Origin of the sequence: Neiella marina (assembly GCF_002165625.1) — a bacterium.
Taxonomy (GTDB): domain Bacteria; phylum Pseudomonadota; class Gammaproteobacteria; order Enterobacterales; family Neiellaceae; genus Neiella; species Neiella marina.
Map to the genome: position 1 here is coordinate 1 of NZ_NGNS01000025.1, position 57,671 is coordinate 57,671.

Here is a 57,671-nt window from a genome sequence, read left to right on the forward strand (position 1 = left end):
GCTTCAGTTAAAGTGCTGTGGCAAGGATGGCTCAAATTACAAGCCATCCTTGAAGGGTACGAGCTAGCCAAGTCTCTTGAACTCTAAGATGTGATCAAGAGACAGGCTTCATGCTGGCTTTCTTTTCGCAGTTTCCCCATCTCTACAGATAAAATGATGTAATCGCTGGTGTTGCATCCAACGCTTGCTGTTCTTGCCTGCCAGCGAGCGAGTCTGAATATCATCAATAACTGAGTTAAAAAAGTATGGTTACTTATTGTTATCGATAACAATTTATGTTTTTCGTTGTTTTGAGTTTTTGCTCATTTGTTTGTTTTTAAGTTACTGATTAATAGGGTTAATGCTAATTTTGACTACGAGATATCATGTTTTGCAAGGCATCTCACGTTTTGAGTAGATAAATACAAATTATTTGTGTTTGAGAATGAAGCCTGATGCTTTAAGGGATATTCTTAGTTTCCTGCTCTATGTAGTCTAAATGAGCTCTGGTTTAGTCTTTATCTGTAAAAAATAATATAAAACAATTAATTACGAATAGATAAGGATGCGGCGAGATGTGTTCTGGGTGAGTCGCCGACATAAAAATCCTGGGTTCAATTTAAAGAGCAGTTTGCTTATTAATTTGATGCAGAGCCCTTAAGTAAAAATGTTACCGATAACATTTTCTTATGGTTTGAGCTCAGGAGAGAACAATGAACAACTACCATCGCTTAGCCAAGCGCTCGTTGCGAGTACTTGGCGGCGTTTCACTGGTGGCAGCGAGTTATGTTGCTGGCGCAGTGGAAGGGCCCTACTTGCCACCTGATGGCAAAACTCTACTAATCGTTGGTCAAGATACGACCAGCATTGGCAACTACCAATCAAGCTTAAACCTCGCGCCTGGCGGTGTCACAGGCTATATCGATATTGGCGATCTCAGCGGCCTGACCACCGACGTCGACAATGGTGCCGGCCCCAACAACATGGGGCGGCTTTATCAAGATTTTCCCGATTCGACCCTAGCAATCGGGGTCTACCTAGTGAATCAACTTGACCAAATCAACAATGGCGCGCTCGATGCCAATTTGGATGAGTTGATCAGCGTATTACAAAGCTGGCAACGACCGGTGTTCTTGCGTTGGGGTTATGAGTTTGACGGTACTTGGAATAGTTACGATCCAAACGCGTACGTCAATGCTTGGATTCGCATGCACGACAAAGTTGAAGCCGCTGGGGCTGACAATATCATCATGGTTTGGCAAGGCGCGACCTATTGCGGTGGCACCTACAATGGCAATCCGATCGATGCTTGGTACCCAGGTGATCAATATGTTGATTGGTTTGGTATGTCCTATTTCACCCCGCAAGACTGCGGTGGTTCGGCGTTAGCGCCGATGTTGGACAAGGCGCGACAAGCCAATAAACCGATGATGATTTCCGAGTCAGCACCCCAGCGTTATGACTTGAGTTCGTTGACCTACAACACCGATATTCAGCGTCGAGTTGCTGATACCAACAAGTCTGCTCAGCAAATCTGGGACGAATGGTTCGTTAATTATTTCAATTACATCGAAAGCAATTCTGATGTTATCAAAGCGGTAGCTTACATCAACGCCGATTGGGACAGTCAGGCGAAATGGGCGCCGCCGTATCCAGAAGGGTACTGGGGAGACACCCGCGTTGAGGTTGATGCAACAATCCGCAATAACTGGGTTGCAGAAATTACATCGGACCGGTGGCTCAACGCCTCGCCAGAGTTATTTACCATACTCGGGACTGGCTCTACCGGCGGTGACACCGGAGGTGATACCGGTGGCGACACGGGCGGTGATACCGGAGGAAACACAGGTGGTGATATCGGCGGTGACACGGGTGGTAGTAACGGCCCAGCGTTCGCTTTTGGTCTTGAGTCTGATGGTACCCTCTACCATTACGATGGCGGCCAAACAGCTGGCTTTGTCTACATCTGTTTGAACGACAACTGCCAAATTCCGACGCTTAATGATGATCGTTGGGAGTTTGCCACCGGAGTGACATCTGGCACCCATAAGATTGAGTTTAAGATTCAAGACAATGCGACTGGTCAATGTATTGCGCTGGCTAATGACGTTGCGGTTGGCTCTGGTGTGCTGACATCTAACTGTACTTCCGTTGTCGGTAGCGGTGCTAATACAGGCGGCGACACTGGCGGTGACACCGGTGGTAACACAGGCGGTGATACTGGTGGTGATACAGGCGGCGATACCGGTGGTGACACAGGCGGCGATACCGGTGGTAACACCGGCGGCGATACCGGTGGTGACACAGGTGGCGACACTGGCGGTGATACCGGGGGCCAGCCTGTTACAACACTGATCCAAGCAGAAGCGGGTACCCTCAGTGGTGATGCGGCGCGATACAATGATGGCGCAGCTCAAGGTGGCCAAGGCGTTGCTTACATCTATACCCCAGGTTCGCGGGTTAGCTTTACCAACACGCCTGCGGCAGATGACCTCACGGTCTACTTTGCCTCACAAAATTCCGGCACCATTTCGGTGTATATCAACGGTCAAGACAACAACATCAATTACACCGGCACAGGTGGTTGGGGCGGAAACTATGTCCCTCTCGCTACCGGTTTAGCAGTGCCAGCCGGATCCGATGTTGCGATTGCCTTTGATGTTGGTGATGCAGCCATTAATGTCGACTATTTAGAATTTACCGCGACTTCTGGTAGCTCTGGTGGTGACACTGGCGGCGATACCGGTGGTGACACTGGCGGCGATACCGGTGGCGACACTGGCGGCGATACCGGTGGTGACACTGGCGGCGATACCGGTGGTGACACTGGCGGCGATACCGGTGGTGACACTGGCGGCGATACTGGTGGTGATACAGGCGGCGATACTGGTGGTGACACTGGCGGTGATACCGGTGGCGATACTGGCGGTGATACCGGTGGTCAATGTGGTATCGATGAGCCTGTTGAACCGATTGATCCGGCGGCTGATCGAGGCGAAGGCTATGAATTTGGTCTGACAACAGACGGTTTGGTGTATCACACCGCCGACGTCAACACCCCTGCGAGTTTTGCCATTTTAGGTGAGATCAGCAATGGTCAAAACTTGGCCGGTCAAGCGGTCGCATTCCAGCCTAGCTCTGGCGCCGCTTACTACCGCTACGAGACCCAACTGAATGCTGTTGTCCCCGGTGTTGATTACACCCTGGAAATGCGTTTGCAAGGGAATCAATTCGGTGGTGGCCAATGTATTCATAGCATTACCGTGAAACCGGGTGAGGGTATTGTTGATTCACCGTGCTTTATTCCAAGCTCGAGCGGCGATGTGCCTGTGGTTGATGTGCCAACTCCAGCGCCAATTGCCAGTGTTGGATACAACGCCAACTTGGGTAACTTCCTGGTTGCAGGCGACGAAACATCTCAGCGAGGTTTGACCTTGTATACCTTTGACGACGACACCCCCGGTGTGTCCAATTGTGATGACGGTTGTTTGGCGAATTGGCCAGCGTTGTTAGTGGCATCGCCAGAGGCTCTGGTCGGTGCAGGTGGCGTTACCGGTACATTTGGCACGATCGAGCGGACTCGAGAAGGTGTTGATGACTGTGGTAACCCAGTGACGATCACTGAATACCAAGTGACATACAACGATGAGCCGCTTTACTACTACGTTCAGGATTCCCAACCGGGTGATGTCACTGGCCATGGAATTGGTAACGTTTGGTGGGTGGCTGATGTCGAAATGATCCCACAATTGCCATTGGTTAGGCATCCTGCTCCTGCCTTGCCTACGGCGGTGAATGGTGTTGCGCCAAATCGTTATGGCTTTGCGGTTGATATTGAAGGTCGCAAGGTCACTTGGCGTCCGGGCCACAACGCGGCGATGGATGATGGTTTGATTAATCAGTTCTCACCTTGGGGTGGTTATGGTGCACCACGTGTAGCCAAAGACCCAGAGTTGCAGTTCTGGTGTTCGAATAACCAAATCGAATTCCACAAAGCAGATATGCCTGGCACCTTAGCAGGACCATACTCGGCGACTGTTCCAGCTTCTTGTTACGGCACTTACTACTACTTCTTCCGTTATCAGATGTACGGTAAGTTCAACAACGAGCCGGACCACAACTGGGTCTATTCGGGTCTGTTTGTGAATAATGAGAACGATCCGGGATCGCGCATCGATCCGCGCGAGCGAGCGACCATCACGACAAACTCGGCCAACTGGATGCGTTTCCGTCACCCACATGCGCGTGATGGTATTCAGGAAGCTATCTTTGATGCCTCACACAACAACTCCTTGCTCAGTGGCTTGGAGCGTTATGAGACGGTCATTACCGATGGTCCAGATGGGGTCAATGTCGACTTGCAGTCAGCCAGTACCATTTTGCGTTTTGAAATGCTGGAGTACGGCGCCGGGGTTTGTGAGGGGCCGCAGTACGTGATTGGTGCAGAAAATGCGCCGTATCCAATTCGCCCGAATGAGTTCAACTACGGTCAGGCGGTCTCATTTGAAGCGACCTTTGGTAGCTCCAACAACGCCGAGTTTGGCGGCACCGCGATCAGCTCGCAGGTCTACAACACCTATCAGCACTTTACCGTTGGTCAAGGATTTAGCACGCCTACCGGCGACCCTCGCTTGAATCCTGCTGGCCGAGCATCGGTGTACATTGTTCATTCACCGTGTAACCCGTCATTGGCCGATGAACAAGATGCCATCTTTACTCAGCATCTGACCTCTGAAACCAGTAAATCTCGTGTCAACGACTTCCTGCTCGGTCACCACTTGTTCCACGGTGTCTCGGATGCCTGCGGCGCACGCGCTAGCAGTACCGGTTTCCCTGGCTCGAAAGGTATTGCTGGTGTCAAGGAAAGCGAAACCAGTTGTGGTGATTGTCACTTCCGCGATGGACGCAGTTCAGTTGTTCTTGAGACGGCTAAAGGGCCGCGAATTGCACCACCAACTTATGGTGTCGGTTTGCTCGAGTGGATTGAAGATGCCGAGGTTGCGCTAACTTGGGATGGCTCAGTACCGACGGTGCGTGAGCAATCGGAGAAAGCCTTGTTGGCGGATCATGGTTTAACTCCTGCTGACATTGGTGAAGACAACTTCGACAAAGTGGTCACTTACACTGAGTTGCTGCATGTGCCTGTGCGCAAGTACAGCGCCTACAGTGATCCGGCGGTGGCTCAAGGTCAACGAGCGTTCTATGAAGCCGGATGCGATAGTTGTCACCAGCCAACGCAGAAAACTCGCTCTGATGCACCGGTGGCGATGCGCGATCTTTACATCCGTCCGTACACGGATATGAAGACTTGGAACGTGCATGACGGTGAATTCCGTACTGCGCCGCTGTGGGGTATCGGTCGCAACATCGAAATGCTCGAACGCAATGGCCGCGCCACGTTGTTCATGCATGACGGTGCTGCCACGACGCTAGAAGAGGCGGTTGCACTGCATGGTGGCGATGCTTCTGATAGTCGCAGCGCGTTCAATGCGTTAAGCAGTGACGACCAAGCTGCTGTCGTGACATTCCTTAAATCTCTGTAGTTATGAACTGGATAAGGCCTTCTTAGGAAGGCCTTTTGTGCTTTGTGGCGCCGGTTTGTGGTGGCTGCAGCTCAGTGCAAATGACCCATATATAGCTACCTCTCACCCTGCTAGGAGTCATGTTCGGGCGGGTGAGTGACAACCATAAGACTTCGCAAATCGGTGTGAGCTGATTTAACGAGGCATACAGCGAATCAAAGGTGATTAAATGAACTTTGAAGAGAATAGCCGGACGACCGAGCGGCCCTTTAAGGCCGCCGTCTTGGCGTTGGCGGTAACCGGAGCGATATCGGCCCCAGCTTGGGCTGGTGCTGGAATCGAGCAGGTGGATGCCGATACCGGCATTATTTATTTCGATGACGAGAACTGGACAGGTGGTTGGAATTACATCTGTCTAGATAGTGCTTGTAACAGTGGCTCCTTGATTGATGGCCGATGGCAGCGCACGGTCAGTGGCTTAACTGAAGGGCAAAGTTATCGAATTCAATTGAAGATTCAAGACAACTCACAAGGGCAGTACATTTCGCCTGAAGAAGTGGTGTTGTTTCCAACTGATAGCGGTGGCTCAACGCCAGTTGAACCACCGACCGACCCCGTTGACCCACCAACAGACCCAGTTGATCCGCCAACGGATCCAGTTGACCCACCGACCGATCCAGTTGATCCACCAACAGACCCAGTCGATCCTCCTGTAGCTGGCGAGCCTGTCATTGTTGAAGCTGAGTCCGGAACCATTCTGGGATCAGCCTCGGTTTACTCGGATGGCGCGGCGCAAGGCGGTTCAGGCGTTGCGTACATCAGTAGCAATGGTGCGGGTTTCCGCATTGACAATGCGCCGGCATCAAACCAGATCGTGTTGTCCTACGCCTCTGAGCAGTCGGGCACCATCTCGGTTTATGTCGATGGTGTTGATAACAATGTGCCATTCACTGGCAACGGCAGTTGGGTTGGCAGTTACGCCACGGCAAGTGCCGATCTGACTATTGCTGCTGGTGCTACCGTCGAGGTCCGCTTCGATAACGGCGACAGTGCGCTGAACATTGATTACGTGCAATTCAATACCATTGATGCACCAACGGACCCGGTTGACCCACCAACAGATCCAGTTGATCCGGGTAATCCTGATAACCCTGACAATCCAGATTCGGGTAATCCGGGAACGCCGCCTGCAGGTAAAGATGCCCAAGTCGTTGCACCATCAGAGATTGAAGCTCTGCCGGTACTTGATTACGGCTACACCGCGACAGCTGGTACTTTCCTAGTCGGTGGTCTTGGCGTCGGCAATGATTTGTTTGGCCATACCCTTTATACCTTTGCGCCGGATGTGGCCTATTCTGGCGAGAGCAACTGCGTTGACTGTGCGGCATGGCCTGCTGTTCTGGTCACCGACGAAAACGACTTGATTCGGCCGTCGCGCTTGGTTGGCGATCTCGACACCATCAGTTTGCCGAATGGTTCAATGCAAGTGACGTACAACGGTAAGCCGCTGTATTTCCGCGCGGCTGATACTTTGCCGGGTCAAACCGATGGCGCCAATCAAAGTTGGCCACTAGCGGTTGTTGAAACTACGCCGGTGCCGCAGGAGTTGTATCAAGCAGCATTGCAAACGCCGTCAAACATGCCGTTGTCGGCTAACGGTTTCCAGTTCGATATCGCTGGTAACAACGTTACTTGGGCCTTTGGCGCAGTGCTTGATTCGGTATCTGCTGATGAAGTGAGCTTCTTCTGCTCGGTGGATCAGATGAGTTTCTTTGAAACTGATTTAACCTCTGGCTCCGCGACTATTCCTGCTCAGTGTCTCACCGGAGGCGATTACTGGTACTTCTTCCGTTACAAGATGAATAATCCGGGCGCGGGTAAATATGTCATGGACAACACCTATGACTTTGATCCTGATACCGCCTATCGCTACACCGCATTGTTCATTGATGATGGGACTCGTTTAGACCTGCGCAATCGGCCAGACTTCAAAGATGTTGGCGCTAACTGGATGCGTTTCCGTCATCCGCGCTCTTACGATGGTGTGACCGAAGCGATCCGCGATGCAACCTACAACTCATCACGGCTGGCTGATTTGGCTCGTTATAGCTTGTTTGCCACCGAACGGACCGACAGCAATGGTGTGATTGAGTTGGAGATCGACCTCAATATGCCGCAGTCGTATACCGGCAACGCCGAGCAAGGCTTGGTGCGGTTAGAAGGACTGCAAAACGGTGCTGGTGATGCCAAATTACCCACTTGGCAGTACAACTTTGAGCCGAGCAATAACCAAACCACATACACCCAAGGCGACTGGAGTTATGGTCAAACCTTGAGCTTCGAGATGACTGGTGTGGTTGGGCGTATTACGGCGCAAACCTACAACACCTTCCAGTACTACACCTTTGGACTGGGCTTCCATTCGCCAATTGGAGATCCTCGTTTGTCGCTGGTCGGCAAAGGCGGTACACACATGGTATTCAACATCAAGAACTACGGTGGTGAATTCAAGAATGGCCACATTGGTGCTGGTATCCACGACATGATCATGGAAAAAGGAGCGCTGTTTACTCAGCACCTGACTACGCTGGAATCGCCATCTGAAGTTGATGATTTCTTGTGGGGCCATCACCTGTTCCACGGGGTAAAAATCCAACGCGGTATCGCTGATGATTCGAGCCAAGATAATCTAGGGTCAAACCCAGGTGATACTGGGATCGGTCAAGAGTTAGCGGCGATCAAAGCAGGCGGCCCAATTGCCTGTGGTGACTGTCACTACCGCGATGGTCGTGGTTCGGATGTCATCGAAACTCCGGCTGGACCTCGTATTGCGCCACCAACCTATGGTGTTGGTCTGCTGCAATACATCGATGGTCGCGAGGCTGGGTTTACCTGGAATGGTTCGGTGCCGACTGTGCGTCAGCAAATCAAGAACGCACTGGTCAACGATCACGGCATTGATCCAAACGATGCCGCTCAAATCTCGCCGGAGAATCTTGAGCTGATCAATAAGTACACCGAGTACCTGACGGTGCCTGCACGTTTCCCTGGTGTTTACGACAAACCGGGAGTGGCGGAAGGTGATGCTCTGTTCCACGAGGTGGGTTGTGTCAGCTGTCACCAGCCTATTCAACACACCAGTGCTCAGGCGCCTAAGGCGTTTCGCAGCCTGACGATTCGTCCATACACCGATATGAAAACTCACCGTGTTGCTGGTGGTACCTACCGTACTGCGCCGCTGTGGGGATTGGGCCGAAATATTGACTTACTTGAGAACAACAACAAGTTGGTCAACGGCCAAATTGATATCGGTATTGCCTTGTATGATGGCGATGATGCGGCTGCGATGGCGGAGCATCACATGCGTGAACGGGCATTGCTGTTCTTACACGATGGCCGCGCCAGCACCCTCAAAGAGGCCATTTTGATGCACGATGATGGTGAACCTGATAACGATGCTGCTGCAGTCATTGACGAGTTTGGCAAATTGAGTGAGGCCGATCAGGACAAGATTGTTCAGTTCCTGCGCTCGCTCTAAACACAGGAGCACCCAACTAGAAAAGCATTCCTGTTGTTGCTTTTGCCGGCCCTTGTGGCCGGCTTTTTTGTCGCTGCAAGTGACTTGATTGATGATTTCAGTGAGATTGATGTGTTATTTGTAGCGCGACTGTTGAATCGATGTATTTTGTTCGCTAAATAAGCAGTTTTTGCGCTATTTTTACTAAAAGGTTAGCAAGAACTGCCGATAATCTTGCTACTGACAATCGACGATTGGAATCTGCTATGGCTATCAATCCTACATCTTCCACGTCGCTCTACCGGAATGTTGAGCAGACCAATAAACCCGCTAGCAAGGAACAGCTCAAAAACGATCAAAATGCTGCTATTTTGCAGGCTCAGCTTGAAGTAAGTGTGCAAGCTGGTAATCAGCCAATGGCGCTGCTCTATCGCACCGCCATTGATGCGATTAACGAAGAACTTGCGCCTGAGTTTGGTGATAATGCTGCTCAGCAAGCGTTAGATGACGGCATTGATGTATCGCCTGAGGCAACCGCTGAGCGAATTATTGCCGGTTCAACCAAATACTTTGACGCTTTTCTTGAGGTCAATACTGATTTGCAAGGCGAAGATGCGTTGAATGAATACATGAATATTATTAAAGGCGCAGTTGACAAGGGCTTTGAAGAAGCGCGAGATATTCTTGATAGTCTTGCTGTGCTCGAGGGAGATATTGCCGACAATATCAACCTAACCTACGATTTTGTTCAAGCTGGCTTGCAGAACTTTGCCGATAGCTATCGCAACAGTTTGAATCAATCAAGCACACCACCTGAATTAGCCTGATTAGTCTGCTTTAGCCTTATTACGCTGCATTTTCTCGACAAAATGCAGCGTGTTTTGTGTGTCAGCTCCGTAAAATGTTACAAAGTTTGTCGGCCAATCGATTCTTTGCTTAATCTCCAATACCATCAAACGCTACCGACAACCGAAACAAAATCAGGTCAATAATGAAAATTAAAAAATCCGTACTGGCAGCCAGCATCGCTCTAGCTGTGATGACTGCCGCTTGCTCCGACAATAAGCCAACTGCTCAGCAGCCAACAGCGGCATCAGAAGCGCCGGCTGCAAAAGCCGAGCCAGCCCAAGCTGTGGCAGCTAATACAGTCGAAAAATCCGGCATCGAACTGGATAATTTTGATGCATCCGTCCGCCACCAAGATGACTTTTACTTGAGTGTTAATGGCACTTGGCTGAAAAACACCCCGGTACCATCGGACCGTTCAAACTACGGTAGCTTTACTGTCTTGCATGAAGAGTCACAACTGGCGCTGCGTGAAATCATCGAAGCCGCGGCAGCTGCCAAGCAAGTTGCCGGTTCAGAAGGCCAAAAGGTTGGTGATTTTTACAATACATTCATGGATGAACAAGCAGTTGAACAAGCCGGTATCAAGCCGATTGCCGCCGATTTAGCGGCTATTGATGCATTGTCCTCTCATAGTGATGTGGCCGCTAAACTGGGTGAAGTCCTGGTGAATGGTGGTGGCTCGCCGTTTGGTTTTTACGTTAATAACGATGCCAAGCAATCGGATAAGTACATCGTTTACTTGTACCAATCTGGTTTGGGTTTGCCGGATCGTGATTACTACTTCAAAGAAGATGAGAAGTCGGTCTCTTTGCGACAAAAATATCGTGACTACGTGGCTGCTATGCTGGCCAAGGTTGGTCACGACAACGCTTCTGATGCAGCAACAGCGGTATTGGCATTAGAAACGCAGTTGGCTGAAGGGCATTGGACTCGTGTCGAAAGTCGTGACGCCAATAAGGCTTACAACAAAATGACGAGTGAGGAGCTGGCAGCTTTGCTCGGTAGTTTCGACTTCCCGGCTTATGCCAAGGCAGCGGGCTTAGATGAAGTGACTGAGTATGTCGTTCGTCAACCAAGTTACCTGGAAGCCATGGGCAAGGCCTTTGATCAAGTGCCGGTCGAGCATTGGCAGGCCTATCTCAAAATTCGTTTGCTAAATTCTGTTGCTGGTTACTTAAGCTCAGACTTTGTTGATTTGAACTTCGATTTCTATCGCCGAACCCTGCGAGGCATCGAAGAGCAGCAACCTCGCTGGAAACTTGCGGTGCAAGACATTGATAGCATGATGGGTGAAGCGGTAGGTAAACTCTATGTTGAGGAGCACTTTAAGCCGGAAGCCAAAGAGCGGATGGAAACGCTGGTTGCTAACTTGATTAAGGCATTCGAAATTTCAATCAAAGATCTGGATTGGATGACAGAAGAAACCAAAGTGCAAGCGCTAGACAAACTCGGCAAATTCACTCCAAAGATTGGTTATCCCGACAAATGGCGCGACTATTCCGCTCTGGAAATTGTTGCCGGTGATTTGGTTGGTAACGTCCGCCGGGCCGCCAACTATGAGTATCAGTTCATGTTGGACAAACTCGGTAAGCCAATCGATAAGACCGAATGGCACATGACGCCGCAAACAGTCAATGCCTACTACAATCCAGTTAACAATGAGATCGTGTTCCCTGCAGCAATTCTTCAGCCGCCATTTTTCGATATGGAAGCCGATGATGCGGTTAACTACGGTGGCATCGGCGCCGTGATTGGCCATGAAATCGGCCACGGTTTTGACGACCAAGGCAGCAAGTATGACGGTGACGGCAACTTGCGCAACTGGTGGACCGATGCCGACCGTGAAGCGTTTGAGGCGCGCACCTCACGTTTGGTTGAGCAATACAACGGTTACTTCCCATTTGAAGATGCGCACGTCAATGGTGAATTCACCCTAGGTGAAAACATTGGTGACTTAGGCGGTCTATCTGTGGCTTACAAAGCGCTGCAATTGAGCTTGAATGGTCAGCAAGGTGAAGTGATTGATGGCTTAACTTCAGATCAGCGCTTCTTTATTGGCTGGTCGCAAGTATGGCGCCGCAATTACCGTGAAGAAGAATTGCGTCAGCGTTTGGTCACCGATCCGCACAGCCCATCTCACTACCGTGTGATTGGCGTGGTATCAAACATTCCAGAGTTTTACAGCGCATTTGATGTGAAAGAAACGGATGAAATGTTTATTGCCCCAGAGGATCGCGTGAAAATCTGGTAATTCATTGGTTGGACAGCATAATTTCCTTGCTGTCTTGACCAATTTAAGCGATGTTATGGGCGGCTGACGGTTTCCGTTAGCCGCCTTGGTAGTCCTCGAGGAATATTATGTCAGCCAACCAGATCCGAAATTTACTGATTGTCCTTGCCTTGATTGCGGTCGTCGCCGTCGGTGTGGTTGCTTGGCTTGCCAAAAACGGCCATGAAGATGTTGTTGCTCCCCCTCCTGTTGTGACTGAACCTATTCAGCAACCGGAGCCTGTGGCTGCGCCTGAGCCCGAAGTAGTGCCCGAGCCTGAGCCGGAAGTTATCGTCGAGCCGGAACCAGAACAAGTTCCAGAGCCTGAGCCCGAACCTGAACCAATTCCGAAACTATTCGATTTCCCGCTGCCTCCACTCGATGACAGCGACGCCACTTTGCTGCAACAATTGCAGCAGAAGATTGTCAGCAAGAGTATTGCTTTGTTGGTCGATGAGGGACTAATCGAGCAGTTTGTTGTCTCTGTTGATGCCCTTTCTCGTGGCCAAGTTACTTACAATCAGCTGCCGCTTGAGCGTCCGGTGGGCCGCTATAAAGTGATTGAAGCGGATGGAAAACTCTATGGCTCAACGGCTAATATCGCCCGTTACCAGCCATACCTGGATTTAATGGCAGGTATGCCACGAGAGCATTGGGTGGCGCTTTATCAGCACCTCTACCCACTGCTGCAAGAGGCCTACGAGCGCCTAGGTTATCCGGACCAACAATTTCACAGCACCTTGTTGGAAGCAATTCAACGCGTGCTGGCATCTCCAAAGCCGGGCTCTTCAGTGGAGCTGGTGCAACCGCATGTCATGTATGAATATGCCAATGAGCAAGTTCAAGAGCTTGATGCGGTAGACAAGCTGATGATTCGCTTGGGGCCAAATCTCAACAACAAACTTCGTCTGTTGCTTACTGGATTACAACAACCGCTAGAGCAGTGGCAGCCTGAGTAGGCTGATGGTGAGTCGCTGATGGTAAGGCAGTGAAGTAAAAGACAAAAAAGGACGGCTAAGCCGTCCTTTTGGTTAGTGATTCATGTGCGGTTTGTTGGGGCTCATTGTGACTCGGTTTCTACCTTCGCGTTTGGAGGTGTAGAGTGCTTCATCTGCGCGTTCAATCCATGCTTGAGCGCTATCGATGTCCGGTGAGTTTTGCGAAATACCAATACTAATTGTTAGTTTGATGCTGTGCTGTTCAAACTCCACCGCCTTTTTAGCAATAGCCTTTCGCAGCCGTTCGGCAAAGTACATTGCTTGATCGGGTTCGGTATCGAGTAGGAGAACTGCAAATTCCTCACCACCGTAGCGCCCAGCGATATCGGTTGAACGCTTGGTACGCTTGATCCGACGAGCCACTTCTCGAATCACTTCATCACCAGCCGGATGGCCGAATTCATCATTAACCTTTTTGAAATGATCGATGTCGAGCATGATCAAGGTGCTGGGGCGGTGCGAGCGTTGCATACGAGCAAACTCTTGTCGTAGTTGCTCTTCCCAATGACCGCGATTAAACAATTGAGTGAGTGCATCGGTGCGGCTAATTTCCTGCAATCGACTATTGGCGAGCTTCTGTTCAATCTTATTCACCGCTTCATCGGTGACGTCATAAATGATCAGGGCAATATGCTCCACTTCACCAGTCAGAGACTGCAGCGGCACCACTGTCATGTTCTGATACATGTAGCTTGAAGAACCAGTAATGGGTCGATAGTTCTGAAAACGAAAGACGTAAGGACGCTGCTCCCAAGTGGTGAAGGACCGTGACTTGAGTAAACGAGCGCTGTCTAACTTGTGGCGGAACCATTGCTCCGGTAAATCTGGATAAACCTTAAAAATCTCACGATTGCGGACCTGATCAGGAGTCAATCCGGAATGGTTTTTCATGAAGCCATTCCAAACTTCAATACGATAATTTTTGTCCAGCACCACCAAGCCAACATCAATATGGTGGATCATGGTGATCATCCAATGCATTTCACGGAAGTCGCTACCGCTCATGACTCCTCCAGCATGTACTTGATATTTTCCCGCAGTACTGGCAGGGATTCTTCGGTAAACACAAGCAGCAGATCGCAATTAATATCGTGGGTTTCAACTTTGTAGTTAATCTCAATGGCGAGGTTTTTTTGCCAGCGATTTTGGTTGGCAGCGATCAAATCATTGACCTGACAGTGTTGGCCTAGCACCACAGGGTGGCCCTGGCTGAAGTGGACATGAAGCATATCGGCGATGCCCTTGAGGCAAGCGCCAATGAGGATGTTGGATAAATCCATCAGTACTTCGATTTCGCCCTGATTATCGGCGTAATCATCGTGGCCTAACAATGCCGACATGTCGTCAAAACGAGTGTCGTCAAACAACAAGAAAGCCTCGCCAGAAATACCATCGCCGATAAAGCCCTGACAAACAGCCGACAAGGTACTGTATTCATCGACAGCCTGCAGTGCCATGTGCAGCTCTGAGCTTTCCAATACATTCACGTTAGGGATTGGCAATTTGACGAACAAGTTGAGAATCTCAGCCATCAAGCCGCCAGCACGCCCCATCGCGACGTTAGCCAGTTCGCGATAAGCGTCCATTTCAGACACTTCGAGTTCGGCTATTTTGGCGCCAGATTCAGGTTTACCTTGACCGGTATACCAGCCGTGGCGTTCGAGAATATGTTGCAGTTCAGCCTTACTTGCTGGCTTGCGCAAAAACTCAGCCGCACCAAGTGCCGTCACTCGCTCAAGTGCTTTGGCCTGAATATCGCCCGATACAACGACAATATCAGGGCGCTCAGAGTAGTGCTGCAACGCCTCTAACACTTGATAGCCGTCCATTACCGGCATCGTCAGATCCAAGAACATCAAGTCGATTTGCTGGGTCTGACACAAAGTAGCGCCTTCTTGCCCATCTTTGGCAAAAAGAACTTCCACGCCCCAACCGGTCGGCAAACTACGGTGAAGTTGTTTGCGCGCCAAGGCTGAGTCGTCACATATGAGAACTGTTTTAACCACGAATTGCCGCTACAAAAATATGTCAAAAAAATAAACTTCTACGGATGATACACGAACCCTTGGCATTTATAAGAATTGATGTATATCGAGCGCTTGATCTGTGACCCTGCTTAAGTCTCTTGATGCCGCGTTGAAGCTGTGATGCAGTGATTGAAACTTTTGTAAATCTTAGCCTTTGGTCTTATTGGCCTTTATGCGCTATTACGGATATAATTTTGCGCTCAATTTATGGGCAGTTTCCAATTCCAATTAAACGCCCTACCTTTGAAAACGTGCACAAGGCGCCCCCACTGACGAGAGGATGAAAACTGTGCTAGACGCTTATCGTTCGCATGTTGAAGAACGTGCTTCCCAAGGCGTGGTTCCAAAACCATTAAACGCCGAACAAACCGCACAACTAGTAGAACTGATTAAAACCCCACCAGCTGGTGAAGAGGACTTTCTACTTGAACTACTATCCCAACGCGTACCTCCTGGGGTAGATGAAGCGGCCTATGTAAAGGCTGGCTTCCTCGCTGCTGTCGCCAAAGGCGAAGCAAGCTCTCCTATTTTGAGTGCTGAACAGGCCACTGAATGGCTCGGTACCATGCAAGGTGGTTACAACATCGCGCCATTGATTGAACTGCTCGATGTTGAAGCACTGGCGCCAATCGCTGTTAAAGCGCTGTCTCACACGCTGCTGATGTTTGATGCTTTCTATGATGTTGAAGAGAAGGCCAAAGCCGGTAACGCGTTTGCTCAGCAGGTGATGGAATCTTGGGCCAATGCCGAGTGGTTCCTGAGCAAGCCAGCACTGCAAGAAAAAATCACTCTCACGGTATTTAAAGTGACCGGTGAAACTAACACCGATGACTTGTCACCAGCACCTGATGCTTGGTCACGTCCAGACATTCCAGTACACGCGTTGGCGATGCTGAAAAACGCTCGCGATGGCATCGAGCCAGAAAAAGCCGGTGAAATCGGCCCGCTCAAGCAAATCGAAGAAGTAAAAGCCAAGGGTTTCCCTGTTGCTTATGTTGGTGACGTTGTTGGTACCGGCTCTTCACGTAAGTCTGCTACCAACTCAGTCTTGTGGTTCTTCGGTGATGACATTCCATACGTACCAAACAAGCGCACTGGCGGTTACGTACTGGGTGGCAAAATCGCGCCAATTTTCTTCAATACCATGGAAGATTCGGGTGCATTGCCAATCGAACTAGACGTCACCACATTGAACATGGGCGATGTCATCGACGTTTACCCATTCGAAGGTAAAGTGTGCAAGCACGGCACCGACGAAGTGATTTCTACTTTTGAACTGAAAACTGACGTTCTGATTGATGAAGTACGCGCCGGTGGCCGTATTCCATTGATCATTGGTCGTGGCCTCACTGACCGCGCTCGTGAGTCGCTAGGTTTGCCATTTAGCGATGTATTCCGTCGTCCAGCAGCGGTTGCTGATTCTGGCAAAGGTTACACCTTGGCGCAGAAGATGGTGGGTAAAGCTTGTGGTGTTGCCGGCGTTCGCCCGAACCAATACTGTGAGCCTAAGATGACCACTGTGGGTTCTCAGGACACCACCGGTCCTATGACTCGTGACGAGCTGAAAGACTTGGCATGTTTGGGCTTCACTGCCGACTTGACCATGCAGTCGTTCTGTCACACTTCGGCTTATCCAAAACCAGTTGACGTAGAAACCCATCACACGCTGCCTGACTTCATCATGAACCGTGGCGGTGTATCGCTACGCCCAGGTGACGGTGTGATTCACAGTTGGTTGAACCGTATGCTGCTGCCAGACACTGTTGGTACTGGTGGTGACTCGCACACCCGCTTCCCGTTGGGTATTTCATTCCCAGCAGGTTCTGGCTTGGTCGCGTTCGCGGCAGCAACCGGTGTGATGCCGTTGGATATGCCAGAATCAATTCTGGTTCGTTTCAAAGGCGAGATGCAGCCAGGCATTACCTTGCGCGACTTGGTTCACGCCATTCCGTTGTATGCCATCAAGCAAGGTCTGCTGACCGTTGAGAAAGCGGGCAAGAAGAACGCCTTCTCTGGTCGCGTACTGGAAATTGAAGGTCTAGAAACGCTGACCGTAGAGCAAGCGTTTGAGCTGTCTGATGCCTCTGCGGAGCGTTCTGCTGCTGGCTGTACCATCAAGCTGGATAAAGAGCCAATCATCGAATACTTGAACTCTAACATTGTGATGCTCAAGTGGATGATCGCTGAAGGTTATGGCGACCGCCGTACCATCGAGCGTCGTATTAAGGCGATGGAAGCTTGGTTGGAAAACCCAGAGTTGATGGAAGCCGATGCTGATGCTGAATACGCAGAAGTGATTGAAATCGACTTGGCTGACATCAAGGAGCCAATCCTGTGCTGCCCGAACGACCCAGACGATGCCAAGACCCTGTCTGACGTTGCTGGCGTAGGCATCGATGAAGTATTCATCGGCTCTTGTATGACTAACATCGGTCACTTCCGTGCCGCTGGTAAATTGCTGCAAGACTACTCTGGTCAGTTGCCAACTCGCCTTTGGGTTGCTCCACCAACCAAGATGGATGCGCAGCAGTTAACTGATGAAGGTTACTACAGCGTTTACGGTAAAGTCGGTGCGCGCACCGAATCTCCGGGTTGTTCACTGTGTATGGGTAACCAAGCACGTGTTGCTGACAATGCAACGGTTGTCTCTACCTCTACCCGTAACTTCCCGAACCGTTTGGGTACTGGCGCTAACGTTTACTTGGCATCTGCTGAATTGGCGGCGGTTGCTTCTATTATCGGTAAGATCCCGAACGCCGATGAGTACATGACGTACGCCAAAACCATCGATAAAGATGCGGCCGATACCTACCGCTACTTGAACTTCCATCAGATGCCAAGCTACACCGACAAGGCTGATGATGTGATTTTCCAAACGGCTGAAGTTTAATCTCAATTAAACCAAACGCAGTTTGATACAAAGCCCGCTAACGCGGGCTTTTCTATTTCCAAGGCGCCGTGAAATCTTCCCTGATGGCTCATCTGCCGCATCCATGCGGCAGATGCTTGGGCATAGAGCTGTTGATACCTAAACCAGAGAGTCACTTCTGCAGTTTGGCAAAAACCGCAGAATCCTGATCTCGCTGGCGTCAATCCGTGGTACTTTTCCCTATCATTGTGTCCACTAAGCGTGTCACCAAGAAAGAGAGTGAAACGATGGCTAAATTAAGCCTCCAAGAACAAATGTTAAAAGCTGGCTTAGTCAGCAAGAAAAAAGCAGACAAGGTAAAAAAGCAGGCCAAAAAAGGCCGAGTGCAGGCGCGTGAAGCAAAAGCTGCTGCGGAAGAAAAGCGCATTGCTGAACAGCAAAAAGCCAAAGAACTGAATCGTCAGCGTGATGAAGCCGCCAAACAAAAAGCCATTGTCGCCCAAATCAAGCAGCTGATTGAAGCAAACCGTATCGATCGCAGCAACGGTGATATTAGTTACAGCTTTGCCGACGATAAGCTGGTGAAGAACATTTACGTGGAGCAAAAGACCCAAAAAGATCTGGTTAAAGGTCGCTTGGCGATTGTTCGATTTGGTGAAGGTTACGAAGTAGTGCCTGCCGGCGTGGCCGATAAAATTGCCCAGCGAGATGAGAGTTTGGTGGTGCTTAACAACGTTGTTGAAGATAAGGACGTTGACGAAGACGATCCGTACGCCGAGTTTGTCGTGCCAGATGATTTGATGTGGTGATTAAAGGCTGACGCTGCCAGCCAACTCGTTTATGCCCCAAAATGAGTTAGTGCTTAATGTGTCTAAAATTGATTTTGATCAAGTTCACTTCGCCTCATGAATTCCAGATAAAACTCCCCTTCATATACTCAAATGCGCAGTAACATCACGATAACCTAAAAGGAGATTTAGGATGTATGAGTTAACGAAAAAGTTATGCAAACGAAGGATTATGAGTTGTTTGTTACCTGCTGTACTGGTGGCTTGCGGTGGCGGAAGTGGAAGCTCAGATAGTAATACAAACTCTGTGAATTCAACCCCTTTGACAGGTGTATTTGTCGGTCCTGTAGCGGGTATTCACTTTCAAACATTAACGCAATCTGGAATGACCAGCGATACGGGAGAATTTCTGTACTTAGATGGAGAGTCGGTAACTTTTGCTATTGGCGGAATCGAGTTGCCGGATACCCCCGCACAACCTAGCATTACGCCGCTGGAAATCTTTGACACGGTAGATACTAACCATCCTGAAGTAACAAATTTAGCACGCTTACTAATATCAATAGATGTTGATGGCGATAGTGAGAATGGGATTAATATTTCCCAAGAGGCTCATGATGCCGCACAGAACATGGACGTCGATTTTTCTGATGAAGATTTTGATATTGAAGTCGTCGAGTTAGTGGCAAACAGTGGTTCTCCCCATAGTGCTCTTGTCGGTGCCGATCAGGCACACGCACATTTGCTTGAAACGATTCACAATGTAGCTATCCCAAGTCGCTTTAGCTTTGAGTGGCTTAGCGACAGGACCTTTTATGTTGTTTGGTTTGGAGCCCCAGGAGGAGACCTTGAAGACAATGGAATCAACGTAGCTGTTGTCGAAGAAATAAGCTTTAACATCGATGGGACTCAGTTTAAAGTAACTGGCTTACTCAATAGCGATGCTGATTATATTATTGACAGCATGCTCACAGAATCTGGCTTCTTCGGAGAAGAGGATGGAGCTTCTGAGATTGTTTGCGGCAGCACAGAGGAATACCTAAAGACGCATTACATTGCAGAAGGCGATTACGACAACACAGATCTGTGGTTCTTCGATAGAGATACCGCACTAGATTTTGCCGCTAATTTAAGCGAATCAATTCCCCCTTGTGAATCTGCTTTTGAGTAGTTAATTGAAGAGCAATTAATATCGGTTCAAGCCAGCTAATAACCTAGCTGGCTTTTTCAATTTTAGAGAACTAACGCCAGCCCTCTAAATCATCCCGCTTCAGCTTTTTTCCATTCTTCCAAAGCATGTTCAAATTGGCTGTGGGCCTTGGAGACGTAGGTTAACACCTCATCGACATAGCCATCGGTTGACGCCGACCACACCCGATTCAAATAACGCTCGCCAGCGGCAAAGCTCGACAATATGTCGGCGTAGGCCATCAGACCAAATAAGTGCTTCATGCTCTCGCGGCTATCGGCAAAATTGTTCAAGTCGTCGCGAAACATGCGATCGATTTCAAAGCGCATTTGATAGGTAGGAACCTTGTCTTTACGACCGTCGAGTTCGCGAAGGTTGCTCAGGATGTTATTCAAGCTGGTTTCCAATGTTTGCTTGTCGCTTGCTAACAAACTGTCATCTTGCGCTGCGGCTTTCTCACTGGATTTGAGCAGGACCAAGCCGACTACACCAGCAATAATCACTGGAATGAATAGCATCCAATTGATGGTTTCTTCATGCAATGACGCTAAATAGGCGCCAGCGAGAAACGAAGCGACCACGATAAATCTTGCTAAATTAATCATTTGCTTTGTCTCCTATGCTGCACTTGCGATTTTGACTACGGCGTAACCGACGCCAACCAAGGCTTCACCAACGATTAAACCTGCGGCGATTGGAATGCCTTTGTTATCTGACCAATGACTGCCTAGGTTGCGATCGGTGATTTCGCGGAGCAGGGTGCCAATGGCGTAGGTCAGTACAATGTTAAATGGCAGGTAGAAACCAAGGCCCACGGTAATGCCCAAGCCGCCGCTCATGGCTGATAATAAACCGCCCAATAAAGCGCCTGCGGTGTATTTTTCCGCTGGTACATCGCCGCCGGTAATACCTTGAACCATGGACGCGAGCGCTTGACCTTGAGGTGCTGGAAGCTCGTCACTGCCAAGACCGAAGGCGCTGTGGAGAATGTAGATCAGCACGATGATGACAATTGGCCCCAGCCATGCGCCGGCAAATTGGCCAAGCTGCTGCATACGCGGGGTGGCACCAACTAGATAGCCTGTTTTCATATCAAGCATCAAGTCAGTGGCTTGGCTCATGGCAACACAGGTTGCGGCACCAACAGTCACGGCGGCTACAATGGCGCCGGTGGTTTCCATACCGCTGGTGAGCATAATCAACAAGGTGACCGCCACTAGAGTCATGCCACTGAGTGGCGACCAGTTGGTGCGGCCGATGGCTTCAGAAAGAATAATGCCAGCCATCCAAATCCACAGTGTGCCCAGTAATCCCATGGCGATGCCACGGCCAATGCCCACTTGCTCGGCGGAGGTCCAAGCCATGATCATCAGCAGAATTGCGGCGCCAACCACAGCGAAGTACAGCAGCTTAATCGGCATCTCGTCGCGGCTCATGGCGCTTTCGACTTTGGCGCTGTTTTGCATCGACTTAATGGCCGAGCGGATCAGCGGCAGGGCGAAAATCACCCCAATCACCGCGCCACCAATCAACATGCCAATGCCGGTTGGCCGGAACAGGCTGAGTCGCAAGGCTTCAGCGTCGGTGATTTTGTTGCCCGCTTCATCGACAGGCAACATGCCGGTGAGGTCGAGCATGGGAGCGAGGAAGAAATAACAAACAAAGCCGCCGACGATAAAGGCAAAGCCACCGCGACCAGCGATAAAGCCAACCCCCACGGTCATTAGCGAGGCGTAAAACACCAGATTCAGATAGGCAAAGTCATCTGGGATGCTGAGCCAATCACTGATGTATAAATCATGAATCCCCAAAGACAGCGCAATGACATGCACCACGCCGGAGAACAGCATGGCGCCAACTAGCAGCTTGGCCTTTTCGATGCCGGCGCCTGGTGATTTCAAAATGGTCGCCACGGCAACGCCGCCTGGGTAGGTCAGGCGTTCGAAATCAATCATTTGCTTGCGCAAGGGAATAATGAAGGCAATACCCAAGAAGGCCCCAGCAATAGCTCCAAAGGTGACAATGTAGGGGTTTAGCTCTGAGCCATAACCCAAGATGAAGATGGCTGGCACCGAGAACATCAAGCCCGATGATGCGCCGTTGACGGCAGATGCGACGGTTTGAGTGACGTTGTTCTCAATGATCGAGCGGCGGCGCAGAATGCCGCGCAGAATACCAAAACCAAGAATGGCGGCTAGTTCCGAGCCTTCAATGGAAAAGCCCAGCTTGAGTGAGGCATAGCCAATCGATATGGCAATGATCACACCAAGAAAGTAGCCAACCAAAATGGCTTGTTTCGATAGTTCAGGATAGGGACCATAGCTTAATGGCCCACTGTTATTCGGTTCAGGGCCAGTAGAGGTCGGCTTCTCTACTTGGCTGTCGGTAGTTATCTCTGACACGGTCAGTCCCTGTTGTTATTGTGGTTTTATGAGTGGGCTATTGTCAGTGATAACTATGAGGAAGACAATCTACAGCCACAGCTTGAGTATCTGCTGGCTGAATGGAGTTAATATTGGCTTGGGTACTGAGGTTGGTTGCAAACCTGACGTAGTGGTTTGCAACCATAACTAGCGGGTGACTGTGACGCCAAAGAACTGAAACCTAAAATGCTCTAGGCTTCTTGGCTGGCCAAATACTCTTCGTAGGTTCCTTGGAAGTCATTCAGCTTCCGGTCTTTGATTTCAACCACACGAGTGGCTAGTGACTGAACAAATTCACGGTCGTGACTGACGAAGATCAGGGTGCCTTCATAGTGCTCCAACGCCAAGTTCAATGCTTCGATAGACTCCATGTCTAAGTGGTTGGTGGGCTCGTCCATTAGCAATACGTTCGGCTCTTGCATCATTAGCTTGCCGAACAGCATGCGGTTCTTTTCGCCACCTGAGCAGACCGTCACTAACTTTTTATAGTCATCGGCGGAGAACAATAGGCGGCCCAGCATGGAGCGAACGATTTGGTCATCGTGTCCCGGTTTGCGCCACTGGCTCATCCAATCGAAGATAGTCATTTCGTCGGCAAACTCGGCATTTGCATCCTGTGGGCAGTAGCCCAACGCGGCATTTTCTGACCACTTAATGACCCCGTCATTGGCATTTAATTCGTTCATCAGGCAACGCAGGAAGGTGGTTTTACCGGCGCCGTTATCACCAATCACGGCCAAACGAGTGCCAGCTTCAATGATCATATCGCCGCCGCTGAACAGAGTCTCACCGTCAAAACCATGGCCGACATTTTCCAGAATCAATGCTTGGCGATGGAGCTTCTTTTCCTGATTGAAACGAATAAACGGACTGACGCGGCTTGATGGCTTGATATCTTCGAGCTTAATTTTGTCGATCTGACGAGCGCGAGACGTCGCTTGCTTGGCTTTTGATGCATTGGCAGAGAAACGACTGACGAACTGTTGTAGCTCGGCGATTTGCGCTTTTTTCTTGGCGTTTTCGTTTTGCAGTTGTTCGCGGGCCAAGGTCGAAGCACTCATGAAATCATCGTAATTCCCTGGGTAGATTCGCAACTCACCGTAGTCGATGTCGGCCATGTGAGTGCAGACTTCGTTGAGGAAGTGACGGTCGTGAGAAATGATGACCATGGTGCTTTTACGATCGTTCAACACCTTTTCCAGCCAGCGAATGGTATCGATGTCGAGGTTGTTGGTTGGTTCGTCCAGCAACAGAATATCTGGATCGGCAAACAAGGCTTGAGCGAGCAAAACTCGTAACTTCCAACCGGGGGCCACTTCACTCATGGGGCCAAAGTGCAACGATTCGTCGATGCCGGCGCCAATCAAGATTTCGCCAGCGCGGCTTTCGGCGCTGTAGCCATCCATTTCGGCAAACTGAGTTTCCAAATCGGCGACCTTCATACCGTCTTCTTCAGACATCTCTGCCAACGAGTATATGCGGTCTCGCTCTTGCTTCACTTCCCAGAGTTCTTTGTGGCCCATGATGACGGTATCAATCACTGAAAACTCTTCGAATGCGAACTGATCCTGATGCAGCTTACCAATGCGTTCATTTGGTGTGATGCTGACGGTTCCTGAACTCGGCGCAAGGCTACCATCCAAAATTTTCATAAAGGTCGATTTGCCGCAGCCGTTGGCGCCAATTAGGCCATAACGGTTGCCTCCAGAAAATTTTACGGAGATGTTTTCGAATAAAGGTTCGGCACCAAACTGCATGGTGATGTTCGCGGTAGAAATCAAAGGACGGTCCTAGTTCTGCATTTAGAAAGGTTTCAACGCGCGCACTATAGGGCCTTCGTCACAAAAAATCGAGGGTGCTGGACAAAAAACATTCAGTGATGGATGGGCGATAGGCCGAATCGTTTGGCGCTATCGAAATAGTTTGCGCCATTCCATGAGCCGCGCGCGCTTCGAGTAGAGCAATACTGCTCCTGCAAGGGCGTAAATAATCGCCTCATTCCAGGGGCTTTTTTGCGACCAATAGAAATGCAGCAATGCCAAAGCTAACGACAGATAAACCAAACTATGGAGCTGGCCCCACTTCACGCCCATTCTTCGTTGCGCCAGTTGAAGCGACGTTAGTGTCAGGGCAACAAATATTAGCCAAGCCACAAAACCAACAGTGATGTAGGGGCGGCGAATGATCTCGTCAACCACATCGGCCCATTGCAACTGCCATTCAAAAACCAAGAAGCAGACAATGTGTAGGGTGGCATAAAATGCCACATAAAGCCCCAGTAAACGGCGACATCGCATGAGCAGCGGTGTCCTTAGTTTTTTGCTAATGATCGATACCGATAGCGTTGCCAGCAGGCAATGCACTGCGCCAATACCATAAAAGTGAATCAGCGCTTTTACCGGATCGGCGCCCAGTGAATCAATGGCACCGAGATAAAACATCCACACAGCCGGTAACAAACAGGCGGCATGAAGCAAGGTTTTGAAAAGCCAAAGTTGAGGTTTGGTGTTCAGCATAGGTTGGTCGCGTCATTCATCCGCAGACTAAAAGAAATGATTTTCTTTAATGCCGCTGTATAGCGACGCCACTTGCTCCGCGTAACCGTTGTACAGTTCGGTATCTCGCCGTTTTTGCGCAAACAGCCCGCCGGTGCCTATGATTCGCTCACTGGCTTGCGACCAACGAGGATGGGCAACTTTAGGGTTCACATTGGCGAAAAAACCGTACTCATTGGGTGCAAGTTCGCTCCACGTTGTGCGCGGTCGTTGCTCGGTAAACTTAATGCTGACAATCGATTTTATACTTTTGAAACCATACTTCCAGGGCACCACGAGGCGAATCGGTGCGCCATTTTGTGGTGGCAGTGTTTTACCATAAAGACCTACTGCCATCAGTGTTAGCGGATGCATTGCTTCGTCGATTGTTAAGCCTTCTACATATGGATAGTTAATACCGCCACCGCCGAAGCGACTTCGTTGACCAGGCATTTGCTCAGGATCGTAGAGTGTTTCAAAAGCGACGTACTTAGCTTTGCTGGTGGGTTGAAACCTTTTCAACATGTCCGCTAACGGAAAGCCAACCCATGGAATGACCATCGACCACGCTTCAACACAGCGTAGCCGGTAGATTCGCTCTTCAAGCGGATTCCACTTGAGAATATCCTCGAGGGTAAAAGTGCCGGTTTTTTCGGCTTCGCCACTGACCGTCACATGCCAGGGCGACGTTCTGAAGTTCTGAGCATTCTTGATTGGGTCGCCTTTGTCAGTGCCGAATTCATAGAAGTTGTTGTAGCTAATTACCTTTTGCTCGGGTGTCAAAGGCAAATCAGACGCATCCTTGCGGTACTTCAACGGGTAAACCTTGGCTGCTGCTTGGGCATGAGGCGGCAACATCGACAGGGCCGACAAAGTCACAGCGTTTTTCATTAACTGACGCCTGTTGAGATAAACGGTTTCGTCTGTCACGTCGGCTTCAGAAATCGTTGGTGTCTGCTTTTTCATTGCTTCACTACTCATTGGTCTACTAATCACAGAGACCGAGACATAGAGGTAAAAGTTTCACCTCGCGATACGCTATTATTACTAACGGCACTGTTAACAAGAATGATCAACAAATGGACTATGAGTTCTTTATCGACCCCATCGATGGTCGGCCTATTGCGAAAGTTGGTGAGCCGCAGGGGCCTTTTGGCACTTGGTTAACCGAGGAAGTTGGCGCGAATGTGAGCTTGCTGGAAGCGATTCTGCGACAGCTTGATGAGCCCTTGAGCGATTGGCGTCAGCACGGCCGAGAGTGGACCATAGAGCGCGAAGGAGACGCTATTTTGCTGGCGCACCATAGCATGACAACACCTGAGGATATGCCCCTATCTGGTGAGGAGGGGATTCGCGATGATCATGAAAGCTTATCGGCAGAGGCCGGACCAGAAGATTTTCATAAGTTGGTAACTGCTTGGTTTCAACATATTTCTTAATGATTTTTGAGGCAACTTTGGCGGCCTCATATTCCCTCCTGCACGATCTTAGTGCTGGCATGACAATAAATGTGATTGCTCCCCATTGCTGATCTTTTTTGGTGCGCACCATGGGATCAATCTGGTGCATTAGCCCATATTTAAATCTCGCTACTCTTCGTTTTTTTAGCTAACTCAATGAATAATATGGATTTGTTTCATTGTGGCATGATGCTTGTTAATTAAACCCCGAACTATAAATACATACCCGAGGGAGTACGCGATGAAACTTGTGACTGCAATCATCAAGCCGTTCAAGCTGGATGATGTCAGAGAAGCAATCTCAGAGGTCGGCATTGAAGGTCTGACTGTTACTGAGGTGAAAGGTTTTGGTCGTCAGAAAGGCCATACCGAATTATACCGTGGCGCTGAATACCAAGTAGATTTCTTGCCAAAAGTGAAGCTAGAAATCGCCACTAATGATGACAACGTTGAGCGCTTGGTAGAAGCAATCAGCAAGGCGGCATACACCGGCAAAATCGGTGACGGCAAATTGTTCGTCTACGACTTAGAACAAGCTGTACGGATTCGTACAGGCGAGGCCGATGCAGAAGCCCTTTAAGGCCTGCAGTCAAGTCTGACTATTCCGGGAGAAAATAATGGACAACTTGAATCATATTTTTGAATTGCAGTATGCAATTGACACTTTTTACTTTCTAATCTGTGGTGCACTGGTTTGGTGGATGGCAGCTGGCTTCGCCATGCTTGAAGCTGGTCTGGTTCGCTCTAAGAACACCACTGAAATTCTGACCAAAAACGTCGCACTGTTCGCGATCGCTTGTACCATGTACCTGATCTGTGGTTATCAGTTCATGTATGACGGTGGTTACTTCCTGTCTGGCGTAACAACTGTTGCAGGTATGGATGATGCTGCTGTTGCTGCTGTTCTAGCCTCTTCTCATGAGTCTGGTTTTGGCGACATGGGCGAATATGCCGGTGCTTCTGACTTCTACTTCCAGGTAGTATTCGTTGCAACATGTATGTCGATCGTCTCTGGTGCGGTTGCTGAGCGTATGAAACTGTTTGCTTTCTTAGCATTCGCTGTTGTGATGACTGGTTTCATCTACCCAATCGAAGGTGGCTGGACTTGGGGTGGCAAATCAGTATTCGGTCTATACGAACTGAGCTTCTCTGACTATGCCGGTTCAGGTATTGTTCACTTGGCTGGTGCTGCTGCTGCTTTGGCTGGCGTATTGCTGCTTGGCGCTCGTAAAGGCAAATACGGTCCTAACGGTGAAGTTCGCGCGATTCCAGGTGCAAACCTGCCATTGGCTGCGCTAGGTACTTTCATCTTGTGGATGGGTTGGTTCGGTTTCAACGGTGGTTCTACTCTGAAATTGGGTGGTATCGCGGTAGCTAACGAAGTTGCAAACGTATTCCTGAACACCAATGCTGCGGCTGCTGGTGGTGCGATTGCTGCCTTGATCGTTGCTAAGATCCTGTTCAAGAAAGCTGATTTGACCATGATTCTGAACGGCGCATTGGCTGGTCTGGTTGCTATTACTGCAGAGCCTGCTGACCCAACACCATTGCTGTCTACGCTGATTGGTGCTGCTGGTGGTGCTTTGGTTGTATTCTCAATCATCACTCTTGATAAGCTGAAAATTGATGATCCAGTTGGTGCTATCTCTGTTCACGGTGTTGTTGGTATCTGGGGTATCTTCGCGGTACTGCTGTCTGACGCCGATGCGACCTTCATGGGCCAATTGGTTGGCACGCTGACTATCTTCGTATGGGTATTCGTAACTAGCTTGATTGTTTGGTCAATCATCAAAGCGGTTATGGGCATCCGTGTTACCGAAGAAGAAGAATATGCTGGTACAGACGTTACCGATTGTGGTTTGGAAGCCTACCCAGAGTTTGGTGTAAGCAACAAATAATCACGATAACTAATCAAACTAAAAACCGGAGCCTAGTGCTCCGGTTTTTTATGCAGTTTTTATAGCGATTAAGACTAAGGTCTAAATTGTATCCTCGCTACAATTTGCGCACTATGCGCTGTAGCCAAACAAGTTGCGCACTGAATTGATTGTTGATTCAACGCCCGCAGCTTTGGTCGGGGTAATGAAGATGGTATCATCGCCTGCGATTGTGCCCAGAATACCCTCGGCTTTGCCGATCGAGTCAAGCAATCTAGCAATAAGCTGTGCTGCACCAGGGCTGGTGCGGATGACAATCATAAAGTCGTTGTGATCAATGTCGATCACTAGATTTTTTAACGGGCTCGAGGTAGTTGGAACGCCTAGTTCAGCGGGCAGGCAATAAACCATTTCTTGTTTTGCATTGCGGGTTCGGACGGCTCCGAACTTAGACAGCATGCGCGAAACTTTGGATTGGTTTACATTGCTAAAGCCTTGATCTTTTAGAGCGTTAACTATCTCTCCTTGTGAGCCGAATCGCTCTTGTTTGAGTAGATTATGAAATGCTTTGATTAAAGCATCTTGCTGGCTGGATTGCATAACTGACCCCTAATTTGTTATGCAGTCATTGTGCATAAATTTGCAAATATGGGCAAATTTATGCGGCCCTGATTGTCCATTATGTGTGTTGCATTTGCTTTACGACTTGATATCGCGTGGTAATGAGTAGAACCGTGCTTTGATTTCGCACAACTTATTTACCCGTTTTTGGGTGCAGGCTATTGTAAGCATGGAATAAAAATACCCTACACAATCTAAAATCCTAATTAGGAGAATAATTATGAAAGTTGCTGTACTTGGCGCCGCAGGCGGAATCGGTCAAGCGCTGTCCCTTCTGCTAAAAACCCAATTACCAGCAGGCACTGATCTTGCCCTGTACGATATTGCACCGGTTACTCCTGGCGTAGCCAAAGATCTCAGCCATATCCCAACGGCTGTATCGATTGAAGGTTATGGCAAAGACGATTTAGGTAAAGCCCTTGAAGGTGCTGATATTGTTCTTATCCCTGCTGGTGTGCCACGTAAACCAGGTATGGACCGCGCTGATTTGTTTAATGTTAATGCCGGTGTCGTCAAACACTTGGCTGAGCAAATTGCAGATGTTTGTCCGTCAGCTTGCGTTGGTATCATTACTAACCCAGTTAACACTACTGTTGCGATTGCAGCAGAAGTATTCAAAGCCAAAGGCTGCTATGACAAAAACAAACTGTTTGGTGTCACTACTTTGGATGTGATTCGTGCCGAAACATTCATTGCTGAAGCCAAAGGTTTGAACCCTGAAGATGTCAACATTAATGTTATTGGCGGCCACAGCGGCGTGACCATTCTGCCACTGTTGAGCCAGTTGGGCTTGGACTTCTCTGATGACGAGATCGCGGCCATGACTCATCGTATTCAAAATGCTGGTACCGAAGTGGTTGAAGCCAAAGCCGGTGGCGGTTCTGCAACTTTATCAATGGGACAAGCGGCGGCTCGTTTCTGCTTGAGCTTGGTGAAAGCGCTGAACGGTGAAGAAGGTGTAGTTGAGTGCACTTATGTTGATGGTGGCTCAGAGCACGCGACGTTGTTTGCTCAGCCTGTGAAATTAGGCAAGGGTGGTGTTGAAGAAATCTTGTCTTATGGCGAGATCAGCGCCTACGAAAAAGCCGCTCTGGACGGCATGCTCGATACCTTGAAGGGTGATATTGCCAAGGGTGTTGAGTTTGTAAACGGCTAAGCTTCAACAGCTGAGCAAAAAGCGAGCTTCGGCTCGCTTTTTTCGTTTTTGCACCATCACTTTTTGACTTTGACTCATCACTTACCCTAGCGGAGTCATCAATCTAATCAGCCATCAAGGATAGCTTTTTGCTATCTGTTTACGTTATCAAAATTAAATCTAGTTCCCTTTCGTTAGTGTTGATAAAAGCGCGTTAAAATAGCATGTTAATTTAATGTGATCGGTAACATTTTTGAGTCGTTTGTCACAATTGCAAGACCCATCAATCAGATTGGTCACATTTTGCTCTGGCATTGCTCGGCAATGAGAATGACTTTAGGAATGATTGCCATCTTGCTGATTCTCTGCCCGTATTCAACGGCGCAATGATCAGCGAATTCGTCCAAACGCCAACTAAAAAGTAAAAACACTAAGGCTCGGACGTGGTTAATACATAGCTGATTTGCTATCGGCTGGAGGGAATTATGAAATCAAGCAAGCAAGCTCACAACGCTGCGCTGCTGTCTGCAATCATGAGCGTCACAATTAGTGGTGGTGCAATGGCTGCCGGTAAGCCGGCAGTACCGCAAGATGGCCAACGCATGTTTCTGCTCGGTCAAGACCAAGTGTCCATTGAAGAGTACATGGCGGACGCTACATTACCTAGACCATACGGCTTTACCGCCTACACCACGCTGACGCGCGGCGCCACCGAACCAACCACCGACTATTGCTTCAAAGGTCTTGATGGTCTTAAAAACATCGATAACTACAACAGTTATACAGCTGCTGGATGTAGTGATTCAGAGCGCCGCAATCAATGGGGCTCTGGGATTCAAAATGCGCAGTGGATTATTGAAACCTATCAGCCGGAAGTGGTGGCGCTGGGAATGTTTTGCCCAGGCAATGATCAAGCCGCTGGTCTCGCTCAAAGCGGTACTCACGATGATCTACTGACCGAATTAGCTGACTTCTTCAAGTTACATCAAGACACCAGTTTCTTTTTGCGCACTTGCTATGAATTCAATGGCGATGCCCATGGTTTAAGCGACAGTTCATTCCGAACAATCTACAAATACGTCAAAGATTATCTCGATGGCCAAGGCGTCACCAATGTCGCTCATGTTTGGCAATCGGATGCTTACCACGGAACAGGGCGAACCACCAATCAAGCATTAGGTGAGCAGGAGCAAGGTTATTGGCCGGGTAAAAGCTATGTCGATTGGGTTGGCGTATCGCAGTTCAACAGTGACATTTTAGAAGAAGCCGAAATTGCCGAAGTAGAGGGCTTGCCGCTATTTATTGCTGAGGTGACGCCGCATGGTGATTTGGGTGTTCAGTACGACTACAAACTGCCATTTGGAACCAGTCGTAACGAAGCTCAAGGCACGTCAAACCCGGTTCGGGTAATTAACGATTTGGTGTGGTGGGATCAAAAAGAAGCTGAGATTGTTCGCAATGTCACTAAGGCTTGGCACTACATCAATGCCGATTGGACAGCGCAACCACAATGGGAAAGTGCTGCCGACCAAGCTGGCGCCAACTTCTTTAAGTACACCGATTCTCGCATTCAGCAAAGCCCAGAGATCAAAGCTCATTTCATCGATTTTGTTTCTCAATCTCGCGGCTTCCTGTTAGCCGGTGATGGCGTACCGACAGATCCAACAGACCCAACCGATCCGACGGACCCAACCGATCCAGTGACACCGGTAACCACCACAGTTGAAGCTGAATCCGGCATCTTAGCTGGTGATGCTCAAATCTATGACGATGGCGCTGCTCAAGGCGGTCAAGGTGTGGCGTACATTTACACACCTAACTCTGGTGTGACGTTTGCCAATGCACCGCAAGCGGATCAACTGACACTGCATTTTGCATCGATGAATTCCGGCACTATTTCGGTATACGTTGATGGAGTTGATAACAACGTCAGCTTTTCTGGTACTGGTGGATGGGGTGGCAGCTACTCCGCTGTTTCTGTCGATTTAGCGATTCCGCAAGGTGCAGACGTTAAAGTTCAGTTTGATAGTGGTGATGCGGCGTTGAATTTGGATTACGTCACTTTCAGTTTGGCAGCCGATCCAACCAATCCGACCGAGCCAACGGACCCAACTGAACCGACTGATCCAACTGATCCAACGGACCCGACCAATCCGGCTGATCCTACCGATCCAACGGACCCAGCTCAGCCAGCCGAAGACTTTGGTGTTGCCTACGTCGATGACAACACCATGCGGGTTTATCACGTTGATCAGGGCTGGACTGCCAGCTGGCATTATTTGTGTGTCAATTCCGACTGCCGCGCTGGTGAACGTTCGGGTGGTTTGTTCTATCGCGATGTTCCTGCCACTTTGGGAACAACCTATGATCTTGAATTCAAAGTTCAGGATGACGTAGTCAGTCAATTTATCGCCAACGATTCAGTGACTTTCACCGCAAACAGTGGCACGCCGACGGACCCAACGGATCCAACTAATCCGACTGATCCGACGGACCCAACTGATCCGACCGATCCAACCGACCCGACGGATCCAACTAATCCAACGGACCCAACCGACCCGACGGACCCAACTATTCCGACCGATCCTACTGACCCAGCGCAACCTGCTGCTGATTTTGGTCTTGCCTACGTCGATGACAACACCATGCGCATCTATCATGTCGATGGTGGCTGGACTGCCAGCTGGCACTACCTGTGTGTCAACTCCGACTGTCGTTCCGGTGAGCGCGCCAATGGTATGTTCTATCGCGATCTCCCTGGCGTGTTGGGTACTACCTATGACATCGAGTTCAAAGTGCAGGATGATGTTCTCAGCCAGTTTATTGTCAATGGTAGCGAGACGTTTACCGCCGACTCTGGAACACCAACCGATCCGGCCGACCCAACTGATCCTACCGACCCTACTGATCCGACAGACCCAACCGATCCAACTGATCCGGTTGACCCTGTCACATCCGATACTGTTGTGGTCGTTAGCGATGTTAACTTGGGGAATTACTTAGTCGCCGGTAACGGTGCGCAGCAGGCCGGGTTTACGCTTTACACCTTTGATACCGATAACGGTGGAGCTAGCCAGTGTAGTGGCGGTTGTGCCGACGTTTGGCCGCCGTATACCGTTGCTTCTGTCGACGAGCTAAAAGCGCCATTTGGCGTTAACTTGGCTACGCGCACTCGCACTGATGGTAGTTTGCAGGTCACCCTTGATGGTGAAAACTTGTACTTCTTTGCCAACGACGCCAATGCTGGCGATACCAACGGCCAAGGTGTTAATGGTGTTTGGTGGGTAGCCGATGTACCGACGCCTGATTTTGCTGATACCACTTGGCAAAATGCGGCCTTGCCGATGTGTTCGGATTTGTATAGCAACAACATTCCGACTTTTGGTTATCACACTTACATTAATGGCACCGACTTAGTGTTCCGGGCTGGCAACCTGTTTGCTTCTGAAGTCTGGGGTGATGGTTTGCGAGCGGTGTTCTTCCGCACTAATCCGGCCAGTGGCCAAATGGATCACATTGGTACGGTTGCAGGTAGCCGTAATGGCGACTCAGCAACCTTGAGCATTCCTGCACCGTATCTTGAAGGTGAGGTGAGCTACTACGTGTCGTATGAGCGTTTCTTTACCCCAATGGCCGAACCGGGCAAAACCGGCAACGCATTGGAGTATGCTGATTCAGCTTTGTATGCGTTAAACCGTCCTGAAGGGTGTGTTGCTGGCAATTGGGCCAGCGCTGATGTTGAAGCGTTTGCAGGCTGGACTCGTCGTCAGCATCCACAAGGCGTGTTCAACGATCACAATGTGTTTGCCAAGAGTACCAGTTCGATTCAAAACTCGGCCACCCACTTTATGAATGTGCCGCGTTTTGTCGTCACTGTTGCGCAAGACCAAGCCGGTCAAGATCTGATCTTCAATGTGGTGTTCACCTATGAAGCTGAATCGCCATTCCAAGAAAGTATGGAGATTATTTTCTCGGGTATTGAAGGCAAAGGTGCTCGAGCTGGTGATGGTAGCCCATTGCACAGTTACAGCTTCCGCTGTGATCAAATCGGTCCAAATGAAGCCAACTGTAATGCCGGACAGGTTTTCTCGTATGGTCAGAATGTTGACTGGGAACTGCGAGTACAACCGGTTGGTGGCGCTGGCGCGAACCTCTATTCACAGATGTTCTACTATGTACCGGGCCATGGTTGGGCGAAAGAATCCGTCGACCCCCGCGCATTGCTTGGCGGCTACGCTAGCATTGATGCCCACGGCGCCACTGTCTACGAACGTGCCGCTGCGTTCATGCAGCATCAGCACACCGATAGCTTGACGGTGGTTCGCGACTTCGTGCGTCAGCACCAAGACTTGCGCGAGCCAATTGGTACGCCGGTTCATGGCGCCGAATTCGACACCTGTGAATCTTGCCATATTAACGATGGTCGCAGTGATGCCGTGTTCACCTTGCCTGATGGCTCGCAGCGCATAGCGCCGCCATTGATTGGGTTAGGGCTGTTGGAAAACGTGGTCGATTTCCCCGGCAAAGTTGGCTTTGGTTGGGAAGGCAATCGAGCGAGTGTTGAAGAAGCGGTACGCTTTGCTTTGGATGCCGATTTTGCGGTACCAAATCCTGACAACACACTCGTTGATAAGCTAACCAACTACAGTCAATTCGTTGGCGTGCCACAGCGTGATAAAAGCACCATGTTTGAGCCTTCGGTGATTGCCGGTGAGCAGTTATTCAAAGGTCAGATGCAATGCGCATCTTGTCACCAAGAGCAACTGCAGCTGAAAAGCGGTGATGTGATCCGTCCGTACACCGACATGAAGGCTCATGATATGGGCGATGGTATCTTCCGTACTGCGCCATTGTGGGGTATTGGCCGAGCTGCCAATGTGGTGTTGGTCAGCATGGAAGCAGATACTGGTATGGGCTTTAACAATGCCGAAGCACCGGGCTTAGCGCAGCGGACACTGGGTGCCGATGAACAAGCATTGCGTCAACTGGGTGATGACAACAATGCGCTGTTTATGCACGACGGTCGTGCACAAGGTTTGGATGCAGCGGTTCGAGCCCATGGCGGTGCCGCCAGTGCCGCTCGTGACGCCTACATTGGCTCTAGCGCGCAAGAGCGAGAAGACTTACTGAACTTCCTTCGTTCGCTGTAAGCAAGCGCTCGACAGTAAAAAGCCGGTCATTTGACCGGCTTTTGTGTTTTTTCATGCAACTAAGTGAATGTAGCTCAGTGAACGAAGCTTGGTGAAAGCAGCCTAGTGATCGCGTTCGACGGCGATGTTAGCCAAACCAATCAAGGCTTGTTTAAAGTCTGATTCGGGGATGGCCGCTAGTGCGTCAATCGCTTTATCTGCCTCTTGCTCAGCCTTTTGGCGGGCATAGTCCAACGAGCCGACACGGGCCATGGTGGCTTGAATGGTTGCCAAGTGGGGCAAGCCATTGGCGTTGATAATGGCATCTTTTATTAATGCCGCTTCTTGTTCATTACCGTGGTGCATGGCGTGAAGCAACGGTAGGGTTGGTTTGCCCTCTGCCAAATCGTCACCTGCGTTCTTACCCATGGTGTCGGCATCAGCGGTGTAATCCAAGACATCGTCAATTAACTGGAAAGCGGTGCCTAAGTGCTTACCGTAATCGAGCATGGCTTGCTCGATGGTTGGATCTTGGTCTGTTATTACTGCCGCTAAGCGTGTTGCTGCTTCAAATAGTTTGGCGGTTTTGCAGTAAATCACTTCGAAGTAGCTGTCTTCGTCAACCTCGGCATCATTGACGTTCATTAGTTGCAGTACTTCGCCCTCAGCAATCCGATTAGTGGCATCAGACAAAATGTCCATGACCTTCATGTCATCAAACAACACCATCATTTGGAATGCGCGGGTGTAAAGAAAGTCGCCGACCAGTACACTGGCTTGGTTACCAAACAGCGCATTGGCGGTTTCTCGGCCGCGACGCATGGTCGATTCATCGACCACGTCATCGTGTAACAAGGTGGCTGTGTGGATAAATTCAATTAGAGCGGCTAAGCGGACATGGTGCTCACCCTGGTAACCCAAAGCTCTGGCAGCCAATACTGTCATTAGCGGCCGCAAGCGCTTGCCGCCACTATTAACGATATAAAAGCCAAGCTGGTTAATCAGAGCGACATCGGAGGTCAGTTGTTCACCAATGAGTTGGTTAACAGCTTCCATATCGTTCTTTGCGAGTTGTTGAATTTGGTCCAGTGTCATCTGAGTTGCCGAAATATGAATCACTTAGGTAATAAAAAGCAGAGTGGAGTTTACGCGTAATTGGGCGATTAAAACAGTTAGACCAAGGAATGATTTTTAGCGTGTTTAAAAAATGTACGCCAGTACCGTTTTCACGGTTGTTTTTTGTTTGTGGATCGCGTATATTTCGCGCCCTGAAGTTTTAAGGCTGATGTGTCTTGCCTTTAAAAGATACAGAAAATTTTCGGAGTATAAGAAATATGTACGCGGTTTTTCAAAGTGGCGGTAAACAGCACCGAGTTGCAGAAGGCCAAACCGTCCGCCTGGAAAAGCTGGACGTCGAAACCGGCGCTGCCGTTGAATTCGACAAAGTCCTGTTAGTTGCGAATGGTGAAGATGTAACAATCGGCGCACCTTTCGTTGAAGGCGGTAAAGTTAAAGCTGAAGTTGTGACTCACGGTCGCGGCAAGAAAGTTAAAATCGTTAAGTTCCGTCGCCGTAAGCACTCTCGTAAGCAAGCGGGTCATCGTCAGTGGTTCACTGAAGTGAAAATCACTGCAATTAGCGGTTAATCAGAGGAGTCATAACTAATGGCACACAAAAAAGCTGGCGGTAGTACTCGAAACGGCCGCGATTCAGAAAGCAAACGCCTTGGTGTTAAGCGCTACGGCGGTCAAACAGTTCTTGCTGGTAACATCCTAGTTCGTCAACGTGGTACTAAATTCCACGCTGGTGACAACGTAGGTATCGGTAAAGACCACACTCTGTTTGCTACTGCAGACGGTGTTGTTAAATTTGAAGTTAAAGGTCCTAAGAACCGTAAGTTCGTAAGCATCGTTGCTTAATTAGGTTTACCTTTTTCTGAAAAGCCCTGCCGTTATCGGTGGGGCTTTTTGTTTTGTGAGAGGCAAAGGTTGTTGCTTATCTGGCAGCAACGCGGTGTAGCCCCTAAAATTCCTGAGAGATCAGCAATAGGCACATGTCATGAAATTTGTAGATGAAGCACGAATCCATATTGAAGCCGGAAAGGGCGGTAATGGTACGGTGAGTTTTCGCCGTGAAAAATATATCCCCAAAGGTGGTCCGGATGGTGGCGATGGCGGTGATGGCGGCCACATCTTTTTCGAGGCAGATGAAAACCTAAATACCCTGATCGATTATCAGTTTGAGCGCGCTTTTCAGGCCGAGCACGGTACCAATGGCCAAAGCCGAAACTGTACTGGTCGTCGCGGTGAAGATAAGACGCTGAAGGTACCTGTTGGTACCCGCATTCGCGATGAAGACACGCAAGAGATCTTGGGTGACTTGACCAAGCATGGCCAGCGCATGCTAGCAGCCAAAGGGGGCTTCCACGGTTTGGGGAATGCGCGTTTCAAAAGCTCAACCAACCGTGCGCCACGGCAGAAAACCAACGGTACGCCGGGTGAAGCTCGCCATGTACAATTAGAACTATTGCTATTGGCCGATGTTGGCTTGCTTGGCTTGCCAAATGCCGGTAAATCGACTTTTATTCGCTCAGTCTCGGCTGCCAAGCCGAAAGTCGCCGACTATCCTTTTACTACCTTAGTACCAAATCTGGGCGTGGTTCGATTGGGAGCATCGAGCAGTTTCGTGATTGCCGATATCCCTGGCTTGATTGAAGGTGCGAGTGATGGCGCAGGTTTGGGTGTTCAGTTCCTGAAACACTTGGAGCGCTGCCGTATCTTGTTGCACTTGGTCGATGTAATGCCGGCTGATGGCACCGATCCGGTTGATAATGCCATGACCATTATCAATGAGATTGAGCAGCACAGCGATGCCTTAGCCGATAAGCCACGTTGGTTGGTGTTCAACAAGACCGATTTGATGCTCGAAGATGAACTCGCTGAAGTAATCGAGCGTGTTACTGATGCGCTAGACTGGCAAGGTCCGGTGTTCCAGATTTCAGCCGCGGAACGCAATGGCACTCAAGGGCTGGCACAAGCCATTGGCGAACAGCTTGAGGAGATGCCGCGGATCATCGAGGAAGCGGCAGAGGAAGAAGAAGTCGAGTTCCAGTGGGATCACTACCACAAAGAACAAATGGAAGATGCCAACGCCAATCCTGACTTCGAAGATTGGGATGACGATGACGACGACTGGGATGATGAAGAAGATGACGGCCATGTCATCTACCAGAAATAGGCCGAGTAAGGTAATTCAGTGAATCAACAGCAGCATCAGAATGTAATACGACTAGGACTTTGGGCTGGACAACTGATGCTGCAGCATGGCGCTGACAGCAAACTGGCAGAAACTACGGTGCATCGGCTTTGTACTGCACTAGGTGCTGATTGGGCCGATATTGCGATTACTGCCAATAGCTTGATGCTCACTACCGTCTCAAACAAAGAGTTTCTCACCAAAGTACGCCGCGTGGTTGATCGTGGTATCAATCTTAAAGTTGTTTGTGATGTCGCTGGTTTGGCCGAGATGGTCGAACGCGGCGTTGCCGATGAATACGAAGTAGAGCGCCGCCTAAGGCAACTCAGTGATAAACCCAAAAAGTACAATCGTTGGCTAGTAGCCGGTGTGGTCGCTCTCAGTTGTGCCTGTTTTTGCTTCTTATTTGGTGGTGGCCTGCAAGAGTGCGCGGTGACGCTAGTCGCTAGCCTTGTTGGTATGACCGTGCGTCAACAGCTTGGTCATCAACATGTTAATCCGCTGATTAATTTTGCCGTTACCGCCTTTGTCGCGACCACCATTGCCTCTTGCGGGGTGCTATTTAATATCGGCGAACAGCCTCGCATTGCCATGGCTGCTACGGTGCTGATGTTGGTCCCTGGCTTGCCGTCGATTAACGCCGTTAGTGATGCTGTTGAAGGCTATATGAGTATGGCTGTGGCTCGCTGGGCGTTTGCAACATTGTTAGTGATGGCCACGGGAATTGGCATCATGCTAGCGATGATGACAACCGGAGTATGGTCATGGGTGTAGTTGAGATCCTTCACGCCATTTTACTGCCAATGATGGTGGCTATTGTTCCTGCTGTTGGTTTCGCCATCTTGTTCAATGTGCCGACACGTTTTTTAAAATACTGTGGCTTAGCGGCAATGATTGGTTTTGGGGTTCGCAACACGGGGCTGTTTTTTGACATCTCAATCGAGTTCGCTTCATTAGCAGGCGCTACTTGTGTTGGCGCATTGGCGCTGTATTGGTCTCGGCGGTTTCTGGCTCCCACTCAAGTGTTTGCAGTGGCTGCAGTGATCCCGATGATCCCAGGTAAATTTGCCTTTGGCTTTATGGTTGCGTTGATTGAAATGAACTTGCATAACCACTATGAGCCAGAGCTGGTAACTCAGGCTTTGAGTTTCGGTCTTAAGACAGTCTTTATTCTCATTTCATTGGCATTTGGAATCGCAGCGCCGAGGTTGCTATTCTATCGCTCCAAACCTGCAGTATGAGTGCTAGTGGATGCGCATTTCTTTAATCGCGGCAATGGGCCGCAACCGTGTGATTGGCAAAGATAATCAAATGCCATGGCATATGCCTGCTGACCTGAAACACTTCAAGCAAGTGACGATGGGCAAACCCGTCGTGATGGGGCGCAAAACCTTTGAATCGATTGGCCGGCCGTTACCGGGTCGGTTGAATATTGTCATTACACGAGATCATTCCTACGTGAGCGAGGGCGTATCTGTTGTCGATAGTCCAGAGGCAGCGTTGGCAATTGCTCAAGAGACAACCGATGAGGTAATGATTATTGGTGGTGGCCAGATCTACCAACAGTTTCTGCCCCAAGCGACTGATCTCTACTTAACCTTCATTGATGCTGAACCTGAAGGTGATGCATTTTTCCCCAAATGGCCAGACAAATTCCGTCAAGTGTCAAAATCTCATCACCCAAAAGATGATAAAAACGACTATTCATGTGATTTTGTCCACATGGCAATTTAATGTTACTGCTAAATGGTTAGAAACTTGTTGTAACCCCAATAAAAATGTGGGTTGAGGGTATATAATTAGTTAACATATATTGAGCTTAAGGCATGTTTCTAGGGGTATTAAGATGTCTGTTTTAACCAAAACGCTGGCAATTGGTGCCGCGGTTTCTATTTCTTTAATTTCTGTTCCTGCTGCTCAAGCGGCAAGCGTTGATCAAGTGCTAACGAGTGTTTGTGAATATACAGCGCAAAATGATAAGAGTCGTGTCCGCAAAGCGTTGAAAAATGCTTCATTGCGTTTGCGCGATATCTACGATGGTTTCGAATGTAATGGCATGAGTTTGCTGCGCTTTGCAATGGACAAAAATGCACATGAAACTGGTGAGTTCATCGCCAAGAAATTGTCTAAAAAGATCTTATCTGCGCCAGAGAAAGACGGTCAAACAATCACCCAATGGGCCGAAGCAAATGGCCATGGTGGTTCCGCAACGGTTGCAGCGATTCAAAGTCGTATCAACTAGTCTGCGAGCAAGCATAAAAAAACGCGCCATTTGGCGCGTTTTTTTATGCTTTGGTTGAAGCTTTTTACACGGTGAATTGCTCGATAGAGCGTTTCAGCTGAGTCGATAAGTCTGATACCTGGTGGCTAGCCTGTGACGTTTGTTGCGCGCCTGAAGCATTTTCTTCGGCAATCGTGACGATTTGCTCCAAGCGCTCGCTGATTTGAGCTGTCACCGAGGTTTGCTCTTGCGCTGCGGTATTAATCTGGCTACTGATGTCATGGGCATGGTGGACCGAGTCAGTAATTACTTGTAGCGCGTTGGTGGATTCTTCTGTTTGCTGAACACATTGGGTGGCTTTTTCTTTACCTTGTTCCATTGACTTCACTGCTCGCTCTGCACCTTCCTGCAGCTTTTCGATCATTTCATTGATCTCTTGAGTCGACTCTTGAGTGCGGCTGGCCAGCGACCGGACTTCGTCGGCAACAACAGCAAAGCCACGCCCCTGTTCTCCGGCACGAGCAGCCTCAATCGCGGCGTTAAGAGCAAGCAAGTTAGTTTGTTCGGCAATACCCCGGATAACATCCAAGATCGAGCTAATACTGGTGCTATCTTCATGCAACTGATTGATGACATTCGAGGCATTGTCGACTTCTTCAGCCAAGCTTTCCATAGTCTGGCGGTTGGTCAGCGCCAATTCCTTAACATGCTCGGCTTCGTCATCAGCATGCTTAATGGCTGCTAAGGTATCATTGGCACTATTAACCACTTGTTGGGCTGTACTGTTCATCTCTGTAGTGGCTGTTGCAACTTGCTCAATCTCACTGCGCTGTTGCTGAATAGAAGCAGTTGTTTGCTCAGTGATTGCTGATGTTTGCTCAGCAGCAGAGCCTAGTTGAGCTGAACGATCAACAATGCCGTTGATCACTTCTCTAAGGTTATCGATCAACACGTTTACATTGGTCGCCAATACGCCAAATTCATCGGTTTGTGAGTCCTCTAAGCGTTGGGTTAAGTCGCCAGCAGCCAGAGTCTTCAGCATGCCGTTTACTCGGTTCAGCGGCTGAACGATGCTACGTACAACAATAAAGGCAATCGCCGCGGCGAGTAGTACCGAAATCACCATGACAATGGTATTGACGCGTTTACCACTGCTGACTTCATCGGTTACCGCTGCTTGTGCTTGCTGACTGAATTCGCTGACGGATTCTGCCAGTTGCAACAGTAGGGACGACAAACGTACGCTCTGGTCTTCGAATTGGTCGTGCATTTGTTTCGCAGTTTGCTGCTGCTCGATAGCAGTGCGTTGCTTTATCAATGATGACTGGTTGCTGTTGAGCATGGCGATCACAGAATCAACGGCGTCCTGAACATCGTCAACGTATTCTGGTTCGTCCAATTGATCTTGCCGCTCGGCAATACTAGTCATCAGTGACTGGATTTCGCGAACAATGAAATCAAGCTCACTTTTAGCGGTATTGAGCTGCTCGGTTTTGGTCATCGTCAAGATGTCTTGATTGACCGTTAGTGTGGACATGACTTTGACGTCTAAGTTATTGGCAAATGACGCAATTTGTTGTGCTGAGGCCTGCTCAGACTCTTCCGTAACATCAAGTAAGTCGAGCAAGTAGCCACTGGCATCATCGGCGTTGTCGGTCAAGTCTTCAAATGCAGCGAGTGCTTGCTGCCTAGCCAGCAAACTGGCGCGGCGAGCATCAATTGATTGCCGAGCAGAGAGAATGAAGTCAGTCGCAATACTTTGGGCTTGTTGGCGGTTTTGTTGGAAGTCACTGTTATCGAATTCAATTGCCATGAGCGCGCTGAGGGCGGCTTCTAATTGAGATAGGCGGTTTTCAAATTCGGACATCATTTGGTCAACACCGGCGGTATTGGCGGCGTAGAAGGCCTCAAGCGTTGTGGTGTGCGACGCAGCAAGCTTAAGTTGCAAGTTATTGACAGCATTCAGGGTGGGAATAGCGACATCATTTACTTGCTTTTGTGAGTTGTTGACCGTACTCAAGCTAAGTAACGAGCTTGCACCACTGAACAATAAGAGGGCGGTTATCACGGTAAAACCGAGAATAACCCGCATAGCAACCGATAATTTCATTCCAATGTATTTCCTGACTAAAAACTAAAACCAACGTCGATATTGTTATTTTTGTGAGCAAAGTACCGGAATTTGTTAATTATCGCTATGATTCAGGTTGATTTAACGCAACATTTTCTGTTTGAAATAGTTGCCACTCTGCCAACAATACATCGTTAAGTGATTACCCCAGACACAGCCAGTGTCCAAAGCAAGATACTTTTCCCTGTTAGTTTGTCCCATCAACGCAGCCCAGTGACCAAACACAACTGTATGATTCGTCGACTGATGTTGATGATGTAACTCAAACCAAGGCACTAATACTTCATCGGCATCAATCGGTGCTACTTTAGTGTTTAAGTCGAGACTGCCGTTGGGATGACAAAAACGCATACGAGTGAAGGCATTAATAATAAAGCGCCAGCGCGCCGCGCCGGACAGCTCGTAGGACCAAACATCAGGGGCATCGCCATACATGGATGACAACAATGCTAGGTATTGTTCGCTGCGCAGTTGACGTTCAACCTCACCAGCTAGCATGGCGGCCTGCTCAACGCTCCAACGGGGGTATATACCGGCGTGCGTCATGACGAGAGGAAACTCAGGGTGTTGTAGCAGCAGAGGCTGATGGCGCAGCCAGTGGAGTAATTCATCACGGTCGCTAGCGGTTAAAATCGCACTCGTTTTATCTTTTGCTTTTTCTGGTTTGATCCCTTCGGCGACGGCGAGCAAATGTAAGTCGTGATTACCCAGAATCGTGAAAACGCTGTCTTGCTGCTTGACCCATCGCAGTGTTTTTAGTGATTTAGGTCCTCTGGCGACTAAGTCTCCAGTGATCCATAGCTGGTCTTTTGCCGGGTTAAAGTTGACCTGTTGCAGCAGCAACTGCAATTCATCGTAACAGCCCTGAATATCGCCCACTAGATAGAGTGCCAATGCAGCTAGCTCCTAGTGAAGAATATTGGCTCGAGCGAGTCGAAAAGCCGGAATAGGAACGTCAAAGACAGTGCCACCTGCGGTGCAAAACGTGTAGTGACCATGCATGGTACCAACGGCGGTTTCAATCGCTGCACTGCTAGTGTAGGTAAAGGTTTTTCCGGGAGCTAAGTCTGGTTGTTTGCCAACAACTCCAGGGCCGCTCACTGTGTTTTCTTCACCATTGCCGTTGGTGATATGCCAGTGACGAGTCATCAACTTGGCAGACTCATCACCTTGATTGGTAATAGAAATGGTATAAGCGAACAGATAATGGTCTTGCTCTGGCAGCGATTGTCGTTCCAGATAAGTCACTTCAACATCAATATGGATCGAGTTGCTTAAAGAGTCTGTCATTTGGTTTCGCTTTCGCCGTCTTCTGCTGGCCCGTGGTTAGCTACATAGTTACTGATAGCAACAAATTGCTCAATGCTTACTTGCTCTGGTCGGACACTTGGGTCGATGCCCAGTGACTCTAGTGTTGCGGCTGTTACTTGGCGTTTGAGACTGTTGCGCAATGTTTTGCGGCGTTGATTAAACGCCTCGCCAACAACCCGTTCCAGCACAGAGACATCTTCAGCTGGCCATTGCGGTGCGGTTGGAATCAACCGGATCACGGCGCTATCGACCTTTGGTGCAGGTTTAAAGGCTGATGGCGGCACTTCTAGCACTGGAACCGCTTTGCAGTAGTACTGGGTCATCACGGATAGGCGGCCATAAGCTTTGCTACCTGGGCCGGCAGCCATTCTGACCACCACCTCTTTTTGCAGCATGAAATGCATGTTCTCAATGCTGTCTTGGAAGCTGAGCAAGTGGAAAATCAACGGGGTTGATACGTTATACGGCAGATTGCCGAACACTTTCAGTTTTTTGCCTTCCGAACACAGCTGGCGAAAATCGAACTTTAGCGCATCGCCTTCGTGCACGGTTAACTTGTTGCTGATAAATGGATGATGGCGAAGCCGTTTCGCTAAGTCGCGATCCAGCTCGACGACATGTAAATGATCGGCAACTTCGGCTACCGGCTCGGTTAATGCGCCGAGGCCCGGGCCAATTTCAACTAAGATATCTTCGCTTTGCGGAGAGATTGCACGGACGATGCCATCAATGACATGAGTATCTGTTAAAAAGTTTTGACCGAAGCGTTTTCTGGCGGTGTGGCCAAGATGATTGCGTTGATTCATTGCGATTCTCTTTGCTGTTCCGCTCGCGCTGTCGCCATGTTGATTGCTTCACTGAGAGCAACGACAAAGCTCCCCTCGTCGGCTTCGCCTGTACCAGCAAGTTCCAAGGCAGTGCCGTGGTCGACTGACGTGCGAATAAAGGGTAAGCCTAAGGTGATGTTCATCGATGCACCAAAGCCTTTGGCTTTTAGCACCGGTAAGCCTTGGTCGTGATACATGGCAAGCACGGCATCGGCGTTGTCGAGATACTTTGGCTGAAACAGTGTATCGGCAGGTAAACAGCCTACTAAATCCATCCCTTCATCGCGCAGCGCGTGCAGTACCGGGTTGATGGTAGTAATTTCCTCGGTGCCAAGGTGACCGTCTTCTCCGGCGTGAGGATTCAAACCACAGACATAAATTCGCGGCGACTGGATAGCAAATTTGTCTTTTAAATCGTGATGAAGAATGCGAATCATCTTTTCCACGCGGTCGGCAGTGATCGCTTTAGAGACGTACGCCAGAGGGATGTGAGTGGTTACTAACGCCACTCGTAGACCTTCGGTTGCGAGCATCATGACGACGTCAGGAGTATTGGCATGTTGGGCAAAAAACTCAGTGTGACCACTGAACGACACGCCTGACTCGTTAATCACCCCCTTGTGCACTGGACCGGTAACCACAGCGCTAAATTCGCCGGTCATGTTGCCATTAATAGCGGTCAGTAAGGTATCAAGTACGTAAGGACCATTTTCAGGGCAAAGCTGGCCGCTTGTTACTTTCGCTGGTAATGCATGATTGGCGACGTGAAGCGAGCCCGCTTGGGATGGTTGCGGCGGTTGCCCTGCATCGTAGTGCTTGAGCTCGACGTCGAGGCCGAGTTGCTCGGCGCGCTGTTGCAGTAGCTCAATGTTGGCGCAAGCGACAAGCTCTACGGGCCAGTCACGTTGTGCCAACTTAAGGACTAAATCCGGTCCAATACCAGCAGGTTCACCAGGGGTGATAGCAATTCTCAGAGTCATCGCCAGTTACTCGTTAATGACGTCGATGTAGGCGCTGTCACGCATTTCCCGTAGCCAACGAGCCGATTCTTCGGTGAATTTCCGATTCGCGATCATCTGATAGGCGCGATCATTCCAGCGTTTATCAGAGGCATCGAGTACTCGTTTCTCCAGCAGTTGAACGATATGCCAACCATGGGTGGTGCGGAATGGTTCACTGATTTCATTGATCGCCAGCGTATTCAATTGTTGGGCAAATTCAGGCACGAAGATATCTGGGTTTGACCAGCCAAGCTCGCCTCCTTGTGATGCTGAACCCGGGTCTTCAGAATACTCTTCAGCTAGCTCGGCAAAATTGGAATCATCTTGACGCAGCTGTTGGGCAAAAGATTGCAGCATCGAACGCGCTTTCGACTCGCTCATAATAATTGATGGTTTCAGCAGAATATGGCGGGACAGAACTTCTTCTAGTTCTACCGCTTCGACGCCGCGGACATCAAATACAGTCAAAATGTGGAAACCAACTGGGCTCCGAATAGGACCGAGTAACTCACCTTTGGTTGCACCACGCAAAGAGTCAGCAAAAATAGTTGGAACTTCGTTGACGTTCATCCAGCCCCAGTCACCGCCTTCAAGCGCTTTTGGACCTTGCGATGAGGTCGTAGCCTGACGGCGGAAGTCACTACCTTCTTTGAGTAGCTCCATGATGCGGTTAATGCGGTTTTGAGCATCTTCAATTTCTTGTTTACTGGCATCAGTAGCTGCGACCACCATGATGTGACCGAAGTGCATTTCCTGATTGTTCTGGCTTTCTTCTTCAAGCATGCTCGCCAGCCCTTCGACCTCTTGTGGCGACACGCTAATGCGGTTGCGAACGGCAATTCGAGTGACATCACCAATAATCAGCTCTTCACGAACTTGTTCGCGATAGAGTTGGTAACTGGCGCCGCCTGATTCCATGTCTTGACGCATTCTCTCAACGGTGGTGCCTTCTTGAGCGGCGACATTGGCAATGGTCTGATCAAGTTGGGCATCGGTGACTCGGAGGCCCATGCGATCAGCCATCGATAACTGCAATTGGCGATCAATCAAGCGATCAGTGATCTGAGTGCGGAGCACTTCATCGCGCGGTAAAGTTTGTCCAGAGTCGGTTGCCCGAGCCTTGATGTCGTTGAGCATTCGCGTGACCTCGCTTTCGAGGACAACGGCATTGTTGACTCGAACAACGACACGATCGATCAATTGTGGTTCAGCCATCGCATTGAAACTGAGTGCGAACAGCAGGGTTATCGCTTGAACAGCGGCGAGAGAAATACGTTTCATCATATAGTTACTTTGATCAATTGATGCGAGCCATTAGTGGCAGCGAATAGGGCATGAGATTAACACAAATTGTAGAGGCTGTTGACCTTTGCCAACGACTGTAACAAAGGCGTGTGCGCCACGCCATTTGTTTGCTAAAAAAGCCTACTCAGTCGTTAGTTATTCAAGTAGTAATTCTTGCGGTAGCCGAAAATTGATTCATCGATCATAGTGCGGTGTCCGCTGGTGTCTCGATTGCCACCCAGACCTTTCAATTCAAATTGCAAAGCAATACCTGAATCGTAGGCATCGCGATCAGCAGTGGTGCCATCACCCTCTGGGAAGTTGGTATTCAAGTTACGCTGATAAACCAGCCGCACAGCCCAGCAACAGGATTGATATTGAATCCCCGCTAGGGTCTCCACTGAACGTTCAAGTTCGGTATCGCGATAATGGCTGGCTACTAGTTGGTATCGGTCATACAAAGGCCAGCTCACCACTGATCCCAGTTGATTTACTTCGCGACTATCGAGCGGATCGCCTGAGGCGTTAGTGAAGTTCAGTGGTTCAGGCGAGTAGCGATAGCTCAGTTGAATTAACTTCCTTTCGCCGGGCGAATAGTTCAACAGAATGTTGGATGCTTCGGTGGCACTGCGTTCGAAGTTATAGCGATACTCAGCGTGAATGCTGTAATCATCGAAGTAGGTATCCAGCGCTGTTGCAAATGCACTAGTGTCCTCAACTTTACGGCCGGAAAGCTGCTCGATGATTTTGCTCTCATCAAAGTAAAAAATTTGGCCAAAAGAAAAACGCAGGGTTTCTTTGTTGGCACTGTTAAACAAGCGAGTGGTGGCACCAATAGTGATCTGGTTGGTGTCGGCGATTCTGTCGAGGCCACTGAAGCGACGATCGCGATACAAACCATAGAAGTCTTCGCGCAGTGCTACCGTGTCGTACAGGGCAATATCATCTTGTTGCTGGTGGCCAACCAACAAGTATTGGATTTGCGGTTCGAGACGTTGGGTATAGTCATTGCCAAACAAATTAACCGAACGCTCGAAATTCAACTGTCCATACAGGCGGAGTGATGGCAATGTCCTTGATACCGATGAATCAAAGTTTTCGGTCGGATCGTCTTGGTCAAAATAGGTTTGATAGATTTTAGCTTCCGCCTCGAAATCGGCTGCTGGTGAATGCCAGTTGTAAACAACGCTTGGTTCGATGTGATATCGATTGGCGGTGACCAATTCACTATCTGAATGTTCAAAGCGGTTGTATTCACCATAAAGCTTGGCGTCGAATAGGTCGCTGAAATACGGCAACCGGTAGGTGAAGTCCACTCTCGGCAATTGTCGGTAAACATCCGGGGTGTTACCGAAAATCTCGAAGTCAGTGACCGTTAGATTACTGTCCAGTTGCTCTGACAAGAAAGTGAGCTGGGCAACTCGCTCTAGCCGGTTGTCCGTCTCACTGGCGACATCGCTACCTAGATCGTTGAAATAGTTGTCGTCAGAGACTTCGGTGTATTCAACAAAGCTACGGACATTGTCATTAAAACGTCCAAGGTGCAGCCAGCGGTATAGGTAGCGTTCATCTGAGCTTTGTAGTTCATCATCAGAGTCAAGGTACTCAAGGTTAAACTGATTGCTTTGCTCGGCTCTTAAATAGCGGACTTCAGCGCCAATTTGGGTACCTGAATTGGCGATATATCGAGGCGTCAATGTGGCGTCAACGTTTGGCGCAATGTTCCAATAATAGGGCTGCTTGATATCCAACCCATTCCGGCTGCTATTGGAAATGCTCGGGAATAGCAGACCACTCTTTCGTTTGTCCGATAGCGGGAAGGTCATGTAAGGCAACCACAATACCGGCACATCTCCGAGTCGAATCACCGAATTGTGGGCTTCACCCCATTCGGTTTCGCCATCAAGTTCGATTCGATCGGCATTCATTACCCAACTTTCATCCCCTTTGGGGCAAGTGGTAAAACTGCCTTCTTCGAGGATAAATTTTTGATCGTTTTGCCGTATTTCAATGTTTTGAGCGGAGCCGTGAGTGGGATTATTGACGACCTGATACTCAGAATCTGTCATCACAATAATGCTGGCATCGGCATCAGCGGATAAACTTGACGAATGAACCTCGACACTGGGTGATTGGTAGTGAACGTTGCCGCTCGCGCCGAGTTGTTGTTTCGCTCGATTCAGCGTTGCGTCGTCGGCAGATAGGCGGTGAGGGCCACGAGATATTTTTACTTGGCCGGAAAAAGATAATTCACTTTCGTGATCCCCTGCGACGCGATCGGCGGAGATGCTCAGCGGTTGATTGGCATCCAACGGTGAAAAATTAATACCACTATCGACATGGACTGAATCCGACAGACATTCGCCTGTCACATCGGTTGTTTGTGGGCTGTTGTCGTTGCTGTTGTTGGCAATTGCCGTAAACGGCAACAGCGCAGTAAAGATAGCAATCGGTTTAATGATAAGGCGAGTGCTCAAGTTGACGTCCCTAATGCCCAACTCTCGGTTGAGTTCTGATCTGGTAAGCTGCTAATGTTGCGGCACAATCATAATTCATCTTAGTCTCGACTGCTATGGATGTCTCCCCCGGACTTAACCATGAATAAACAACTGCGTGAGCAGGCGTTAGCTATTTGGCTGCAAAACGCCCTCAATAATCCCCAATTGACCATCGAATTAGTTTCTGGTGATGCCAGTTTTCGTCGCTATTTTCGTGTCTTAGGTGGCGATACGACTATGATCGCGGTCGATGCGCCGGCGCCTCATGAGGACTGCGGACTATTCTTGCAGGTTGCGGACGCTTTTCGACAGCATCAGGTTCGCGTCCCCTCTGTTATCGCTGCGGATGCCGAGCAGGGCTTTATGTGCCTTGAAGACTTTGGTGATCGATTGTTTTTCTCTGCACTCAGTGATTCCAATAAAACTCAGTGGTATCAACATGCGCTTCAGCCGTTGCTCGACGTGGCTAACGTCGAGGGCACTGAAACTGGGCCTTTGCCGTCATTTGATGCCGCCCACGTGGCAAGAGAAAATGCCCTGTTCACCGATTGGTTGTTAGCAACTCACTTGCAATTGTCATTGACTGCTGCTGAGCAGACCATGATAGCTGATGCTTTCAGCGTCTTAACTGACAATGCCTTGGCGCAACCACAAGTCGGGGTTCATCGCGACTACCACTCGCGCAATATCATGTTGCTGGACAATGATGAGATTGGTGTGATCGATTTTCAGGACGCTGTGCTTGGTCCCATTACCTATGATGTGGTTTCACTATTGCGTGATTGTTATGTCGAATGGCCCGATGAATGGGTGTATCAACGTCTTGCTGAGTGGGCAACAAAAGCACGGGCACAAGACTTACTGGAGTCAACTGAACAATCCTTGGTGGAACGCTGGTTTGATCTAATGGGGATACAGCGTCATGTCAAAGCGAGCGGCATTTTCTGCCGCTTGTGCCATCGTGATGGTAAAACGAGTTACCTTCATGATGTTCCGCGAACCTTGGGATACATTGTTCGTATTGCTAAAAAGTACCCCGAAACTCGTGAGTTCGGTCACTTTGTTGAGCAACGAGTCATACCTGTTTGGCGCAATCAACCATGATTACCACAGCGATGATTTTGGCCGCGGGCCGAGGCGAGCGTATGCGGCCTCTGACCGATACCATGCCCAAGCCTATGTTGTCTGTTGGTGGCAAGCCTTTGATTATTTGGCATTTGGAAAAGCTGGCAGCGTCAGGTGTTGAACGGGTAGTGATCAATCTGGCTCATTTAAGCGATAAAATTGAGCAAGGTTTGGGAAACGGCGAGCAATTCGGGGTGACGATAGTTTATTCTCACGAACAACAAGGTGCCTTGGAAACCGCAGGCGGTATTGTACAAGCTCTGCCCCACATTGGTGACAATCCTTTTTGGTTGGTTAACGGCGATGTCTGGACCGATTGGTCGTTTTCTGGTCACCATGAGCTTCAGTCTGGGGAGTTGGCCAAGCTGGTGTTGGTGAATAATCCAGAGCACAATCCGGACGGTGACTTTGCCATTGATAATCAAGGTTATTTGTCTGCCAAACAACAATTTAGTCGCTTTACTTACTCTGGCATTGGCCTCTATTCACCAGAACTTTTTGCCGCTTGCCAGCCAGGTAAAGCACCGTTAGCACCACTACTGAAAGCGCAATTGGATCGCCAAACGATTGCCGCTGAACATTTTCGAGGCCAATGGTGTGATGTCGGGACGCCACAACGGTTGGCGGCACTAAATCAACAGATGGAGTCTTAGCATGCCTTTCGCTGGAAAAATCCTCGGATTTGGTTTCGGCTTTATGCTGGGTCATTTGGTCGGAGCGTTTGTTGGACTGTGGATTGGCCATATGTTTGATAAAGGCATGGCTCGTGAATTCAGTCAGCGCGGCGGTTTTGGTGGCATGTTCAACCAAGGTCGCTCTTCGTTAACCAATCACATGCTGTTTCTGCATACCACCTATGCCGTCATGGGGCATATTGCCAAGGCTAGCGGTCGAGTCACTCAAGCCGATATTGATATTGCCAATTCGATGATGGACCGCATGGGGTTGCGCGGTGACCGCCGTAAGGAAATGCAAGAGGCTCACCGCGATGGTCGCATGGCAGGTTTTCCACTAAGGCAAAAGTTGAAAGAGTTGCGTGAAGCCTGTTTTGGTCGTCATGACGTGATGCAAATGTTTCTCGAGATTCAGCTTCAGGCGGCATTTGCTGATGGCGAATTACACGTGCGAGAACAACAAATTTTATACACCATTGCTGACGAGTTAGGCTTCTCAAGGCAAGCGCTCGATCAGCTGTTTTCAATGTGGCAAGCCGAACATCGTTTCCGTCAGAATGCACACAGTCCGCACCAAGCAAGTAGTCAGCAACAGCTACAGCAGGCCTACCGAGTACTAGGTGTGAATAGTTCTGATGATTTAGCGACGATTAAAAAAGCCTACCGCAAGCTGATGTCTCAGCATCATCCGGACAAGTTAATGGCTAAAGGCGTTCCAGCGGAAGCGTTGGAACTGGCAAAGGAAAAGTCGCAGGATATTCAAGCGGCTTATGAAATGATTAAAAAGGCCAAAGGCTAGGGCCGATAGGCCCCAGTTAAAATTGATAGCCGACCGACATTAATGGGGTGATAGTCGGGCGTTCTAAATCCGTTGTTGGATCAGCCAACTGCACCACCCCTTCCAAGTAGACGCCGTTATTAAAGTTGTAGCGCACGCCGCCACCGATATTCATGGTGTCGGCTTCTTGCTCTTGCAACGCCATTGCCGTATTGGGATCGGACATGATGTAGGTACCGCCTGCAACTTGAACGAACCCTTGCCAATGATTGGAGAAGTCATAGGCACCGCGAAGGTTGATGGCGTCAGGCTCTTTCGCATGCTGGTTGGCCACGTTGGGCTGATAATGCAGGTAATCGACGCGAACAGAAACATTATTGGTGAGTTGGAACTGGCCACTACCAGCTACTTGCCAATAACCATTAGTCGTTGCAGGACTTATAAATTGAGTGGTGGAAACGGCTTGAGGGATTGTTGATGGAGGCACATCATCAGCAGCCAGCAGAGGCGAAGTCGCCAGTGCCGCGAACAGAATTGTCGCTGCCTTTATCAATCGCATGCCCGGATCCCACAAACATCTGGTTATGATTATTATGTCTTATGAGTATAGGCAAGGTTTCCACTTTACCAACCCAAATGATCGATCCATCCGTGAATTTGTCGGGTCAACCAGCGTTGACCACTATCATTTGGGGGTTGTACCGCTAAATTGACTTGACGAAAATCTAGTCTCACTTGCTTGCGAGCCGCCACGGCTCGCTGTTCAACGGTACTTTGCGCCCAACGGTTATCAAATGGCGTGTAGAAATCCAGCAATGGATATTGAGATTGGCCGAACCAGCCAATGATTTCCTGATTCTGTGCGACCTCCGGCACGTATGGCGATAACAATACCAATGCTTCTGGTTGTGGTAATTCGCCATCGGCAAATAGTTTCATCGTGGTCGAGGCGCTGAGCCCTTCGGCAACGATTAGGGTCCGTCCTTTCAACCCTGCGGTCAGTTCTAAGGCGGCTTTAAGTCGAGTCACTAACTCTAAGCGGTAGTTCAACCAGAATTTACTGTCCTGAGTGTCAGGCCAGCTGGGAGGTTCAATCAGCAGAGTGTTCCAGCCAAGAGCCGCCAGAGAACGCCGCAGATACATCATCTGGTAGGGCGATACCACTTGTTTGCCTGCCTCGGGAATCAGTACTGCATTGCCAACGGTTCTGACTTCTTCTGAATAGCGCAATAACGCCGGGACAGGGGACTGGCCACTAATCTGCAACCATTGAATATCTCGCCTAGCTTCGATTGGCCAATGCTCAGGAGCTTCGGGCTCTGTGGCTGCAAAAACTGATACGGTGAAAAGTAATAGCGATAAGGGCCAACAGCGCGTCATAGCTAGTAAAGCTCGCAAAATGATTAGTGAAGAAACTCTAACGCTTGATTCGTTGGGCTGTCAAAACTCATCCGTTGCCCCGTGATCGGGTGATCAAGTTCTAGATAACGAGCGTGAAGTTGTAGTCTCGGGGCTGCACGTTTTTGGTCCTCTGTGCCGTAGAGTTGATCGCCCAGAATAGTGTGACCTAAATGCAGCATATGAACCCGCAACTGATGAGAGCGGCCAGTGATTGGATGCAACTCAACGAGGGTACGATGCGGACGACGCTCTGCCACCTGCCACAAGGTTTGTGCGGACTTGCCTTGTTCTGTATCGATCACTTGCTTGGGTCGGTTGGGCCAATCACAAATCAGTGGTTGATCAATCAAACCACCATCACTGGCAACTTCGCCATCAACCCAAGCGGAGTAGGTTTTACGCGGTCGGCGCTGCTGAAATTGGCGCGCCAAGTGGCTCATTGCCGGACGGTTGAGCGCCATGACCATAATACCTGATGTGGCCATATCGAGCCGATGAATGACCACTGCGGAGGGTAGCGCCCGCTGCACTCGGAGCATCAAACTATCTTTGTGCTCTGGTAGTCGGCCGGGTACCGACAATAACCCGCTGGGTTTGTCCAATACCACCAAATCTTGGTCAAGATAGAGCACCTTAAGATAAGGAGTGGTTGGCGGTTGATAAATAAAATCAGACATATAGCAATGAAAGCTGGTTGTAGAGGTGGCGATGATGAGAGAGCCCATTGTAGGGCATCTCGCAGTCATTTAGCAGTAGCTGGTTAAGCGTGATGGACGACAATCAATTGCACCGACTCAAGCCGAACCTGGGCTTGCTCAAGTGCCTGTTGGGCGAGTATTGATTGCCCTTGCAGGTGGTCAATTTCATCGTCCCGCACGTTGGGGTTCACTGCCTTCAAAGCGGATAAGCGATCCAATTCGGCACGGAAATAGTCATCTGCCAATTGGTTGGCTTGTGCGGTTGCTTGTTCGGCTCGTTGCTGGGCTAACGATTCTGCGGTACGCAGTAACGGTGGTAATTGTTGGCGTAGCGCTGCCACTAACTTAGTTGCGGTATGTTTGCCGATTGGGCTGAGCTGCGGCGAGAGTTGGTCGAAATCGACTTTATCAGACAAGTCGTTGGCGCGCTTATCCAGCAACAGCCGGATCGGCTCCGCCGGTAAAAATCGTGCTAATTGTAGGTGCCCAGGAGCCGGGGCGTGCAGAGTAAATACCACTTGCAACATGTAGCTGCCTTCGGGAAGCGCCTTGTTTTTGAGTACAGCAACGTTGGTCGAGCCGGTTGTGGTGCCCAGAATGGCATCAACCGCGCCAGCCACCATAGGGTGATCCCAGCTGAGGAATTGCACATCCTCGCGGCTTAATGCAGTGCTGCGATCGAAAGTGACCGTGGCCCCCTCTTCGGTGAGTGTTGGCAAGTCGCCGCCTAACATGCCTTCACTTGGCATCAGGGCAATACATTGCTCACCTTTTTCATCTTGGTTGACGCCATAGACATCCCACAACCGCAACATAAATTGGGTCAGCGCAATGTCATCGTCTTGCTCTGCAATGGCATTAACCAGCTGCTCAGCGCTGCCTTGACCACGAGAGCTGATCTCTAGCAGTCGATCGCGACCGGATTCCAGCATGGCAATCAGCTCGTCACGCCGTTGGCGGGTGTGGTTGAGCAATTGTTGCCAATGTTCCGCGTCCGTTTGCAGGCGCAGACCGTCAAGCAGCGGTTGCTCAAATTCATCGTACAGTTGTTTACCAATACTCAAGGTTGACTCAATGGCGTTGAGACCTTGATGCAGCCACTGTAACAACCGTAATTGCGCTGTTTCAGCGAACACTGGCAGGTGAATTTGAATGTCGTGCTGCTGGCCAATTCGATCTAAACGACCGATACGCTGTTCCAGTAGGTCTGGATTCAACGGCAAATCAAACAGGACCAGGTGATGAGCAAACTGGAAGTTGCGACCCTCTGAGCCAATTTCCGAACACAATAGTATTTGCGCGCCCTGCTCATCATCGGCAAAGTGCGCGGCAGCACGGTCGCGCTCAACAATGCTCATGTCTTCATGGAACACCGCAACCTGCATACCTGTTTTGTTGCGAAGCGCTTCGGCTAACTGCAGTACGGTGCGTTTGAGCGAGCAAATAAGCAGTACTTTGGCTGGTTTAACTTCGGCCAAGGTGTCAATCAACCAGTCAAGGCGCGGATCAATGTTTAACCACGCATCGCTATCGCCCTCTAACTCACAGTAACTTTGCTCTGGCGATAATGCTTGGACCAGCTGCTCTTGAGGGTCAGACTTGCGGTTCAGTTTTAATGCTGTTTGATAGGCACTCGGTAAAGCCAACTCTGATATGTTTAGACAGCGTTTTGGAAAGCCTTGGATGGCTGCTCGGGTATTTCGGAACAGCACCCGACTGGTGCCATGGCGATCGAGCAATTGCTGCAACAGCTCAGTTCGCGCTTGGTCCCTAAGATCATCAGCCAGACTAGTATCTTGAACACATTTTAGCTGCGGCTCGATGTCATTTTCACTGATTAACTCATTGAGCAGTCGCAGTTGGTCATCGCTCAGTAGCTCTTTGTCCAATAGCGCATTGGCGGCATCCGCAACTTGCTGGTAGCTTTGCTCTTCGTTAACGAATGATTGGTAATCGTGAAAGCGATTCGGATCGAGCAGTCGTAGACGGGCAAAATGCCCTTCATGGCCTAGCTGATCTGGAGTCGCTGTCAGTAACAACAAGCCCGGAGTTTCATCAGCTAATTCTGCTACCTGTTGGTAGGATCGGCTTGGTTTTCCGTTGTCCCAGCTGAGGTGATGGGCCTCATCAACGATCAGTAAATCCCAACCCGCTTCAACCGCAGCTTCGTGGTACTTTTTATTGTTCAGTAGGCTTTGAGCACAAAGCACCACTTGTTCAGTTTCAAATGGGTTTAGACCATCAAGCATAGCCTCGGCAACCCGCTCTTTGTCGAACAGTGCTGCGGTTATGTTGAAGCGGCGAAGCAGCTCGACCAACCATTGATGCAACAGAGGCTCTGGCACTAAGATTAACACCCGCTGGGCACGTTCGGTCAGCAGTTGTTGATGCAAGATCAAACCAGCTTCAATGGTTTTGCCCAAGCCCACTTCATCGGCTAGCAATAGTCGAGGAGCATAGCGCTGACCCGCTTCTTTGGCGATGTGTAGCTGATGCGGAATAAGGCCAATTCGAGCGCCATTTAAGCCTCGTAGTTCTGAGCTCTGTAGGCGAGCCCGTTGCTGTAGGCACTGATAACGTAGATTAAAATGTTCAAGGCGATCGACTTGTCCGGCAAACAAGCGATCTTGAGGCTTGTTGACGATGATCGCAGGGTGAATTTCGGTTTCCAACAGGCCGGTTTCTTCGCCAGTTTCAGCATGGGTGCCAAAGTAAACCAGCACGCCATTCTTTTCTTCAATGCTAGTCACCTGCATTTGCCAATCGTCCAAGTGACGGATCTTTTCCCCTTCAGCAAACGTCAAGCGCGTGATCGGCGCGTCGTTTTTACTGTAAACGCGGCGGTCGCCGGTCGCCGGAAAAGACAGGGTTACGGTACGAGCATCAAAGTCGCTAAGCAGCCCAATCCCGAGCTCTGATTCATTGTCACTAAGCCAGCGTTGGCCAATAGCATGGGGCATAAAGTTAGCCTGTAGGGAATTTCGAAAGGCGCGCATAGTAATGGATTTCGCGCTGACAATCACCCGAAAAATGTGGCAAAAATTCGCTGACTATTGACGAGAGTCAGGTCACTAATTTTGCGAGGGTCTGTTGAGCTTGGCCGTATGTTTTTGTCGTAACGAGTCCAAGTTCAACAGACCCTCATAAATTGCTTTCATTCTTGGATAACAGAGTTTAGTCTAGAACTCAGCACGTAACCTCTGCATTGTCCTCATATCAGTCACGTTACGGCTTATGGGCTGTTGAACTGAGCAAACAGCGCAGCGCAACAGTCTCTGTGA

At 49.6% G+C, this 57,671-nt stretch carries 43 protein-coding genes; 23 read left to right on the plus strand and 20 right to left on the minus strand.

Going from position 1 to position 57,671, the window contains the following annotated elements; translation table 11 throughout:
- Positions 1-692 precede the first annotated feature (692 nt).
- The 5 genes from CBE68_RS15875 to CBE68_RS15895 all read left to right on the plus strand — a co-directional run bounded on the left by CBE68_RS15875 (position 693) and on the right by CBE68_RS15895 (position 13,095).
- On the plus strand, positions 693-5,522 hold the full coding sequence (locus CBE68_RS15875; protein ID WP_087507087.1) for a di-heme oxidoredictase family protein: 4,830 nt from the start codon (positions 693-695) through the stop codon (positions 5,520-5,522).
- 208 nt (positions 5,523-5,730) lie between these two features.
- Complete coding sequence (locus tag CBE68_RS15880) at positions 5,731-9,039, plus strand: di-heme oxidoredictase family protein (RefSeq protein WP_087507088.1); 3,309 nt, start codon at positions 5,731-5,733, stop codon at positions 9,037-9,039.
- A 245-nt stretch (positions 9,040-9,284) separates the two neighbouring features.
- Complete coding sequence (locus CBE68_RS15885; RefSeq protein ID WP_087507089.1) at positions 9,285-9,845, plus strand: DUF5610 domain-containing protein; 561 nt, start codon at positions 9,285-9,287, stop codon at positions 9,843-9,845.
- Positions 9,846-10,009: 164 nt separating this feature from the next.
- Entirely contained in the window at positions 10,010-12,118 is a 2,109-nt protein-coding gene (locus CBE68_RS15890) for a M13 family metallopeptidase (RefSeq protein ID WP_087507090.1), read from the plus strand.
- Positions 12,119-12,225: 107 nt separating this feature from the next.
- Positions 12,226-13,095, plus strand: coding sequence for a DUF3014 domain-containing protein (locus tag CBE68_RS15895; RefSeq protein WP_087507091.1), 870 nt, complete (start codon positions 12,226-12,228; stop codon positions 13,093-13,095).
- Positions 13,096-13,167: 72 nt separating this feature from the next.
- Here CBE68_RS15895 and CBE68_RS15900 read toward each other — a convergent pair whose 3' ends face one another.
- Together CBE68_RS15900 and CBE68_RS15905 are read right to left on the minus strand one after the other, a co-directional pair.
- A complete protein-coding gene (locus CBE68_RS15900) occupies positions 13,168-14,139 on the minus strand; it encodes a GGDEF domain-containing protein (RefSeq protein WP_087507092.1) in 972 nt (323 codons plus the stop codon).
- Positions 14,136-15,140 carry a response regulator gene (locus tag CBE68_RS15905; RefSeq protein ID WP_087507093.1) on the minus strand — a complete coding sequence of 335 codons (1,005 nt, stop codon included), beginning with the start codon at positions 15,138-15,140 and terminating at the stop codon, positions 14,136-14,138. Before CBE68_RS15905 ends, CBE68_RS15900 begins: the two co-directional genes overlap by 4 nt.
- A 310-nt stretch (positions 15,141-15,450) precedes the next feature.
- On the opposite strand from CBE68_RS15905, the gene acnB reads away from it, so the two are divergent.
- From acnB to CBE68_RS15920, 3 genes are all read left to right on the plus strand, one after another.
- On the plus strand, positions 15,451-18,051 hold the full coding sequence (acnB, locus tag CBE68_RS15910) for a bifunctional aconitate hydratase 2/2-methylisocitrate dehydratase (RefSeq protein ID WP_087507132.1): 2,601 nt from the start codon (positions 15,451-15,453) through the stop codon (positions 18,049-18,051).
- A 266-nt stretch (positions 18,052-18,317) separates the two neighbouring features.
- Positions 18,318-18,839, plus strand: coding sequence for a DUF2058 domain-containing protein (locus CBE68_RS15915; RefSeq protein WP_087507133.1), 522 nt, complete (start codon positions 18,318-18,320; stop codon positions 18,837-18,839).
- A 172-nt stretch (positions 18,840-19,011) separates the two neighbouring features.
- Positions 19,012-19,989: a hypothetical protein gene (locus tag CBE68_RS15920; protein WP_143824596.1), complete on the plus strand. Its 978-nt coding sequence runs from the start codon at positions 19,012-19,014 to the stop codon at positions 19,987-19,989.
- An 89-nt stretch (positions 19,990-20,078) separates the two neighbouring features.
- Here CBE68_RS15920 and CBE68_RS15925 read toward each other — a convergent pair whose 3' ends face one another.
- The 5 genes from CBE68_RS15925 to msrP all read right to left on the minus strand — a co-directional run bounded on the left by CBE68_RS15925 (position 20,079) and on the right by msrP (position 25,930).
- Positions 20,079-20,612, minus strand: coding sequence for a hypothetical protein (locus tag CBE68_RS15925; RefSeq protein ID WP_087507095.1), 534 nt, complete (start codon positions 20,610-20,612; stop codon positions 20,079-20,081).
- Positions 20,613-20,624: 12 nt separating this feature from the next.
- Complete coding sequence (locus CBE68_RS15930) at positions 20,625-22,409, minus strand: OPT family oligopeptide transporter (RefSeq protein WP_229744620.1); 1,785 nt, start codon at positions 22,407-22,409, stop codon at positions 20,625-20,627.
- A 212-nt stretch (positions 22,410-22,621) separates the two neighbouring features.
- Positions 22,622-24,211 (minus strand): ABC-F family ATPase, encoded by a 1,590-nt coding sequence (locus CBE68_RS15935; protein WP_087507096.1) that lies wholly within the window; start codon positions 24,209-24,211, stop codon positions 22,622-22,624.
- Positions 24,212-24,340: 129 nt separating this feature from the next.
- On the minus strand, positions 24,341-24,946 hold the full coding sequence (locus CBE68_RS15940; protein ID WP_087507097.1) for a protein-methionine-sulfoxide reductase heme-binding subunit MsrQ: 606 nt from the start codon (positions 24,944-24,946) through the stop codon (positions 24,341-24,343).
- Positions 24,947-24,973: 27 nt separating this feature from the next.
- Positions 24,974-25,930, minus strand: a complete 957-nt coding sequence (msrP, locus tag CBE68_RS15945) for a protein-methionine-sulfoxide reductase catalytic subunit MsrP (RefSeq protein WP_087507135.1) — start codon at positions 25,928-25,930, stop codon at positions 24,974-24,976.
- 113 nt (positions 25,931-26,043) lie between these two features.
- Here msrP and CBE68_RS15950 point away from each other — a divergent pair, with 113 nt between their 5' ends.
- From CBE68_RS15950 to CBE68_RS15960, 3 genes are all read left to right on the plus strand, one after another.
- Complete coding sequence (locus CBE68_RS15950) at positions 26,044-26,403, plus strand: YacL family protein (RefSeq protein WP_087507098.1); 360 nt, start codon at positions 26,044-26,046, stop codon at positions 26,401-26,403.
- A 262-nt stretch (positions 26,404-26,665) separates the two neighbouring features.
- Positions 26,666-27,004 carry a P-II family nitrogen regulator gene (gene glnK / locus CBE68_RS15955; RefSeq protein WP_087507099.1) on the plus strand — a complete coding sequence of 113 codons (339 nt, stop codon included), beginning with the start codon at positions 26,666-26,668 and terminating at the stop codon, positions 27,002-27,004.
- 37 nt (positions 27,005-27,041) lie between these two features.
- A complete protein-coding gene (locus tag CBE68_RS15960; protein WP_087507100.1) occupies positions 27,042-28,322 on the plus strand; it encodes an ammonium transporter in 1,281 nt (426 codons plus the stop codon).
- A gap of 111 nt (positions 28,323-28,433) precedes the next feature.
- On the opposite strand, the gene argR is transcribed toward CBE68_RS15960, so the two are convergent.
- A complete protein-coding gene (argR, locus tag CBE68_RS15965) occupies positions 28,434-28,901 on the minus strand; it encodes a transcriptional regulator ArgR (protein ID WP_087507101.1) in 468 nt (155 codons plus the stop codon).
- A gap of 241 nt (positions 28,902-29,142) precedes the next feature.
- Between argR and mdh the strand changes: the two genes are divergently transcribed.
- Both mdh and CBE68_RS18960 read left to right on the plus strand, forming a co-directional pair.
- Positions 29,143-30,078: a malate dehydrogenase gene (gene mdh / locus CBE68_RS15970; RefSeq protein WP_087507102.1), complete on the plus strand. Its 936-nt coding sequence runs from the start codon at positions 29,143-29,145 to the stop codon at positions 30,076-30,078.
- A 464-nt stretch (positions 30,079-30,542) separates the two neighbouring features.
- Positions 30,543-35,207 (plus strand): family 31 carbohydrate-binding protein, encoded by a 4,665-nt coding sequence (locus CBE68_RS18960; protein WP_143824597.1) that lies wholly within the window; start codon positions 30,543-30,545, stop codon positions 35,205-35,207.
- Between the two features lie 102 nt (positions 35,208-35,309).
- Here the strand turns inward: CBE68_RS18960 and ispB are convergent, their stop codons facing one another.
- Positions 35,310-36,281, minus strand: a complete 972-nt coding sequence (gene ispB, locus CBE68_RS16005; protein WP_087507103.1) for an octaprenyl diphosphate synthase — start codon at positions 36,279-36,281, stop codon at positions 35,310-35,312.
- Positions 36,282-36,520: 239 nt separating this feature from the next.
- On the opposite strand from ispB, the gene rplU reads away from it, so the two are divergent.
- The 7 genes from rplU to CBE68_RS16040 all read left to right on the plus strand — a co-directional run bounded on the left by rplU (position 36,521) and on the right by CBE68_RS16040 (position 40,683).
- The gene (gene rplU / locus CBE68_RS16010) at positions 36,521-36,832 is read left to right on the plus strand and encodes a 50S ribosomal protein L21 (RefSeq protein WP_087507104.1); all 312 of its coding nucleotides are present in this window, start codon (positions 36,521-36,523) and stop codon (positions 36,830-36,832) included.
- A gap of 18 nt (positions 36,833-36,850) precedes the next feature.
- Entirely contained in the window at positions 36,851-37,105 is a 255-nt protein-coding gene (gene rpmA / locus CBE68_RS16015; protein WP_087507105.1) for a 50S ribosomal protein L27, read from the plus strand.
- A 139-nt stretch (positions 37,106-37,244) separates the two neighbouring features.
- Positions 37,245-38,423 carry an Obg family GTPase CgtA gene (gene cgtA, locus CBE68_RS16020; RefSeq protein ID WP_087507106.1) on the plus strand — a complete coding sequence of 393 codons (1,179 nt, stop codon included), beginning with the start codon at positions 37,245-37,247 and terminating at the stop codon, positions 38,421-38,423.
- 18 nt (positions 38,424-38,441) lie between these two features.
- Positions 38,442-39,215: a threonine/serine exporter family protein gene (locus tag CBE68_RS16025; protein ID WP_143824598.1), complete on the plus strand. Its 774-nt coding sequence runs from the start codon at positions 38,442-38,444 to the stop codon at positions 39,213-39,215.
- Positions 39,206-39,682, plus strand: coding sequence for a threonine/serine exporter family protein (locus tag CBE68_RS16030; RefSeq protein ID WP_087507138.1), 477 nt, complete (start codon positions 39,206-39,208; stop codon positions 39,680-39,682). The genes CBE68_RS16025 and CBE68_RS16030 overlap by 10 nt, the downstream gene beginning before the upstream one ends.
- 10 nt (positions 39,683-39,692) lie before the next feature.
- Positions 39,693-40,175, plus strand: a complete 483-nt coding sequence (gene folA / locus CBE68_RS16035; RefSeq protein ID WP_087507108.1) for a type 3 dihydrofolate reductase — start codon at positions 39,693-39,695, stop codon at positions 40,173-40,175.
- Between the two features lie 112 nt (positions 40,176-40,287).
- Positions 40,288-40,683: a DUF3718 domain-containing protein gene (locus tag CBE68_RS16040; RefSeq protein ID WP_087507109.1), complete on the plus strand. Its 396-nt coding sequence runs from the start codon at positions 40,288-40,290 to the stop codon at positions 40,681-40,683.
- A gap of 64 nt (positions 40,684-40,747) precedes the next feature.
- Here the strand turns inward: CBE68_RS16040 and CBE68_RS16045 are convergent, their stop codons facing one another.
- From CBE68_RS16045 to lptD, 7 genes are all read right to left on the minus strand, one after another.
- A complete protein-coding gene (locus tag CBE68_RS16045) occupies positions 40,748-42,772 on the minus strand; it encodes a methyl-accepting chemotaxis protein (protein WP_087507110.1) in 2,025 nt (674 codons plus the stop codon).
- A 102-nt stretch (positions 42,773-42,874) separates the two neighbouring features.
- The gene (locus CBE68_RS16050; protein ID WP_087507111.1) at positions 42,875-43,687 is read right to left on the minus strand and encodes a symmetrical bis(5'-nucleosyl)-tetraphosphatase; all 813 of its coding nucleotides are present in this window, start codon (positions 43,685-43,687) and stop codon (positions 42,875-42,877) included.
- 12 nt (positions 43,688-43,699) lie between these two features.
- Positions 43,700-44,083 carry a Co2+/Mg2+ efflux protein ApaG gene (apaG, locus tag CBE68_RS16055; RefSeq protein WP_087507112.1) on the minus strand — a complete coding sequence of 128 codons (384 nt, stop codon included), beginning with the start codon at positions 44,081-44,083 and terminating at the stop codon, positions 43,700-43,702.
- Positions 44,080-44,910 carry a 16S rRNA (adenine(1518)-N(6)/adenine(1519)-N(6))-dimethyltransferase RsmA gene (rsmA, locus tag CBE68_RS16060; RefSeq protein WP_087507113.1) on the minus strand — a complete coding sequence of 277 codons (831 nt, stop codon included), beginning with the start codon at positions 44,908-44,910 and terminating at the stop codon, positions 44,080-44,082. The genes apaG and rsmA overlap by 4 nt, the downstream gene beginning before the upstream one ends.
- Positions 44,907-45,911: a 4-hydroxythreonine-4-phosphate dehydrogenase PdxA gene (gene pdxA / locus CBE68_RS16065; RefSeq protein ID WP_087507114.1), complete on the minus strand. Its 1,005-nt coding sequence runs from the start codon at positions 45,909-45,911 to the stop codon at positions 44,907-44,909. The genes rsmA and pdxA overlap by 4 nt, the downstream gene beginning before the upstream one ends.
- 6 nt (positions 45,912-45,917) lie before the next feature.
- Positions 45,918-47,216 (minus strand): peptidylprolyl isomerase SurA, encoded by a 1,299-nt coding sequence (gene surA, locus CBE68_RS16070; protein WP_371870476.1) that lies wholly within the window; start codon positions 47,214-47,216, stop codon positions 45,918-45,920.
- A 152-nt stretch (positions 47,217-47,368) separates the two neighbouring features.
- Positions 47,369-49,693 carry an LPS assembly protein LptD gene (gene lptD, locus CBE68_RS16075; protein WP_158100638.1) on the minus strand — a complete coding sequence of 775 codons (2,325 nt, stop codon included), beginning with the start codon at positions 49,691-49,693 and terminating at the stop codon, positions 47,369-47,371.
- 120 nt (positions 49,694-49,813) lie between these two features.
- On the opposite strand from lptD, the gene CBE68_RS16080 reads away from it, so the two are divergent.
- The 3 genes from CBE68_RS16080 to djlA are packed head-to-tail and all read left to right on the plus strand — an operon-like array spanning position 49,814 to position 52,312.
- Entirely contained in the window at positions 49,814-50,818 is a 1,005-nt protein-coding gene (locus CBE68_RS16080; RefSeq protein ID WP_087507117.1) for an aminoglycoside phosphotransferase family protein, read from the plus strand.
- Entirely contained in the window at positions 50,815-51,492 is a 678-nt protein-coding gene (gene murU / locus CBE68_RS16085) for an N-acetylmuramate alpha-1-phosphate uridylyltransferase MurU (RefSeq protein ID WP_229744619.1), read from the plus strand. The genes CBE68_RS16080 and murU overlap by 4 nt, the downstream gene beginning before the upstream one ends.
- A 1-nt stretch (position 51,493) precedes the next feature.
- A complete protein-coding gene (gene djlA, locus CBE68_RS16090) occupies positions 51,494-52,312 on the plus strand; it encodes a co-chaperone DjlA (protein WP_087507118.1) in 819 nt (272 codons plus the stop codon).
- Positions 52,313-52,328: 16 nt separating this feature from the next.
- Here the strand turns inward: djlA and CBE68_RS16095 are convergent, their stop codons facing one another.
- The 4 genes from CBE68_RS16095 to rapA form a co-directional block, all read right to left on the minus strand.
- Positions 52,329-52,850, minus strand: a complete 522-nt coding sequence (locus tag CBE68_RS16095) for a hypothetical protein (protein ID WP_087507119.1) — start codon at positions 52,848-52,850, stop codon at positions 52,329-52,331.
- A 65-nt stretch (positions 52,851-52,915) separates the two neighbouring features.
- Positions 52,916-53,671 (minus strand): DUF3530 family protein, encoded by a 756-nt coding sequence (locus CBE68_RS16100; protein ID WP_087507120.1) that lies wholly within the window; start codon positions 53,669-53,671, stop codon positions 52,916-52,918.
- A 23-nt stretch (positions 53,672-53,694) separates the two neighbouring features.
- Positions 53,695-54,369 (minus strand): RluA family pseudouridine synthase, encoded by a 675-nt coding sequence (locus CBE68_RS16105; protein WP_087507140.1) that lies wholly within the window; start codon positions 54,367-54,369, stop codon positions 53,695-53,697.
- 83 nt (positions 54,370-54,452) lie between these two features.
- Positions 54,453-57,350 carry an RNA polymerase-associated protein RapA gene (rapA, locus tag CBE68_RS16110; protein WP_087507141.1) on the minus strand — a complete coding sequence of 966 codons (2,898 nt, stop codon included), beginning with the start codon at positions 57,348-57,350 and terminating at the stop codon, positions 54,453-54,455.
- Positions 57,351-57,671 lie beyond the last annotated feature (321 nt).

Excerpts from the sequence above, each read along its gene's own strand:
- ispB (WP_087507103.1), bottom strand. The coding sequence starts at position 36,281 with ATGACACTGGACCAAATTCAACAACTCGCAAAGAACGATATGGAAGCT.
- argR (WP_087507101.1), bottom strand. The coding sequence starts at position 28,901 with ATGCAATCCAGCCAGCAAGATGCTTTAATCAAAGCATTTCATAATCTA.
- pdxA (WP_087507114.1), bottom strand. The coding sequence starts at position 45,911 with ATGACTCTGAGAATTGCTATCACCCCTGGTGAACCTGCTGGTATTGGA.
- apaG (WP_087507112.1), bottom strand. The coding sequence starts at position 44,083 with ATGACAGACTCTTTAAGCAACTCGATCCATATTGATGTTGAAGTGACT.
- surA (WP_371870476.1), bottom strand. The coding sequence starts at position 47,216 with ATGATGAAACGTATTTCTCTCGCCGCTGTTCAAGCGATAACCCTGCTG.
- cgtA (WP_087507106.1), top strand. The coding sequence starts at position 37,245 with ATGAAATTTGTAGATGAAGCACGAATCCATATTGAAGCCGGAAAGGGC.
- msrP (WP_087507135.1), bottom strand. The coding sequence starts at position 25,930 with ATGAAAAAGCAGACACCAACGATTTCTGAAGCCGACGTGACAGACGAA.
- CBE68_RS15915 (WP_087507133.1), top strand. The coding sequence starts at position 18,318 with ATGGCTAAATTAAGCCTCCAAGAACAAATGTTAAAAGCTGGCTTAGTC.
- CBE68_RS15925 (WP_087507095.1), bottom strand. The coding sequence starts at position 20,612 with ATGATTAATTTAGCAAGATTTATCGTGGTCGCTTCGTTTCTCGCTGGC.
- CBE68_RS16105 (WP_087507140.1), bottom strand. The coding sequence starts at position 54,369 with ATGTCTGATTTTATTTATCAACCGCCAACCACTCCTTATCTTAAGGTG.
- rapA (WP_087507141.1), bottom strand. The coding sequence starts at position 57,350 with ATGCCCCATGCTATTGGCCAACGCTGGCTTAGTGACAATGAATCAGAG.
- CBE68_RS15950 (WP_087507098.1), top strand. The coding sequence starts at position 26,044 with ATGGACTATGAGTTCTTTATCGACCCCATCGATGGTCGGCCTATTGCG.
- CBE68_RS15880 (WP_087507088.1), top strand. The coding sequence starts at position 5,731 with ATGAACTTTGAAGAGAATAGCCGGACGACCGAGCGGCCCTTTAAGGCC.
- glnK (WP_087507099.1), top strand. The coding sequence starts at position 26,666 with ATGAAACTTGTGACTGCAATCATCAAGCCGTTCAAGCTGGATGATGTC.
- CBE68_RS18960 (WP_143824597.1), top strand. The coding sequence starts at position 30,543 with ATGAAATCAAGCAAGCAAGCTCACAACGCTGCGCTGCTGTCTGCAATC.
- CBE68_RS15890 (WP_087507090.1), top strand. The coding sequence starts at position 10,010 with ATGAAAATTAAAAAATCCGTACTGGCAGCCAGCATCGCTCTAGCTGTG.
- CBE68_RS15900 (WP_087507092.1), bottom strand. The coding sequence starts at position 14,139 with ATGAGCGGTAGCGACTTCCGTGAAATGCATTGGATGATCACCATGATC.
- CBE68_RS16030 (WP_087507138.1), top strand. The coding sequence starts at position 39,206 with ATGGGTGTAGTTGAGATCCTTCACGCCATTTTACTGCCAATGATGGTG.
- CBE68_RS16080 (WP_087507117.1), top strand. The coding sequence starts at position 49,814 with ATGAATAAACAACTGCGTGAGCAGGCGTTAGCTATTTGGCTGCAAAAC.
- CBE68_RS16040 (WP_087507109.1), top strand. The coding sequence starts at position 40,288 with ATGTCTGTTTTAACCAAAACGCTGGCAATTGGTGCCGCGGTTTCTATT.
- folA (WP_087507108.1), top strand. The coding sequence starts at position 39,693 with ATGCGCATTTCTTTAATCGCGGCAATGGGCCGCAACCGTGTGATTGGC.
- djlA (WP_087507118.1), top strand. The coding sequence starts at position 51,494 with ATGCCTTTCGCTGGAAAAATCCTCGGATTTGGTTTCGGCTTTATGCTG.
- rsmA (WP_087507113.1), bottom strand. The coding sequence starts at position 44,910 with ATGAATCAACGCAATCATCTTGGCCACACCGCCAGAAAACGCTTCGGT.
- CBE68_RS16100 (WP_087507120.1), bottom strand. The coding sequence starts at position 53,671 with ATGACGCGCTGTTGGCCCTTATCGCTATTACTTTTCACCGTATCAGTT.
- CBE68_RS15885 (WP_087507089.1), top strand. The coding sequence starts at position 9,285 with ATGGCTATCAATCCTACATCTTCCACGTCGCTCTACCGGAATGTTGAG.
- CBE68_RS16045 (WP_087507110.1), bottom strand. The coding sequence starts at position 42,772 with ATGAAATTATCGGTTGCTATGCGGGTTATTCTCGGTTTTACCGTGATA.
- rplU (WP_087507104.1), top strand. The coding sequence starts at position 36,521 with ATGTACGCGGTTTTTCAAAGTGGCGGTAAACAGCACCGAGTTGCAGAA.
- CBE68_RS15875 (WP_087507087.1), top strand. The coding sequence starts at position 693 with ATGAACAACTACCATCGCTTAGCCAAGCGCTCGTTGCGAGTACTTGGC.
- rpmA (WP_087507105.1), top strand. The coding sequence starts at position 36,851 with ATGGCACACAAAAAAGCTGGCGGTAGTACTCGAAACGGCCGCGATTCA.
- mdh (WP_087507102.1), top strand. The coding sequence starts at position 29,143 with ATGAAAGTTGCTGTACTTGGCGCCGCAGGCGGAATCGGTCAAGCGCTG.
- CBE68_RS15960 (WP_087507100.1), top strand. The coding sequence starts at position 27,042 with ATGGACAACTTGAATCATATTTTTGAATTGCAGTATGCAATTGACACT.
- CBE68_RS15920 (WP_143824596.1), top strand. The coding sequence starts at position 19,012 with ATGTATGAGTTAACGAAAAAGTTATGCAAACGAAGGATTATGAGTTGT.
- murU (WP_229744619.1), top strand. The coding sequence starts at position 50,815 with ATGATTACCACAGCGATGATTTTGGCCGCGGGCCGAGGCGAGCGTATG.
- CBE68_RS16095 (WP_087507119.1), bottom strand. The coding sequence starts at position 52,850 with ATGCGATTGATAAAGGCAGCGACAATTCTGTTCGCGGCACTGGCGACT.
- CBE68_RS15940 (WP_087507097.1), bottom strand. The coding sequence starts at position 24,946 with ATGCTGAACACCAAACCTCAACTTTGGCTTTTCAAAACCTTGCTTCAT.
- CBE68_RS15895 (WP_087507091.1), top strand. The coding sequence starts at position 12,226 with ATGTCAGCCAACCAGATCCGAAATTTACTGATTGTCCTTGCCTTGATT.